Source organism: Psychromonas saccharinae, from assembly GCF_051201515.1.
Taxonomy (GTDB): domain Bacteria; phylum Pseudomonadota; class Gammaproteobacteria; order Enterobacterales; family Psychromonadaceae; genus Psychromonas.
On the sequence record NZ_CP195153.1, the window covers coordinates 4325361 to 4383031 of the forward strand.

Annotated in this window: 50 protein-coding genes and 3 tRNA genes (2 of these 53 cut by a window edge); 21 read left to right on the forward strand and 32 right to left on the reverse strand. The window is 38.8% G+C overall.

What is annotated here, in order from left to right:
• Positions 1-1466 carry the 3' portion of a 5-guanidino-2-oxopentanoate decarboxylase gene (locus ACR30L_RS19325; protein ID WP_435235862.1) on the forward strand. Its footprint begins 235 nt before the window's first position, so 1466 of the gene's 1701 nt are visible here — the last part of the coding sequence; its start codon lies off the left edge, out of view; its stop codon occupies positions 1464-1466.
• 67 nt (positions 1467-1533) lie between these two features.
• On the opposite strand, the gene ACR30L_RS19330 is transcribed toward ACR30L_RS19325, so the two are convergent.
• The 5 genes from ACR30L_RS19330 to ACR30L_RS19350 form a co-directional block, all read right to left on the reverse strand.
• Positions 1534-2961, reverse strand: coding sequence for an aldehyde dehydrogenase family protein (locus ACR30L_RS19330; protein ID WP_435235863.1), 1428 nt, complete (start codon positions 2959-2961; stop codon positions 1534-1536).
• Positions 2951-3112 (reverse strand): TetR/AcrR family transcriptional regulator, encoded by a 162-nt coding sequence (locus ACR30L_RS19335; RefSeq protein WP_435235864.1) that lies wholly within the window; start codon positions 3110-3112, stop codon positions 2951-2953. Before ACR30L_RS19335 ends, ACR30L_RS19330 begins: the two co-directional genes overlap by 11 nt.
• 172 nt (positions 3113-3284) lie before the next feature.
• Positions 3285-4535, reverse strand: coding sequence for a DUF1566 domain-containing protein (locus ACR30L_RS19340; protein WP_435235865.1), 1251 nt, complete (start codon positions 4533-4535; stop codon positions 3285-3287).
• Positions 4536-4775: 240 nt separating this feature from the next.
• Entirely contained in the window at positions 4776-5975 is a 1200-nt protein-coding gene (locus ACR30L_RS19345; RefSeq protein WP_435235866.1) for a helix-turn-helix domain-containing protein, read from the reverse strand.
• Positions 5976-6079: 104 nt separating this feature from the next.
• Positions 6080-6988 (reverse strand): LysR family transcriptional regulator, encoded by a 909-nt coding sequence (locus ACR30L_RS19350; RefSeq protein WP_435235867.1) that lies wholly within the window; start codon positions 6986-6988, stop codon positions 6080-6082.
• A gap of 131 nt (positions 6989-7119) precedes the next feature.
• On the opposite strand from ACR30L_RS19350, the gene ACR30L_RS19355 reads away from it, so the two are divergent.
• A complete protein-coding gene (locus ACR30L_RS19355; RefSeq protein WP_435235868.1) occupies positions 7120-8376 on the forward strand; it encodes an adenylosuccinate synthase in 1257 nt (418 codons plus the stop codon).
• A gap of 52 nt (positions 8377-8428) precedes the next feature.
• Here the strand turns inward: ACR30L_RS19355 and ACR30L_RS19360 are convergent, their stop codons facing one another.
• From ACR30L_RS19360 to ACR30L_RS19380, 5 genes are all read right to left on the reverse strand, one after another.
• Positions 8429-10510, reverse strand: a complete 2082-nt coding sequence (locus ACR30L_RS19360) for a S9 family peptidase (protein WP_435235869.1) — start codon at positions 10508-10510, stop codon at positions 8429-8431.
• A 228-nt stretch (positions 10511-10738) separates the two neighbouring features.
• A complete protein-coding gene (locus ACR30L_RS19365) occupies positions 10739-11590 on the reverse strand; it encodes an ABC transporter permease (protein WP_435235870.1) in 852 nt (283 codons plus the stop codon).
• A gap of 3 nt (positions 11591-11593) precedes the next feature.
• Entirely contained in the window at positions 11594-12832 is a 1239-nt protein-coding gene (locus ACR30L_RS19370) for an ABC transporter permease (protein WP_435235871.1), read from the reverse strand.
• Between the two features lie 14 nt (positions 12833-12846).
• Complete coding sequence (locus tag ACR30L_RS19375) at positions 12847-13899, reverse strand: ABC transporter substrate-binding protein (protein ID WP_435235872.1); 1053 nt, start codon at positions 13897-13899, stop codon at positions 12847-12849.
• A 37-nt stretch (positions 13900-13936) separates the two neighbouring features.
• On the reverse strand, positions 13937-15040 hold the full coding sequence (locus ACR30L_RS19380; protein ID WP_435235873.1) for an ABC transporter ATP-binding protein: 1104 nt from the start codon (positions 15038-15040) through the stop codon (positions 13937-13939).
• A gap of 476 nt (positions 15041-15516) precedes the next feature.
• Here ACR30L_RS19380 and ACR30L_RS19385 point away from each other — a divergent pair, with 476 nt between their 5' ends.
• Entirely contained in the window at positions 15517-16725 is a 1209-nt protein-coding gene (locus ACR30L_RS19385) for an IS256 family transposase (protein WP_435235874.1), read from the forward strand.
• 375 nt (positions 16726-17100) lie between these two features.
• Here ACR30L_RS19385 and uhpT read toward each other — a convergent pair whose 3' ends face one another.
• Entirely contained in the window at positions 17101-18498 is a 1398-nt protein-coding gene (gene uhpT / locus ACR30L_RS19390) for a hexose-6-phosphate:phosphate antiporter (protein ID WP_435235875.1), read from the reverse strand.
• Between the two features lie 219 nt (positions 18499-18717).
• Here uhpT and ACR30L_RS19395 point away from each other — a divergent pair, with 219 nt between their 5' ends.
• From ACR30L_RS19395 to ACR30L_RS19405, 3 genes are read left to right on the forward strand one after another with little or no spacing between them, the layout of a single operon-like run.
• Complete coding sequence (locus tag ACR30L_RS19395; RefSeq protein ID WP_435235876.1) at positions 18718-19323, forward strand: response regulator; 606 nt, start codon at positions 18718-18720, stop codon at positions 19321-19323.
• Positions 19323-20825, forward strand: a complete 1503-nt coding sequence (gene uhpB, locus ACR30L_RS19400) for a signal transduction histidine-protein kinase/phosphatase UhpB (RefSeq protein WP_435235877.1) — start codon at positions 19323-19325, stop codon at positions 20823-20825. The genes ACR30L_RS19395 and uhpB overlap by 1 nt, the downstream gene beginning before the upstream one ends.
• 47 nt (positions 20826-20872) lie before the next feature.
• Complete coding sequence (locus ACR30L_RS19405; RefSeq protein ID WP_435235878.1) at positions 20873-22213, forward strand: MFS transporter; 1341 nt, start codon at positions 20873-20875, stop codon at positions 22211-22213.
• A gap of 50 nt (positions 22214-22263) precedes the next feature.
• Here ACR30L_RS19405 and ACR30L_RS19410 read toward each other — a convergent pair whose 3' ends face one another.
• The 3 genes from ACR30L_RS19410 to ACR30L_RS19420 all read right to left on the reverse strand — a co-directional run bounded on the left by ACR30L_RS19410 (position 22264) and on the right by ACR30L_RS19420 (position 25384).
• The gene (locus ACR30L_RS19410) at positions 22264-22836 is read right to left on the reverse strand and encodes a TRAP transporter small permease (RefSeq protein ID WP_435235879.1); all 573 of its coding nucleotides are present in this window, start codon (positions 22834-22836) and stop codon (positions 22264-22266) included.
• The gene (locus ACR30L_RS19415; RefSeq protein WP_435235880.1) at positions 22836-24125 is read right to left on the reverse strand and encodes a TRAP transporter large permease; all 1290 of its coding nucleotides are present in this window, start codon (positions 24123-24125) and stop codon (positions 22836-22838) included. The genes ACR30L_RS19410 and ACR30L_RS19415 overlap by 1 nt, the downstream gene beginning before the upstream one ends.
• A gap of 275 nt (positions 24126-24400) precedes the next feature.
• The gene (locus ACR30L_RS19420) at positions 24401-25384 is read right to left on the reverse strand and encodes a TRAP transporter substrate-binding protein (RefSeq protein WP_435235881.1); all 984 of its coding nucleotides are present in this window, start codon (positions 25382-25384) and stop codon (positions 24401-24403) included.
• A gap of 876 nt (positions 25385-26260) precedes the next feature.
• Between ACR30L_RS19420 and ACR30L_RS19425 the strand changes: the two genes are divergently transcribed.
• Both ACR30L_RS19425 and galK read left to right on the forward strand, forming a co-directional pair.
• Positions 26261-27316 carry a UDP-glucose--hexose-1-phosphate uridylyltransferase gene (locus tag ACR30L_RS19425; protein ID WP_435235882.1) on the forward strand — a complete coding sequence of 352 codons (1056 nt, stop codon included), beginning with the start codon at positions 26261-26263 and terminating at the stop codon, positions 27314-27316.
• A gap of 17 nt (positions 27317-27333) precedes the next feature.
• A complete protein-coding gene (galK, locus tag ACR30L_RS19430; RefSeq protein WP_435235883.1) occupies positions 27334-28491 on the forward strand; it encodes a galactokinase in 1158 nt (385 codons plus the stop codon).
• Between the two features lie 185 nt (positions 28492-28676).
• Here the strand turns inward: galK and ACR30L_RS19435 are convergent, their stop codons facing one another.
• Positions 28677-29222 carry a TetR/AcrR family transcriptional regulator gene (locus tag ACR30L_RS19435; RefSeq protein WP_435235884.1) on the reverse strand — a complete coding sequence of 182 codons (546 nt, stop codon included), beginning with the start codon at positions 29220-29222 and terminating at the stop codon, positions 28677-28679.
• A gap of 126 nt (positions 29223-29348) precedes the next feature.
• Here ACR30L_RS19435 and ACR30L_RS19440 point away from each other — a divergent pair, with 126 nt between their 5' ends.
• Positions 29349-29777: a VOC family protein gene (locus ACR30L_RS19440; protein ID WP_435235885.1), complete on the forward strand. Its 429-nt coding sequence runs from the start codon at positions 29349-29351 to the stop codon at positions 29775-29777.
• Between the two features lie 13 nt (positions 29778-29790).
• Entirely contained in the window at positions 29791-30723 is a 933-nt protein-coding gene (locus ACR30L_RS19445) for a hypothetical protein (protein ID WP_435235886.1), read from the forward strand.
• Between the two features lie 82 nt (positions 30724-30805).
• Here the strand turns inward: ACR30L_RS19445 and ACR30L_RS19450 are convergent, their stop codons facing one another.
• Positions 30806-31705 (reverse strand): DMT family transporter, encoded by a 900-nt coding sequence (locus ACR30L_RS19450; protein WP_435235887.1) that lies wholly within the window; start codon positions 31703-31705, stop codon positions 30806-30808.
• A 171-nt stretch (positions 31706-31876) separates the two neighbouring features.
• On the opposite strand from ACR30L_RS19450, the gene ACR30L_RS19455 reads away from it, so the two are divergent.
• Positions 31877-32794 (forward strand): LysR family transcriptional regulator, encoded by a 918-nt coding sequence (locus ACR30L_RS19455; RefSeq protein ID WP_435235888.1) that lies wholly within the window; start codon positions 31877-31879, stop codon positions 32792-32794.
• 121 nt (positions 32795-32915) lie between these two features.
• Here the strand turns inward: ACR30L_RS19455 and ACR30L_RS19460 are convergent, their stop codons facing one another.
• The 6 genes from ACR30L_RS19460 to ACR30L_RS19485 form a co-directional block, all read right to left on the reverse strand.
• Positions 32916-34220, reverse strand: coding sequence for a type II toxin-antitoxin system HipA family toxin (locus ACR30L_RS19460; RefSeq protein ID WP_435235889.1), 1305 nt, complete (start codon positions 34218-34220; stop codon positions 32916-32918).
• Complete coding sequence (locus tag ACR30L_RS19465) at positions 34220-34471, reverse strand: helix-turn-helix domain-containing protein (RefSeq protein ID WP_435235890.1); 252 nt, start codon at positions 34469-34471, stop codon at positions 34220-34222. The genes ACR30L_RS19460 and ACR30L_RS19465 overlap by 1 nt, the downstream gene beginning before the upstream one ends.
• Before the next feature lie 470 nt (positions 34472-34941).
• Positions 34942-35016: transfer RNA gene (locus ACR30L_RS19470), tRNA-Gly, on the reverse strand.
• Between the two features lie 78 nt (positions 35017-35094).
• Positions 35095-35178 (reverse strand) — tRNA-Tyr (locus tag ACR30L_RS19475).
• A gap of 10 nt (positions 35179-35188) precedes the next feature.
• Positions 35189-35264: transfer RNA gene (locus ACR30L_RS19480), tRNA-Thr, on the reverse strand.
• A 224-nt stretch (positions 35265-35488) separates the two neighbouring features.
• Entirely contained in the window at positions 35489-36565 is a 1077-nt protein-coding gene (locus tag ACR30L_RS19485; protein ID WP_435235891.1) for an FUSC family protein, read from the reverse strand.
• Positions 36566-37028: 463 nt separating this feature from the next.
• Here ACR30L_RS19485 and poxB point away from each other — a divergent pair, with 463 nt between their 5' ends.
• Complete coding sequence (gene poxB, locus ACR30L_RS19490) at positions 37029-38753, forward strand: ubiquinone-dependent pyruvate dehydrogenase (RefSeq protein WP_435235892.1); 1725 nt, start codon at positions 37029-37031, stop codon at positions 38751-38753.
• A gap of 56 nt (positions 38754-38809) precedes the next feature.
• Here poxB and ACR30L_RS19495 read toward each other — a convergent pair whose 3' ends face one another.
• From ACR30L_RS19495 to ACR30L_RS19530, 8 genes are all read right to left on the reverse strand, one after another.
• Positions 38810-39859 carry a Fic family protein gene (locus tag ACR30L_RS19495; protein WP_435235893.1) on the reverse strand — a complete coding sequence of 350 codons (1050 nt, stop codon included), beginning with the start codon at positions 39857-39859 and terminating at the stop codon, positions 38810-38812.
• A 479-nt stretch (positions 39860-40338) separates the two neighbouring features.
• Positions 40339-40830, reverse strand: coding sequence for an Hsp20 family protein (locus ACR30L_RS19500; RefSeq protein WP_435235894.1), 492 nt, complete (start codon positions 40828-40830; stop codon positions 40339-40341).
• 173 nt (positions 40831-41003) lie between these two features.
• A complete protein-coding gene (locus ACR30L_RS19505; RefSeq protein WP_435235895.1) occupies positions 41004-42203 on the reverse strand; it encodes a multidrug effflux MFS transporter in 1200 nt (399 codons plus the stop codon).
• 238 nt (positions 42204-42441) lie between these two features.
• On the reverse strand, positions 42442-43425 hold the full coding sequence (locus ACR30L_RS19510; protein WP_435235896.1) for an NAD(P)-dependent oxidoreductase: 984 nt from the start codon (positions 43423-43425) through the stop codon (positions 42442-42444).
• Positions 43422-44498, reverse strand: a complete 1077-nt coding sequence (gene hisC, locus ACR30L_RS19515; protein WP_435235897.1) for a histidinol-phosphate transaminase — start codon at positions 44496-44498, stop codon at positions 43422-43424. Before hisC ends, ACR30L_RS19510 begins: the two co-directional genes overlap by 4 nt.
• A gap of 13 nt (positions 44499-44511) precedes the next feature.
• The gene (gene nhaC / locus ACR30L_RS19520; RefSeq protein ID WP_435235898.1) at positions 44512-45954 is read right to left on the reverse strand and encodes a Na+/H+ antiporter NhaC; all 1443 of its coding nucleotides are present in this window, start codon (positions 45952-45954) and stop codon (positions 44512-44514) included.
• Between the two features lie 54 nt (positions 45955-46008).
• Positions 46009-46503 carry a MarR family winged helix-turn-helix transcriptional regulator gene (locus ACR30L_RS19525; RefSeq protein WP_435235899.1) on the reverse strand — a complete coding sequence of 165 codons (495 nt, stop codon included), beginning with the start codon at positions 46501-46503 and terminating at the stop codon, positions 46009-46011.
• A gap of 378 nt (positions 46504-46881) precedes the next feature.
• A complete protein-coding gene (locus ACR30L_RS19530) occupies positions 46882-47757 on the reverse strand; it encodes a MurR/RpiR family transcriptional regulator (protein WP_435235900.1) in 876 nt (291 codons plus the stop codon).
• A 306-nt stretch (positions 47758-48063) separates the two neighbouring features.
• Between ACR30L_RS19530 and ACR30L_RS19535 the strand changes: the two genes are divergently transcribed.
• The 5 genes from ACR30L_RS19535 to ACR30L_RS19555 all read left to right on the forward strand — a co-directional run bounded on the left by ACR30L_RS19535 (position 48064) and on the right by ACR30L_RS19555 (position 53145).
• A complete protein-coding gene (locus ACR30L_RS19535) occupies positions 48064-49128 on the forward strand; it encodes a polyamine ABC transporter substrate-binding protein (protein WP_435235901.1) in 1065 nt (354 codons plus the stop codon).
• Between the two features lie 63 nt (positions 49129-49191).
• Positions 49192-50316 (forward strand): ABC transporter ATP-binding protein, encoded by a 1125-nt coding sequence (locus tag ACR30L_RS19540; RefSeq protein ID WP_435235902.1) that lies wholly within the window; start codon positions 49192-49194, stop codon positions 50314-50316.
• Entirely contained in the window at positions 50313-51212 is a 900-nt protein-coding gene (locus ACR30L_RS19545; protein WP_435235903.1) for an ABC transporter permease, read from the forward strand. The genes ACR30L_RS19540 and ACR30L_RS19545 overlap by 4 nt, the downstream gene beginning before the upstream one ends.
• A 26-nt stretch (positions 51213-51238) precedes the next feature.
• Positions 51239-52054, forward strand: a complete 816-nt coding sequence (locus tag ACR30L_RS19550; protein WP_435235904.1) for an ABC transporter permease — start codon at positions 51239-51241, stop codon at positions 52052-52054.
• Positions 52054-53145, forward strand: a complete 1092-nt coding sequence (locus ACR30L_RS19555) for a P1 family peptidase (protein WP_435235905.1) — start codon at positions 52054-52056, stop codon at positions 53143-53145. The genes ACR30L_RS19550 and ACR30L_RS19555 overlap by 1 nt, the downstream gene beginning before the upstream one ends.
• A 429-nt stretch (positions 53146-53574) precedes the next feature.
• On the opposite strand, the gene ACR30L_RS19560 is transcribed toward ACR30L_RS19555, so the two are convergent.
• Together ACR30L_RS19560 and ACR30L_RS19565 are read right to left on the reverse strand one after the other, a co-directional pair.
• A complete protein-coding gene (locus ACR30L_RS19560; protein ID WP_435235906.1) occupies positions 53575-54243 on the reverse strand; it encodes an RloB family protein in 669 nt (222 codons plus the stop codon).
• A 1-nt stretch (position 54244) separates the two neighbouring features.
• The gene (locus ACR30L_RS19565; RefSeq protein WP_435235907.1) at positions 54245-55522 is read right to left on the reverse strand and encodes an AAA family ATPase; all 1278 of its coding nucleotides are present in this window, start codon (positions 55520-55522) and stop codon (positions 54245-54247) included.
• 369 nt (positions 55523-55891) lie between these two features.
• Between ACR30L_RS19565 and ACR30L_RS19570 the strand changes: the two genes are divergently transcribed.
• The 4 genes from ACR30L_RS19570 to ACR30L_RS19585 form a co-directional block, all read left to right on the forward strand.
• Positions 55892-56440, forward strand: coding sequence for a hypothetical protein (locus ACR30L_RS19570; protein WP_435235908.1), 549 nt, complete (start codon positions 55892-55894; stop codon positions 56438-56440).
• A 203-nt stretch (positions 56441-56643) separates the two neighbouring features.
• Positions 56644-57048: a GFA family protein gene (locus ACR30L_RS19575; RefSeq protein WP_435235909.1), complete on the forward strand. Its 405-nt coding sequence runs from the start codon at positions 56644-56646 to the stop codon at positions 57046-57048.
• Positions 57049-57175: 127 nt separating this feature from the next.
• Positions 57176-57421 (forward strand): DUF6868 family protein, encoded by a 246-nt coding sequence (locus ACR30L_RS19580; protein ID WP_435235910.1) that lies wholly within the window; start codon positions 57176-57178, stop codon positions 57419-57421.
• A 104-nt stretch (positions 57422-57525) separates the two neighbouring features.
• Positions 57526-57671 carry the beginning of a hypothetical protein gene (locus tag ACR30L_RS19585; protein WP_435235911.1) on the forward strand. It continues 367 nt past the right edge of the window, so 146 of the gene's 513 nt are visible here — the first part of the coding sequence; the start codon lies at positions 57526-57528; its stop codon lies off the right edge, out of view.

Genomic DNA, 57671 nt, shown 5'->3' on the forward strand with positions numbered 1-57671 from the left:
ATATTACACCTCGTCACGAGCAAGGTGCAGGATTTATGGCTGACGGTTATGCGCGTGTTAGCGGTAAACCCGCAGCGTGTTTCATTATCTCTGGCCCTGGCATGACCAATATTGTCACCGCAATGGGACAAGCCTATGCAGATTCGATCCCGATGTTAGTTATTTCAACAGTCAATGCACATGGCCAAATGGGCTCGGGAGATGGTTGGCTACATGAAATGCCTAATCAAAGTGAATTAGTCTCTGGCGTCGCTGCATTTAGCAAAACGATTCATCACCCTAAAGAATTAGAAAAAGCTTTAGATGATGCCTTTGCAATCTTCCAATGTGCTCGTCCACGACCTGTCCATATTGAAATTCCACTCGATGTATTGCTTGAGCAAGTACCTAATCCACCAGTTTCTAAAGCACCGAGTTTATTTCCACCAGCCCCCGCTAACAATGCACTTAAAGCCGCGTTTAACGCATTAAGCACAGCAAAATCTCCGGTTATATTAGCAGGCGGTGGCGCCAAAAAAGCAGCCCTGTGTGATTTAGCTGAAACATTAGATGCACCTATTTTGATGACATCGAACGCGAGAGGCTCGATGCCAGTCGGCCATCCGTTATCTGTAACGACTATGGCCACACTGCCAAAAACACGTGAATTGGTTGCCAATGCCGATGTCGTTTTAGCATTAGGAACAGAATTAGGCCCAACTGATTACGATTGGGTCGATGACGGTGGATTTAAAATTAATGGCAAGTTGATTCGAGTTGATATCGATCCCGTACAATTACATCGAAATTTAAAAGCGCATATATGTGTGAATGCCGATGCGGTTGCGACTGTCGATGCCTTAATCGCATTATTGCCTAAACGAGAGTCTGGTGATGGTAGCGTAAGAGCAGCCTTAGCCTGTACCGATAAAGCCACATTTTCTGACCCCATTCAATCGGATTTGCGCATATTAGATATTATACGTGATCAACTTCCTAACTCACCGATTGTTGGCGACTCCACCCAGATTATTTATTCCGGCATTATGGCCTATGAAGCGGGTTGTTCTGCGGGGTTTTTCTCGTCAGCTTCAGGCTTTGGCACACTCGGTTACGGCTTACCCGCTGCCATTGGCGCAAGTCTTGCTATAGATGAAGATGAGCATGTTATCGCGATTACGGGTGATGGCGGCTTACAATTTTGTTTAGGCGAACTGGCTTCCGCAACAGAAGCGAAAGCAAACGTGATTATGGTGTTACATGATAATAATGGTTATGGCGAGATAAAAACATATATGCAGGACAGGGATATCCCACTAACGGGCGTCGATATATATACACCTGACTTAGTCAAAATAGCCGCCGCTTGTGATTGGGCTGTTTATACTCCAACATCCAGCACTTTTGCTAGTTGCCTTCAACAGGCCGCTGAACATAATGGCCCATCGTTAATTTATATATCAGAAGCAACCAGATTAGATTTCTAATCTAGTTTTAATCTAATGCTTACAAAAACCCCCTTCGCAATTAAATTGTTAAGGGGGTTAATATTTTTTAATCGGGATAATGCAGTGTTTTTATCTCAAGAAAATCTTCCAGTCCTAACACCCCACCTTCTCGACCGATTCCTGAATGTTTATAACCACCGAATGGACTGCCGTAACGATGTGGACCACCATTAATGTGCACCATGCCAGCACGTATTCGAGCAGCGACACGTTCTGCGCGCATCACATCATTTGAGTCAACATAGGCCGCTAATCCAAAATCAGTATCATTTGCCATTTCAATCGCTTGCGCTTCATCGTCAAAAACACTGATGGTCAATACAGGCCCAAAAATCTCTTCTCGGAATACGCTCATTGTACTCGTGACATCGGCAAAAAGAGTCGGTTTAGTGAAGTAACCCACCTCAAACCCTGTTGGTCGACCTTTACCACCAGTAAGTAAAGTTGCCCCTTCATTTATTCCTTTCTCAATCATCATCTGAACACGATCAAACTGAATACCACTCACTAAGGGCCCTAGATGATCGCCCTCGTCCTGCGGATTACCAACCACAACCTGAGATGCCACAGATTGTGCAATACGAAGCGCTTCATCATAGACCGATTGTTGCACAAGCATACGCGTTGGCGCATCACAGGATTGACCTGAATTATAAAAACAACTCTGAATACAATTTGTTATGCTTGCTTCAAGATCTGCATCATCAAAAATAATATAAGGCGATTTTCCGCCTAATTCCAATGTAACCCGCTTAACAGTATTCGCCGCACTTTTGCTAATTGTGATACCTGCTGCAGTTGAACCGGTAAATGAAATCATATCGACATCTTTATGTGCAGAAAGTACAGACCCGACATTAATCCCATCACCATTAACCAAATTAAAACAGCCCGCTGGAAATCCTGCTTCTTCAATCATTTCAGCGTATAGCATGGCACAAAGCGGCGTTTGTTCACTGGGTTTAAGTACGCATGTACAACCTGTTGCGAGGGCTGGAAGCACTTTAAGTGCAATTTGGTTTATAGGCCAATTCCATGGCGTGATAAGCCCGCAAACACCGATTGGCTCTCGACATAATACATCGCCATTCGATAATTTTTCACGTGTAGTTAACTGACGTAATCCATCGATAAATCCTTGCAGATGACCAATCCCTGTATCGGCTTGTGCTTCAGCAGACATGGTAGTCGGCGCACCTAGCTCAAGGGTAATAATATCGACCATTTCAACATAACGTCGCTTATAAATTTCAAGTAAACGCTCTAGCAGAACAAGACGTTCTTCTGTGCTTGTTTGGCTATAGCTAAGAAATATTTTCTTCGCTACGCTAACTGCATTATTAATATCAGCTTCAGCCCCCATAGAAATAACAGCAATCGGCTTTTCGTTGGCAGGGTTTATTACTTTAAAATCATTCGGTTTAGCCGGATTAACCCATTGACCATTAATAAAAAACTTACGCTTATCTAACATATTTTCCCTCGATATTCTCAATAGTTAATCTAGATTTCATAGAACCAAAATGATGATTAACTAACCCTTGAGAAACATTCGCTTCCTTGGTTATTTTTCGCATGGACAATCCCGTATAATAGGGCTCAACTTGGTTATTTTCTAATGCCATTACTACTTGTTAAATAAGCAATAACACATCAATTAGTTTATTGATTATACATTAAAATAGGCAAGGATTATGAGAATAAAAGCGAGTGATAAAACGAATTCACTATGGAAGGAAATAAGATAAAAACAAAAAGCGATAGCAGGCACTATCGCTTTAATATCTGTTGCCCAGATTACTTAATATTACGCACTAATAGCGTGTAGTTTTTGGTCATAACCAAATCCGTTGCATTCTCAGAGGCCATCTCGTAATCGGCTGGCGTCCCAGATTTAGGATCGCTACGTTGTGCTCCTGCACCATGCCAATCATAGTATTCGGTAGCCGAGGAATTTTTCTTACTAAAGGCTTTCCCAAAGGAAATATAAGTCGCAGTGTATTTAAAGTCACCCTGAGTGGTGCTTGACCAAACCCACATTGGATCATTAATTGTATTGTCGCCCGAAATAGTAAAGAAATTAGTATCAATGGCTGGCCAAATCCCAACACCACGTCCGTATTTTACGATACTTTGTAGCTCTTTGATGTTCGGCATACGCCAGTCGGAATACCCAGCAAAATTCGCATTTTCGGCATAGGCTAAACTATCCTGCCAATTACGTCTTGTTCCATCGTCAGCACTTTGCCACATTAATCCTGTCGCGTTATCTGTCACGGTGCCGTTATCATTGCTCACAAAATCATTTACACCATATACATTTTCTTCACCACGAACACAGCGAACGAAATTACCTGGCGCACTTACACTTTTACTATCTGTACCGAATTTATAACCCGTTTCATAGGCTTTTATATGACCATCCGCAAAGTTAAATCCGAAGGCCGCATCCACATTTTGAGTGGCATGAACCGGACCTTGTGTGTACTTCGTAATTGACCAATATTGACCAATGTAAGCCATTCTTGCATCGTATTGAAAATCAAAATAATCCGTATCGATATAAGGTGTATTTTCACTGTCATCACGGGGATTAACAATTTCTCCTCTGAAATCAGCTAAGGAATACAACTCTTTAATCGTCGGTAAACGCCAATCGGTGTGATTTGCTGTGGTTAAACTTTCGCAATAACCAATCGCATCATCGTAGGAATTATGATCGTAATTTGGTGTTTTCTGCCACATCATACCGGTATTATTATCGGTAATTGTTTTATCGCCATTATCCGTATAAGAAGGTTGAACACCCGAGTATTGCGCATCTTGCCCATATAAATCAGCGCCTTTTATCGGACAGGTTATCGCATCGCCCGCGTTATCAAAACAACGATCCTGAGCCGTATCAACCAACATAAATTTAACCTTCGGTGTCGCTTGATTGGCAGCATTTTCAATACTATTTGTCACAACACTTTCACTGCATCCAGCAGCCAATAACATAGATACACTGGTGACTAATAATTTTTTATTGGTGGTTAATTTATACATTTTTCATTACCTTGTTTGTTCAATTAAAAATGTAGATTGCTAGCGATTAACGTGCGCTGCAATACAATGGCAACATGATCGACTATATGCTAAAAAATTACGCTTACGCCGCTAATCCCGAACATATTTAGCAAAAAAATCCCGTTCTTAATTTCAATTAACAAGAAGCTACAATTAGAAAAATGTATCACATAAAAATAAATTACCTTTATTAAACAACCAATTAAAACTCCCGCTAAATCAGTACTTTTGTTTTTTATACTGAGAAGGCGTCATTGACGTTAATTTTTTAAAGGCAACATTAAAAGTAGATTTTGAGTTAAAACCAGACTGATAAGCAATCTCTAACATACTTAATGGATTATTTTCAGCATCATCAATATAATGCTTTACCGTATTGATTCGATACTCATTAATGAATAAATAAAAATTTTTATTAAGTTGTTCACTGATAATTTGGGTTAAATAATGACGTGGAATTGCAATTTGTTTAGATAGTTTTTCAATGGTTAAATTTGCATCTAAATACGGCTTTTGCGACGCCATATAGTCTTCCAATTTTTGCAAATACTTCGACGCTTTATCTCTTGTTAAACCAGACCGCTCATATTTAGTTTTATTGTTTAAATCCGATAAAGGCGAAGGGGTGATATTTTCTATTTCGCTTAATTCATTATTTTTCAGCGGTGCAATATAAGGCTTTTCATCTTTACTGTTTTTGTCTTCCGTTATTAATGCCTGTGGTGAACTATCGATATACATCTCACTGAAAATAGCGGTCTGCTTTAAACTGAAAAAACTCAAAATAAACACGAAAAACGTTAATGTATAACTAGGTGACAAGACAATATTCGGCAAAGATAATAATGATGACATTGAAGAAATAAAATAGGTAAGAATAAACCAAGCAGAAATCCAATATAACCACTTTAATGTCACCTGCGAAGGCAACTCTGAAAAGTGATTTAACACTTCTTTACCGTGCTTTTTAAGACGTAAAACCGATATCAACGAGTAATAGGTCATCGATATAATATTAACGAAAACAATCACGTAATCAAATATCGATGTATAGTCAACTTCCATTCTTTCTAATGCATTAAAGGTTTTATCAAAAATTATCTGGTAACTGGTAAGCAATATAAACGGTAAAAAATGAAGGAGGTCGCGCCTATCAAATTGTTTTTCACCATGGGTAAGGCTTTTAATATATAACCATAAAAATGGACCAAAGGTAATTGGAAACATTAAATGTAATTGCAGAACATAAACAGGAATATCTAGCATATCCGGTTCAAGTATTCTTGATAATAACGGCAATGCGAGAAAGATAAACCAACCAATCAATATACTTTCATGAACCGGTTTACGTTTTTTAGAGAGTAGTAATATTACAATAAAGGTTGCATGAACAACCCCATAATGTGCAATCTCATGCATAATATCTCTGCCCATTTTCGAATAGTAAGGTGATTAATAAAAACGTTAATAATCATAACATTATTATTTATAGATCAAACCTGAACAGCGCACACAACACAGCATTACGGTTCACGTTTTAACCTGTTTTGTGAACGAATAATTTCCTCATTTACCCAATACAATAGCTGTTTTATCGCTTTCGATAATATTTGGTTTTGACGCACAATATAACCCAAACTGGTCGTTGGAAATTGCGGTAATGGTGTCACGGTTGCGGTTAAGTTATCTTTACTGTAAAGCGAAAACTCCGGCACTATCGCAATGCCAAATCCCGCTTCCGCCCAATCAATTTGCGCATCAACACTCCCTACTTCCATTATTCGGTAACGCGGTAAATTAAGTAATGGTAGTGCTAAATCAAGTAAATCTCGGGTCCGTGTATCATGACCTAATAAAATCAGTGTCGGTAATTCAGAACGTACCATATCCGTTTGCAACACTCGTTTTTGCCAATCGGCTAAATCATGCCCTAATGCACACCATTTAACCTGTTGTAACTCAGTGAAATGGAGTGGTTGACTCTCTTTTTGTGCTATCACAAAACCTAAATCAGCTTCGGCACTTTTAACCAATTCAGAGGCTTGAGAAGATGTCGTATTAAGTAATGAAAAATCAATATTGGGGAATTCTTGTTTAAATAATTGAAAAGGTTCGATCAGTAATAGACGAGAAATAATATCACTTGCGGCAATGGTTAATGTGCCTTGATGTAGATCGTTAATTGCGTTCAAATCCGCCTGACAGGTTTTTAATTCCATCAATGTTTTTTGAGACGTTTCAAGTAATCGACGCCCTGCTTGAGTTAATCGAAACGGATTACGTTCAATCAGCTTAATATGCGTCGCTGCTTCTAATTGCTTTAAATGCAAACTGACATTCGGCTGGGTCATATGCAAAGCCGCCGCTGCTTTGCCAAAATGCTTCAATTCAGACAAGGTGACAAAGGTCTTTAACCAATTGATATCAAGCATTGAAAACTCCCCAAATCTATCTTACTCAGACCATCTTATATGATTTTCTTATTGATATGATAATTATAATTAATTTCTCATATTAAATCAGACTGTATAACATAACCGCTTAATCAATAAGGAGTTAAATTATGTCATCGATTGTGGTTGTAGGTGCAAATTGGGGCGATGAAGGCAAAGGCCGTATCGTCGATTTTTTAGCTGAAGATGCAGCGGCGAGTATTCGCTTTCAAGGTGGTAACAATGCAGGTCATACCGTTGTGAATGATTTCGGCACCTTTAAATTACATCAATTACCGAGTGGCATTTTTAACCCAAATTGTATTGCAGTATTAGGCCCTGGCATGGTTATTAGCCCAGAAGCCTTAAGCCAAGAGATTGCAGAAGTTAAAGCTAGCAATGTTGAAGTGAAATTATGCATTTCTGACCGCGCAACGCTTTGTCTTCCTTTGCACGCACTTGAAGATACCTTAGAAGAACAACGTCTTGGCGATGCCGCCTACGGTTCAACCCGTCAAGGCATTGCCCCAGCTTACGGTGACCGCGTCATGAAAAAAGGGATTTTAGTAGGTTGGTTAAATCAACCAGAAGTGTTACAAGAACGCATTCAATTTATGCTTGATTGGAAAATGCCACAGTTAAAAGCACTCTATCCAAGCTGCGATTTCTCTCAAAGTGCCGCAGAAATGACGCAATGGTTATTGGATGTCACTGCACCTTGGCGCCAGTTTATTTGTAATGTCACTGAACCGTTAAAAGCCTTACAACAGAAACAAGCGACACTGTTATTTGAAGCCCAATTAGGAGCAGGCCGTGACCTTGTTTATGGTGAATACCCTTGGACAACCTCATCAAATGTAACCGCAGCTTACGCCGGTATCGGCAGTGGTTTACCTGCATTACGTCCAGAACGTATTGTTGCCGTGGCAAAATCATTTAGCTCTTCCGTTGGCACAGGTACCTTAGTCACTGCAATGGAACAACAGGATAACTTCCGTGAAAGTGCCAATGAATTTGGTGCCGTCACTGGTCGCCCTCGTGATATGGGATTCTTTGATGCCGTCGCAACGCGTAATGGTGTAGATCTTCAAGCCGCAACGGAAATTGCGCTCACTAAAATTGATTGTTTATCGGGCATGAAAGACTTAAAAATCTGTATTGCCTACGAAGGTGAACATCCAGAAAACCCAATTTGGCCACAAACAGCCTCATTAACGCCTGTATACGAAGAGATGCAAGGTTGGGATGAAGATATTACCGGTTGTCGCACCTTTGCTGATTTACCAACCGCAGCGCAAGCCTATGTAGAGCGCATCGAAACGCTAATGGGTGTGCCCGTCAGCATGGTATCCGTTGGCCCTGAACGCGAGCAAATGATTATTCGTTAATTAATCATCCTAGATACCCAGCTAATCTCGTTAGCTGGGTATTATCACATTTTTAGAGGCTCCCCTCTAATTCGGCTAAATCAATCAAAAAGGCAAACTCCCTCGCCGTATCTTTGAAATGTTGAAAACGCCCTGACTTACCACCGTGTCCCGCTTCCATATCCGTATAAAGTAGCAATTGATTATTATCGGTTTTTAATGCGCGCAATTTTGCTACCCATTTAGCCGGTTCCCAATATTGCACCTGCGAATCGTGCAACCCTGTCGTTACTAACATATTTGGGTAAGCTTTGGCGGTCACCTGATCGTAAGGGCTATAACTCAAGATATAATCATAATATTCGGGATCATTTGGATTCCCCCATTCATCATATTCCCCCGTAGTTAATGGAATCGAATCATCAAGCATGGTTGATACAACATCCACAAATGGCACTGCGGCAACCACACCACGGTATAACTCAGGCGCTTGATTAATCACACCGCCCATTAATAATCCCCCTGCACTTCCGCCCATGGCAAAGACCTTATCCTTCGCGCCGTAATGCTGCTCAACTAATGCCTTTGATACATCGATAAAATCATTAAAGGAGTTTTTCTTATTCAATAATTTACCCTGCTCATACCATTCTCGACCAAGCTCTTCACCACCTCGGACATGCGCAACAGCGTATACAAAACCACGATCTAGCAGACTTAAATTAGACGAGCTAAACCCAATATCTAAACTATGGCCATATGAACCATAGGCATAAATTAACAGGGGATTGCGATGATCAAATAAACTACATTTGTAGACTAATGAAACGGGTACTTCAACACCATCGCGTGCCGTCACCCAAACTCGTTCGCTTTGATAATCTTCAGCCTTAAAGTCCCCCATCACTTGGCTTTGTTTTAATAGGGTTGTTTCCCCCGTATCAAGATCCAATTCATAGACAGTCGCAGGGGTAGTAAAAGAGGTGTATTGATAGCGAAATTTACTACTATTAGGTTGTGGGTTGTTATGGCTAAATACCGTATAAACCGGATCGTTAAAACTCAGTGTTTTGGATTCTCCGGTTTGAAAGTTAATTTGTCGTAAAACAGGTAAGCCTAACTCACGCTCTTCGACAATTAACCAATCCTGCATTAATTCATAGCCTTCAAGTAAAACCGATTCTCTGGCTGGCACGACAGTATCCCAATATTGAGGTTGGTTGTTCCCCGCCAGATAATTATCGATACTGAGGGTATGTAGAGCAAAATTTTTACCGCTATGATTACTATAAATAAAGAACTTACCTTGAAAATAATCCAAGCTATATTCATGATCCCGCTGTCTTGCTAAAAAACAATCAAATTTACCAAGTGGTTGATTTGCATCTAACACCAAGCACTCTGAGGTTGTGGTACTGTCTAAACAAATAACTAAATAATCTTCAGAACGGGTTTTATATAAATTAACGGAAAAGGTATCGTCTTGCTCCTCATAAATAAGTACATCGTTATTGGGTGAATCCCCCAGAATATGACGGTAAACTTGGTATGACAGTAGCGTTTGTGCATGCTGTTTGACGTAAAAAACCGTTTTATTATCATTCGCCCACACCACATCGGTGACATCGTTGATGCTCTCTATAAATACTTCATTGGTCTGTAAGTCTTTAAAACGCAGGGTATATTGACGGCGGCTAACGGTATCTTCCGTGAAAGCAAGTAAACGCGAATTAGGCGATAAACTCAAACCGCCTAATTGATAATAAGCCAACCCTGCCGCACGTTCGTTACAATCAAAAAAGATTTGCTCTTCTCCTTCCATCGTCTCTTTATGGCGAGAGTAAACACTATAATCTTGACCTTCATTGAATCGAGAAATATACCAATACTCTTTTTTAAAATAAGGGACAGATTCTAATTCAGGCTCTTGTCTAGCAACCATTTCATCGTATAGATCTTTTTGCAGTGCGCTTAAGGGAGACATAACCTGATCGGTATAATAATTTTCTTCGTTTAAATACGCTAAGACTTCAGGATCCTTGCGCTCATCATCACGTAACCAAAAATAATCATCGTTACGTTGATGACCATGAATTTCATGCACATAAGGTTTAATCGCCGCCTTAGGGATCATTGTATTCACGTTATTACTCATCTCATGCCTCTTTTTATCGATATTCAATTCATCAAGAATTATTTTTAATTGAAAATCAGTCTATTACAAAGGCCATGCTGAAGATATCAATTATTAACGTCAAATGAATAAGAATGGCTTCGATTTGAAGTTAATAGGAATGCAATGGATATAGATTAATACTTATGCATTTAGCTCAGATTATTTTAAATTTTTATCTGTGCTAAGGACAAAAGCATATTATCTATTTTACAACTCCCCTTTATGTATCCGTTCTGAACGTGCTCTTAAGTATTCAAGCGTTAATAGGAGTAAAGCTGACACGAAGACTAACAAGGTCGCAACGGCTAAAATAGTTGGGCTGATTTGCTCTCGAAGACCAGAGAACATTTGTCTTGGGATAGTGCGTTGCTCGGGGCCGGCTAAAAATAAAACGACGACGACTTCATCAAAGGAAGTCACGAAGGCAAACAGTGCACCTGAAATCACACCAGGGCGGATTAGCGGCATAATGACTTTAAAGAAGGTGTAAGTCGGTTTCGCGCCCATTCCCAATGATGCATTCACCAATGAGTGGTCAAACCCAGCCAATGCGGCATTCACGGTAATAATAACAAAGGGTGTGCCGAGTACGGCGTGGGCAATGATGACGCCCAGGTAACTGCCAGCCAAATTAAACTGGGTATAAAAGAAGAACATCCCAGCGGCAGTAATAATCAGCGGTACGATCATCGGAGACAACAGCATTGCCATAATCATCCGTTGAAACGGCATATCGGAATTACTCATGCCAATCGCAGCGAGTGTTCCTAAAACCGTCGCAATAATAGTGGCACAAATACCAATAAAAAAGCTGTTTTGAATTGCTAATATCCATTTATCATCTTGAAGGATCTGGAGATACCACTTAGTTGAATAAGCAGCCGGATCGAGCGAAAGCATCCCATCGGTAAATGTAAAGAATGGTTCTGCATTAAAGGACAATGGAATAATAATAATAATCGGCAACATTAAAAATGCGAGCACGATATAAGCAGTCGAAGACAGGGTTAATGACCCTAACTTTTGTAACGGCGTGTAGTAGCGAGGAAATCGAGACATAATTTAACCCAACTTAATGTTATTGATCCCGACAAAACGGTCGTAGATCCAGTAAAGTAAAATGATCACTATCAGCATTAAGCTACTCAATGCGGCAGCAAGCTCCCAGTTATTAGAAGACTGCATGTGAAAGGCAATAATATTACTGATCATCTGCCCATCGGTTCCCCCCACCAGCGCCGGGGTGATGTAGTAGCCAATCGAGATAATAAAGACTAACAATGCACCCGCACTAAGGCCTGGCAATGTCATTGGGAAATAAATTTTAAAGAATGCGGGCATAGGTTTGGACCCCAAAGACAACGCAGCTCGAAAATAACTCGGATCAATATTTTTCATCACACTGTAAAGCGGTAAGACCATAAAAGGCAGAAGTATATGAGTCATTGAAATAATCGTTGCAAACTCGGTATACAACATTTCGATTGGCTCCTTGGTTATCCCAAGAAATTGTAATGTTGAGTTAATCACGCCGTTCGTTTGCAGCAGTGCAATCCACGATGTGGTTCGAACCAATAAAGAAGTCCAAAATGGTAATAAAACAAATACAATTAATGTATTGGCCTTTTTATCACTGCAGTTTGCTAAATAATAGGATAGTGGAAAAGCCAGCAACGCTGTTAATAAGGTGATCATTAAGGCAATACGCAAACTACGCCAATAAAGCTTGAGGTAGATCTGTGTATCTCGCGATTCAATCTCCCCCTGTTGATTGCGTTCTAAGTCCGTTGCAGTCAAGTAATAACGGTCAGTCCAAACACTCCCCTGTGCCTTAATGCCACTCCATAGGTCAGGGTTATTCCATTTTTTATGTAAAGAAAGTAATTGATCTCCCTTACCTGCCGCAAGTTCTTCAACTGATATACGTTTTATTTTACGTGCGCTAGATTTAACTAGACTTGAGGTGCCCGGTATAACTCGGTTTATCTCTTCAGCCAATTTACCAGAGCGTCGCTCTTCAGAAAGACTTCGTAATTCCAGACTAAATGCAGTTAATACTTCTGCAGGAGGCATTTTACCTGGTACCGTTTTCCATGCATCCATTTCCGTCAGTGTATTTGGAATTAACTGTGAAACAGTCGGGTTATACACACTGCGATAGAGCATGGTCGCAATAGGCGCAAGGAATGCCAGCGTCACAAAGCATAACAACGGTAACGTAAATGCTAAGAGTTTTAACTTTTTACGCCTAAGCTGTTTTTGGCTATGGGCAATTTCTTCAATGCTAAGGTGCGCTGACATCGATGACTCCTTGTTTATTTAAGTAACCACTCGTTAAACTTCTCACCAAGCGATTCACCGTAATCGGCCCAGAATTCACTTGAAGCATTTAAACCTTCATCAATATGTGAAGATGGCAACATTGGAATGACTTCTTTATCCACATAAGCATAAGAAGATTGACGTGTTGGACCATAGGCAACTAATGGCATGCTAGATAACGCCTTCGAACTAGTAGCGAAACGGATAAACTCTTCTGCTAGTTTTTTATGTTTCGTCCCTTTTACAACGGCCCAAACATCAAGGTCATATAAATTCGCATCCCACACCATTTCAAAAGGCTTACCTTCTGAACGAATTGCATCAAAGATACGACCATTGGCAACTTGCACCATCACTGCACCACCATCATTAAGCAGTTGTGGCGCTTGAGACCATGAGTCATACCAAATGATATCGTCTTTGATTGTTGCTAATTTATCGAGTGCACGTTGTTGACCTTCATCGGTTTCCAACATGTCATAAACATCTTCCTTTGCAACACCATCGGCAATCAATGCCCATTCCATATTGACTTGAGGACGTTTACGTAACGCACGTTTACCAGGGAATTTTTTAGTATCAAACAAATCCGCAACCGTCGTTGGTTTGCCGCCTTGAATAGTATCGTTGCTATAGGCAAAGAGTACTGTCCAAACAATACTACCCACACCACATTCATTGGCTAATGCAGCCTTAGAAAAATCTTCCGCAGCAGGTGTACCATCGTCTCCAGCCGGTAAAGTTTCCATTGGGAATGTTTCAAGTAACCCTTCAGAACACGCGCGCTCTAAATCAATAACTTCAATATCCATGACATCCCAAAGCACGTTACCACTTTCAACCTGTGCTTTAAGCTCTGCAATACCACCCGAATAGTTTTCGAATAACACCTCGTTACCGGTCTCTTTGATAAACGGGTCAACCATGTATTTTTGCTGAGTATCTCCGTAGGCACCACCAAAAGATACGGCAGTTAATTTTTCAGCGACAACATTAGCACTACAAGTAGCAGCTAATAGCAGTGCGGCGATCTTTTTATACTTCATATGACATCCTTATATATAATTAATAAAAATCAGGTTGTTAGGTTGATGGTTTTTCCAGAGCGAGCCCTGCGGTAGCAAACCAAGTTAACGTGGTTTTATCGCCGGGTGTAAAACGAGGAGCTTGATGATCATTGAGCATTTTAACCATGACTTCGGTCTGATCATTTAATTTGAAAAAATAACGAATAAAATCGCCCACATACAATTGAGTCATAAATTTAGCTTTAAGGCTGTTATCGTGCTCTGAAGCGGGGGCGCCAATAAAGAGATTTTCAGGGCGAATCGTTAAAATACATTCTTGCCCGGGTTTCATCTCATTATGAGAAATCACCCGTACACGTGATTCATCGCCAAGTACAACCTCAAAGTAGTTACCATTTGGCTCAACCACCTTCGCAGGAATATTATTATTTTCACCAATAAAGTCTGCAACAAAGGCATTAGCGGGCTCTTCATAAAGCGTATCGGGACTAGCACACTGCTGAACGACCCCTTCATTAAAGACAGCAATACGATCCGACATGGTAAGGGCTTCGGTCTGATCATGAGTAACATAAATAGCCGTAAAACCGATTTTTTCATGAAGACGTTTAATTTCAAATTGCATCTGTTCGCGCAGGTTTTTATCCAGTGCACCAAGGGGTTCATCCATCAAGACTATCGAAGGTTCAAAGATAAGCGAACGGGCCAAGGCAACTCGCTGCTTTTGCCCACCGGATAACTGACCTGGATATCGTTGACCAAACTGTTCGAGCTCAACCAACGCAAGAGAATCATCGACACGACGTTTAATTTCAGTATCTGGTAACTTTCGTACTTTTAATGGATAAGCGAGATTTTCAGCAACGGTCATATGGGGAAATAACGCATAATGTTGAAATACCATGCCGATATTACGATCGTACGGTGCAACGTTAGTTATCGGCTCACCATCAACCAAGATATCACCACTGGTCACATCTTCAAATCCAGCAAGCATCATTAAACATGTGGTTTTACCTGAGCCCGAAGGCCCTAATAAAGTAACAAACTCCCCTTTACGAATATCAAGATTAAATTCTTTAACAACGAGGTTACTTTGGTCGTAACTCTTTTTAACTTTTTTAAACTGTACGTATTTATCGTTATCCGTATTACTCATATATCCCTCACTGGATAGTATTTCTTCTCGGGAGTTTAAATTTTGCTATTAATATCAATCATCTGTTTATTTAACATCTGCACAATCATGGTTCATCTCTGTTCATTGTTTGTGCCTGTTATAAACCTAATATTTACATGAGATTCAATTGAATTAAGCGCGAAGCCTTGCACCTATTCACTTAAATCACTCAATAAACACCTTAAATGGTCATATTGACTAAATTAGTCATGGCAATATAGATAGAAGTAGCAAAATACAGGCCACATTCAGATTTATAAGTGGGCAATAAGACATCGAGAAAAATAAAAAGAGGGATTTAAAATATACTTATATACCCGTTACCATTCAAGATGCAAAAATCAGCAAGACGAGAGGTGAGCAGATTCTAGGCATAAAGGTGAAGATCGAGACTGTAATAAAAACTGTGTAACTGCTTATTTATAATCCTACTATTTGGAAAAGGATAAGCAGTTATGGATCAGAAGCAATTAGAAGCGTTCGCTCGTGAAGCCGCTAAAACATTAAAAACAGAAAAAGACCTTAACAACTTTAGTCAGATGTTGACCAAGATAACCGTTGAAGCAGCATTAAACGCTGAGCTTGACGAACATCTCGGTTACTCTAAACATCGTCAATCATCTACCAGTAATAGCCGCAACGGCACTTCAACCAAAACTATCATTACTGATGATGGGCAGTTTGAACTGGAAACGCCTCGTGACAGAGAAGGTTCGTTTGAGCCTCAACTCGTCAAAAAACAACAAACTCGGTTTACTTCTATGGATGACAAGGTGCTTAGCCTTTATGCCAAAGGCATGACGACACGTGAAATTGTGTCTACGTTCAAAGAACTTTATGGCGCTGATGTTTCTGCTTCGCTCATTTCAAGGATTACTGATTCGGTTATTGAGCAAGTCGTTGAATGGCAATCTAGACCATTAGATAGTGTCTACCCTATCATTTATCTTGATTGTATTGTGCTTAAGATTCGCCAGGATAAACGTGTGATTAATAAAGCGGTATACCTTGCCTTAGGCGTTAATATGGAAGGCCAGAAAGAGCTATTGGGCATGTGGATGTCAGAAAATGAAGGCGCTAAGTTCTGGCTTAACGTGTTGACTGAGCTTCAAAACCGAGGTGTTAAAGATATATTAATCGCCTGTATTGATGGCCTCAAAGGCTTTCCTGATGCGATTAGCACCGTTTACCCAGAAGCACAGATACAACTCTGTATCGTACATATGGTCCGAAACTCAGTAAAGTACGTACCTTGGAAGGATTACAAAGAACTTACAGGTGATTTAAAAGGAATTTATCGTGCAGTAACTGAGGATGAAGCCTTAAAAGCACTGGATAAGTTTAGTGATAAATGGGATGAGAGGTACCCACAAATTAGTCGTTCATGGCGTGCTCATTGGCATAACCTGAATGCGTTGTTTAGCTACCCAGAGGACATCAGAAAAGCAATATATACGACCAATGCCATTGAGTCCCTGAACAGCGTAATACGCAAAGCTATCAAGAAACGTAAAGTGTTCCCAACCGATGATTCGGCTAAGAAGGTGGTTTATCTTGCTATCATGGACGCCTCAAAGAAATGGACGATGCCAATAAGAAATTGGAAAACGGCCTTGAATCGTTTTATGATAATGTTCGAGGATCGTCTTAAAGACTACGTTTAAAAACCGCAGTTACACAGAATTATTTACAGGGTCTGAAGATCTAACGGGTTAAATCGAGACTTTATAACAACGAAGATGTTTGCCTCTCGTCTTGCCCTGCGGGTCACTAGCTCGAACACCAATACTGCGTTATAACATTCGATAAGGGCTAGCCATTGTCATCATGTTACGCCTTGCCTTGGTATCCGAGCTAGTGACTGATAAACGCATCTTGATTGGTAACGGGTATATTCGAGATAAGGACTAATCATTAGCATCCGAGTGAGTGATAAATACATTTTGATTAGTAATGGGTATGAATGGTAAATCGGCCTTGAATCACTTTGAGATTGAAATCCAGGACCGATTTAAATATGCAGATTAATCTAACATTCTTTACGCAGTCTTTGCTTCTAAAGAAAGTCGTTTATTTCTTTTTATTTTTTTCTCTTCTGCAATGGCAACAAATAACATAATAACAAAACAGATTATCGCAGCCGCATTTAGCGCAGCGAATGTACCCGCCCACCCCGTTTGACCAAAAATAGGGGTACCATCCGCAATCATACCTAAACCAATTTTTGCAAATGAATCACCAATTAAATATGCAAATGTCCCTTTAATACCATCGGCTACAGCAACACCTTGTTTAGGAACAAACCCAACGGCAGCAACACCAATCAATAATTGTGGACCGAAAACTAAAAATCCAAGTACAAATAATGATGCTTGATAAGCAAAGGGCGTGTCGGCATGCTGATAAAAACTCAGTGTCATGGTAATACCAATTAATGCAATACACGCCATTAAACCACGTCGTCCATTAGCTAAATCGGATAAGGTTCCCCACATCAAAGTACCAATTAAGGCTCCTGTCTCAAACATAGTGAAACCAGAAATAGCCGTTTCCTTTGTAAAACCTAATACTTGGTATGCATAAACCGTTGACCACTGATCAATACCAATACGGACGACATATAGAAACACGTTTGCTAAACATAATAACCAGATAACTTTATTAAATAGGACGTATTTCTTAAAAATCTCCATTTTTGTCAGTTTTTCTTCAGCAACAAGTTTATCTTCTTCGCTGACTTCTTCTTCAAAAATATCTTCAGCGGTTCCTAACCCATAGGCTTCGGGACTATCATTTCCCATAAAGAAACCAATACAAGCAACAATAATTGCAATGATCGCCGGAAAGATAAACATCCCCACAACATCACCATTAAAGAAGTAGTTTGCACCAAACAGAGCAACACCCGCTGCACCTGCACCACCGACATTATGCGAAATATTCCATGTACCGAGGAAGGTTCCGCGATTCTTTTTACTGGTCCACTTGGTAATAGTTGAGTAACTATTAGAGCCACCAACAGACTGGAACATACCGGATAGCGAATAGAGTCCGATCATCATGTAAAAAGAGCCCGCGCTCGCCCCCATTGAAAAACCAAATCCGAGCATACATAACCCAGATAACAAGAGTCCCAATGGCAATATATTTTTACTATTTTTACCATCTGCCCAGTAGTTTAATAGGGTTTTACCTAAACCATAGGTAATTGAAAAGCCCAGACCAATCGTCCCCAGTTGAGTTAAGCTCATACCGTAATCGGAGATCATGTCATTTTGGGCAATATTAAAGTTTTTGCGGATCAGATACATAACCAGGTAACTAATAAACACAACTAAGTAAGATCTCAAAAATGGCATTAGCCACATTTTTCGTCTTTTCGCAGCAGATAAATCAAGTGTTGGCTTTCTTACCTGTTTTAAGAATGATAGTTCCATAACTTTTCCTCTAAAATAGCTATTAATTAAATTTCGAACCGGACTGTAAATCCAAAATAAAATTAGCAATTAGGAGGATTTCCTAGTTTTATCAAAATAAATACACTTTGTGATAATCATCAAGTTTATTTTGTTTAAAAGCGCCATTTTATCTGTATTGTAGCGACTAAAGTTTCACTGTATTCTCTTCTTAAATTAATTTAACCTCAGAAATTTCTTATGATAAAACTCGCTCTTATTGATGATCATGTCATTGTACGCTCAGGCTTTGCTCAGTTACTTTCGCTCGAAAAAGATATCGACATCGTCGGAGAATATGGCTCGGCTGCCGAAGCGAGTAAAGGGTTAGCCATTAATAACGCGACTATCTGTATTTTAGATATATCAATGCCTGATAAAAATGGGTTGGAATTATTATCTGAAATTTCACATCGCGTTGATTGCATTATGCTCAGTGTGCATGAATCTTCCTTGATGATTGAAAAAGCGCTAGATTTAGGGGCAAAGGGTTTTTTAAGTAAACGGTGTAGTCCAGATGAGATGCTGCTAGCCGTACGAACCGTCGCTCAAGGGCATCAATATTTAGCCCCGGACTTAGCTTTAAAAATAGCGAATAGTTCTAAAATTAATTGCTTCAAACAATTAACCAAACGCGAGCATCAAGTTGGTGAAATGCTTTCTCGTGGACTGGATATTAAAACTATCGCAACGCAATTGGGTTTGAGCTCAAAAACCGTCCATATTCATCGCGCAAATGCAATGGACAAACTCAATGTAGACAACAATGTAAAACTGGCTAAATATTTCGATTCCGAGCTAATTTAATGCACAAGTATCTGATTACATTAATTTATACATGGATATTTGTTGCATGTTGCTTATTTTCCCTGTGGGTCTTATCTGACCATTTTGTTGAGTCTTCAGAACTCGCTATTTTACTTTTTCCCTTTGGTTTTAGAATTGGCCTTATTTTACACAGCCCTAAAAAATACTGGAGTGCGATTTACGGTGCTGAGTTTGCTTTAATCCTAGGCCATATTTTTTTATTTAACCGCCCTGAGTTTATCTTTCTAATCATGGCAAGCTTATTTAGCATCGTTATTCTTAGTGTTGCACATGATTATTATCATGGTGGCCAATGGCAGCGCTTACGCGTCATTGGTATCGCGATTATTGCAACTTCAGTCACCAACACCCTATGTTATTCTTTATATTATGATGATTTATGGTCAGCCTTACTGTGTAGTATTACTGGTGCAATAATGCTTGCCCCAAGTTGTTACCTGATCTGGAGTTATTTATTCCAAAACTCATGGGCACTGTTGACTGCTGATTTTATCCATAAGCCCATCGACTTACGCAATCGACATCTTCTTCTGTACCTGCTGTTATTTATTGCCAGCATATTTATTCAAACCGGGTTGCCTGATGAGTTGCGTCGATTCGCCCCCTTTTGTTTAGCTATTCCGATCATCCTTTTAGCGTATCGTTACGGTTGGCAAGGAGCCCTATTAGCCACTTTATTTAACAGTATCGCGCTGATGGCAACCCAATCAAACGTCGGCTTTTCAATGACAGATTTACTCTTATCATTATCCGCCCAAACACTGACAGGGGTTTTATTAGGTGCAGGCATACAGCGTCAACGAGAATTAAATCTGCAATTAACCCAAGAATTAGGCCGAAATAAAAACTTGTCAAAACAATTAATTAAAGCCGAAGAAGGGGTTCGTCGAGATATAGCAAGAGAACTCCACGACGAAATAGGACAAAACATCACGGCCATTCGAATTCAAGCAAATATGCTACAACGCAATGATGATGTACTAGCAAAACATGGATACGCAAAAACAATCGAGGAATTATCCCTTAATATTTATGACACCACACGGGGATTATTGAATCGATTAAGACCTAAAGCCTTAGACGATCTTGGCCTTGAAAGTGCAATCCAACAATTAGTGATGGATCTTGAATTTGAATCTCAAAACATTAAAACGTCAATATATTGCAAAATAGATGAGCCTAATTTAAATGATACCTTGCGTTCAACGTTATTTCGAATTTGCCAAGAGTCATTAAATAATATCGCTAAATATGCAAAAGCCTCCGAGGTAACCGTGTCATTATTCCAGAAAAATAATGAGTACCACTTACTGGTATGTGACAACGGGATTGGCTTAAAAAAAGAAGCTGTGAAGCATGGCTTTGGACTGGTTGGCATTCAAGAAAGAGTGCAAGCACTGGGCGGAATATTTAATATCGCCTCGGGTGACAATACATATAAAGATGGTACAAAACTAACCGTAATATTACCAAAAAATTAGCTACTTTTAATTTTCATTATGGTGTATTCAAAACGCGAGCAGAGTTAATGATTGGTATTTTTAAAACACATTCAAGTCCCCATCAAATTGAAGATAAGGCGACCATCGATTCATCTTATCGTTATTGGCGGCGTCATATTTTATTCAATCTATATATTGGATATGCAGGCTTTTACTTCACCCGCAAAAGTTTTAATTATGTTATGCCTGCGCTGGTGACAGACTTTGGATTAGATAAGGTCGATATTGGTTTTATCGGTACACTGTTCTATATCACATATGGATTGTCTAAATTCTTTTCAGGCTGTATTTCAGATAACTCAAACCCAAGATACTTTATGGGAATAGGACTGATCATCACCGGCATTGTGAATATACTCTGTGGTTTTGCCAATTCATTAGCCATGTTTGCGGTTCTTTGGGCATTAAATGCAGCGTTTCAAGGTTGGGGATGGCCTTCTTGCTCGAAACTATTAACAACCTGGTATTCACGATCTGAACGAGGATTTTGGTGGTCAATATGGAATACAGCACACAATACAGGTAACGTTTTATTATCAATATTAGTGGCTTTTTTAACCTTACATTATGGTTGGCGAGAAGGCATGATCGTCCCTGGAATTTGTGGCGTTTTAATTGGCTTAATATTATGTTGGCGTTTACGAGATAAGCCAACAACCATGGGACTTCCAACCATTGGTAAGTGGCGTAATGATAAATTGGAAATAGAGCAAGAACAACACGGGCAAGGGCTAGGCTACCGAGAGATAATTCAAAAATACGTTTTCTCTAATAAATACATTTGGCTCTTAGCATTTAGCTACATTCTTGTTTATATCGTCAGAATCGCTATTGAAGATTGGGGAAATTTATACCTAACAGAGCAATATGGTTATGATTTAGTCACCGCAAACTCCGTATTAGCATTGTTTGAAGTCGGAGGGTTTGCCGGCGCACTGGTGGCTGGTAGAGGTGCTGATTTATTATTTTATGGTAATCGTATTTTAATGACGTTACTTTTTTCGATTGGTATATTTTTCTCAGTAACCGCACTTTGGTTAATGCCAACGGGCTCGTTAATACTTCAAGCGGGTTGTTTTTTTACCATTGGATTTTTTGTGTTTGGCCCACAAATGCTTATTGGTATGGCAGCGGCGGAGTGCTCCCATAAAAATTCCCCGGGAGCTGCCACCGGTTTTATTGGTTTATTTGCCTATGTCGGTGCTGCAATAGCAGGTTATCCATTAGCACTGATCATTGAAAATTATCACTGGAGTGGATTCTTTACCGTTATTGCCGTTGCATCTGCAGCGATTGGTTTGGTCTTGTTACCCTTTTTAAAAGCACAATTATCGGCAGATCCCTCAACCCTAGCCCCTAAATTTTAAAAGCCGGTGCGTATTAGAAACGCACCGGATTGTCTGTCAATTAAACACCATCATTCATTGCTAGGAGTGCCTTGAACAAAATGCTTTGCCTCGATAATAACGTCGACGATGGAATAAAGTAGCATAATCATCGACGAAATTGGCACACAGGAATAGAGGATCCACTGTTTAATTTGAAATGCAGTGGTGACCTGATGGGTTCTTAGGGTTAATTTTAGTGAATACCAAAATAATATGCCTATAAAAATCGCGGAAATAATCAGGATTAACAGTTTATAAAAATGTTTCATGCGCACATTTTTAATCCGAGGGCTTATCCAATCACCAACTGAAAAGTGTAACTTTGCACACCATAATCCCGCTGCTCCATAAAAAACCAATGCAGCAAAACTTAATTCGATAATCTCATCAAACCAATAAAACGAATTAATAGTCACAACACTCTGAATAACGTTAGCAGCCCCTTCCATGCCATGATGAATTAAAAATTGAACCAAATCATTAATCAAACGCAAACCTATATTCGCAATTAATAACAGTCCAAGTACCGCAAACATCGTCATTGCAATGTAACGAAGGATTCTCTGGATCCAGATATCTATTGTTTTAAATAACGCAACCATTACATTTCTCCCATAATTAGATTAGGTAAAAACAGTGCAATACTTGGCACAAATGCAATTAGAACCGTGATTAAAAAAATCATCAGTAGATAAGGCCACACTCTTTTTGCGAGGGCCGGCATGCCGACTTTTGCGAAACTATCTACGGCAAATAAACACATCCCGACCGGCGGCGTTAAATTACCAATCATAATCAACAAGACCATAACAACACCAAAGTTAACCAAGTCGATGTCAAACATATTGGCAATCGGCATAAATAAAGGCAGAGTGATGAGGAAAATAGCGTTTCCTTCCAAAAACAACCCCATGGTTAATACAATACCAATCACAATCCACATGACGACAGATTGAGTTGCCCCAAAGCCAACCAGTGTTGCAATTACGCTATCTGGAATCTTTTGATGGATGATTAACCATCCGAAAAAGTTGGCGGCAGAGATAATAAATAACAGGCTTACCGACTGCGTAATTGATTTATAAACAATGCCAGGAAGCGCGGCTAATTTTAAGTCTCGATAGGAAAAACCCAATATAGCGGCATACACACACACCACGACCGAAGCTTCTGTTGGTGTGAAAAAACCACTCATAATGCCACCAACAATAATAATAGGTGCCATCAAGGGCCAAAATGCACCATTAAATGCAGAAAGACGTTCTTTAAAAGGCGCTTTATGTTCAGCACAGGGATAGTTTCTTCGCTTTGCTAACACACTTAACGCAACCATCATCCCAAGTGCCATCATGATCCCTGGAATAAAGCCAGCCAAGAATAAACGGGCAACCGACACACTGGTAATTGAGCCGTATAGTACAAAGGGAATACTCGGCGGGATAACGGGTCCAATCACCGAGGAAGCCGCCACTAGCGTCGCAGAATCAGCCGGATCATAACCTTGGTCAACCATGGCTTTGTGCTCTATCTGCCCTAACCCTGCTGCATCGGCAACCGCAGACCCAGACATGCCCGAAAAGATAACACTCGCAACAATATTAACCTGACCAATACCACCGGCGATATGCCCCACCATGGATTGTGCAAAACGGAAAATACGGTCAGTAATACCGCCGGTATTCATTAAATTGCCGGCTAAAATAAAAAAGGGGATAGCTAACAGTGTAAAACCGGTTGTGCCGTAATACATACGGTGAGGCAGCATAGCTAAAAGTCGCGCATCACCTAGACCAACAAAAAACATCACTGATGTTAGGCCAATTGCGACAACAACTGGTACATTAATCAAAAGGAGGAAAATTAGAACGCCGAATATCGCTAAGGTCAACATACTTAGAGCCACCTATCAGTTAGACAAAGGAATGAATAAAGTGGTCATGATGGGAAGTGGAAATTATCGTTAACTTAATGGTGATTTTTATAAGCGAACACTCACCAATTTAATGGATGATTACCCGTTAAAAAATCATCTTCAACTACTCACATTTTGTTAGCCATAATCTTTTTTGCACATCCAGCCACATCATTCATTCCCTTGATATAGTAATAATAGATTTCGCCTTAGCAAGACGAAATCATCGACAATAAAACAACATAATCGTTTAATTATTCAACCGATTTAGCCATCTCAATCCATTTATCAAAATTAGCTGCGCCCACTTTCTTTTTAATTTGCTCGTAAGCAGGGCCCATCATTGCTTGGAAAGGTGCAAGTTCAGGCTCATCAATCACAATCCCTTTCGCACGCATATCTTCGATTTGTTTCAACTCTTCTGCTCGCGTTAATTGACGCATTAACAAACGTGCAGAATCAGACTCTTCACGAACAATTTTCTGTTGTTCTGGCGTTAAACGGCTCCAAGCATCTTTAGAAACAACATGCACCATTGAGCTATATAAGTAATTAATAATCGAAATGTATTTTTGAGATTCATACAGTTTCAAATTGTAAATAACACCGATTGGATTTTCTTGACCATCAACAACACCTTGACGCATTGCCATGACCAATTCACTAAACGCAATGGTTTGCACATTCGCACCGAGTGCTTGCATTGCTGCTTGGTAAGTCATTGCTGGTGGCGTTCTAATTTTTAAGCCCTTAACATCAGCAGGCGATAAAATAGGACGTACAGAGTTGGTTAACTGACGGAATCCCCAATCCCAACTGGATAGGTAAACAAGGCCGATTTTATCTAATTCAGGTGCCGCCCATTCTTTAAAAGGGCCATCTAACACACGATCAGCATGTTCTGAGTTTTTTAAGGAAAAAGGAATACTAACGGTATCAAATAAAGGCACATGTTTAGCTAATTGATCTTGTCCTGATAGGCTCATATCAACGACGCCCATAATGACCTGCTCAAGTACTTCTGGTGGGCTACCCAAGGCATTATTGGGATATATTTCGACAGTAACTTCTCCATTTGTACGTGCTTCAACATTTTTTGCAAATTGCATCGCTGCAATATTGGACGGATGTTTTTCAGACCCAAAATGGCCAAGCTTAAGCTCAACAGCAGAATATGCTGAAGATGCCCACGCCAAACATAACGCCGATATCAAACCTTTTTTTAAACTAGAACGCATAGTTAACTCCTAATATATAAGTTTTCTTGCTTTGTGTTGAATATTTCAATAATCCAAAATATTCACGATGAACATCTATTCTTTTTTAAAAACGTACAAATTTCTCAGTTTCTGACCCGACCATGAATATTCGCTTATTCATAACAAACACATTGATAAATCACGTCATTTCCAATGATGCTTATGGCAAATAAAAACAGTTATATTGGCGCTATTTACAAGATAAAAAGCTAAAAACTGACACACTTGCAATACAATAATATAGTAATAAAACAGCAGAAAAAAATCGGGGGATAGTTCTAAAACAACACAAAAAAACTAGGGGAAGCTCTCATTATTCGTTTAAATATTACACATTAAGGATAAAAAACGACCTTATTTTGCATATAAAACGATCCACGGTAGATTCGAATAACTCTGTTTGAATTTAAACTTAAAGTATGAGTAATTAACACGTTAACCCCATTATTAGTCCGATAGACCTCAGCACACAATCATTAAGCAACCTAATTTAAAATTCGGCCTAAGCACTGTGTTATAAAAATAAATTGCACTATAAATGTAAACGTTTACACTATTTGCGGTAGATCACTTATTTTCAGAATAATACTTGCTATTATTTATTTGAATTTAAGGGGCAGTTTATCGTGGCGCGTCTTGGTACTAGAAGCTTATGTTATACCGATAGTCATGTGTACATATGCGACCAACAAAAACAGAAATCATCTTGGTTGGAAAGCAACCCGTAGCGTAATCGCAATGACAGAAAATATTTGGCACTGGCAATCAAACAATCGACAGGGCTATTAACAATAATCCTAAATGACAGATATCGTTTTTACATGTCTGGCATCACAAATAAGATAGAGAACTACTATGTCTGATATTAAATTTAATCCGATTGATCATCCGCATCGTCGTTATAACCCCTTAACCGGACAATGGATTTTAGTCTCTCCGCATCGTGCTAAACGCCCATGGAGTGGACAAGATGAAAAACCATCAACGGTTCAGCTTCCAAACTACGATAAAGACTGCTTTTTATGCCCAGGCAACACCCGAATTTCCGGTGATAAAAATCCAGACTATAAAGGTACTTATGTCTTCGAGAATGATTTTGCAGCATTAATGACTGACTCGCCTGAAGCGCCAGAATCAACCAATCCACTCTTTAAAACACAGGGTGTGCGCGGTTTAAGTCGAGTGATCTGTTTTTCACCTGACCACAGCAAAACCTTGCCTGAACTGCCTGTGAATAAAATACGTGGTGTTATTGATACATGGAATGAACAGATTGAAGAATTGGGTAAAGATTATATTTGGGTACAAGCGTTTGAAAATAAAGGCGCAACAATGGGATGTTCACAGCCACATCCACACGGTCAAATCTGGGCAAATAGCTTCTTACCAAATGAAATTGAACGCAAGGAAAAACACTTAAAAGCATATTATGAACAACAGCACTCAAATCTATTACTTGATTATGTACAGGCTGAAATAAAAGATGGTGAGCGCACCGTTGTAGAAACAGAACATTGGATTGCCGTCGTCCCCTATTGGGCTGCATGGCCATTTGAAACCATGCTATTACCTAAAACGCATATTCATCGAATGAGCGAACTTTCAGATGAACAGCGCGATGATCTGGCGATTGCTATCAAGAAATTAACCAGCCGTTATGACAACCTGTTCCAATGTTCCTTCCCTTACTCTATGGGCTGGCATTATGCGCCCTTCTTTGAGGCGGGAACGGATATTGAACATTGGCAACTACACGCTATTTTTTACCCGCCACTACTGCGTTCAGCATCCGTGCGTAAATTCATGGTCGGCTATGAAATGTTAGCAGAATCACAACGCGACTTAACGGCTGAACAAGCGGCACAGAAATTACGCGATGTAAGCGATGTTCACTACAAAGAACAACAATAAAGACGGAGAGTTACATTATGTCAACCAATCAATTAAAACAACGTGCTATAGATGCATTCCAACAAGTTTGTGGGTATTCGGCAACGACATTTGTACAAGCTCCAGGTCGAGTTAATCTAATCGGTGAGCATACCGATTATAATGATGGTTTTGTCATGCCCTGTGCGATTAATTATCAAGCTGTGATTGCCTGTGCTAAACGCGACGATGGCATCGTCCGTCTAATCTCAGTCGATTATGATAATGTGCAAGATACATTCTCCGTGAATGAAACGATCACCCCCACGGAAGATAAACTATGGGCGAACTATATGCGTGGTGTGGTTCACTTCTTAAAAGAAAAAGGTTATTCATTAGGCGGTGCCGATATTGCTATCACTGGAAATGTTCCCCTAGGCTCGGGCTTAAGTTCTTCTGCAGCACTTGAGGTAGTAACCGGTCAGGCAATGAAAGCATTATATAATCTGGATGTAAGCCAGTCAGATTTAGCCTTGATTGGGCAAGCTTCTGAACATAATTTTGCAGGCTGTATGTGCGGCATTATGGATCAAATGATCTCCGCCTGTGGCGAAAAAAATCATGCACTGCTTCTCGATTGTCGTAGCCTAGAAACCAAGGCAGTACATATTCCTGAAGGCGTTAGCATTATGATTGTTAACTCAAATGTAACGCACAGCTTAGTGGATGGTGCTTATAATGCCTTACGAGAACAGTGTGAACAGGCTGCTCGTCAACTCGGTAAAGTCGCATTGCGTGATGCAACCTTAGCCGAATTAAATGCATCAAGTATTGAAAAAGGCTCTGATGTTTACAAACGTGCACACCATGTTATTTCTGAAAATAATCGAACTGTAGCTTGTGCTGACGCATTAATTGCAGGCGATCTTCAGAAAGTCGGTGAATACATGTATGCCTCGCATGCGTCTATGCGCGATGATTTTGAAATTACCGTACCTGAGATAGATTATATTGTTGAAGTATTAACCGATGTACTGGGTAATAAAGGTGGCGCACGCATGACCGGCGGTGGTTTCGGTGGATGCTGTGTCGCGTTAATGCCAACTGAGATGGTCGCGCAAGCTCAAGCTGCGATTGAAGCAAAATATAAAGCGAAAACCGGGATTCAAGAATCTATTTATATTTGTACACCACAGGATGGTGCGGGTCCTATTTAACAATTAGGCATGATGCAATAAAATACAATAGATTGCGTTATGCCCACGACTAACCACAGCCGATAGAAGTATTAACGAATAAAGTCATTCATCAAAAAGTACATATTAGAAGATTTTAAAATCTAATCCATTATCTATTAAACTAGATAACAATACACACTGAATACGCTCACAATCAAATCGATTTAATCATTAGCATCAAGAATCAGTCGTGCCATTTCTTTTGCCATCAGCGCCGCATTTTTAATGCCTCTCGTGTGCGCCATCACAATAGCGCCTTCGACTAATAAGCCGATTTGATCGGCCTTGAGCTTATCTTTTAACGATAATGTCGTACTCACCAATTCAACCACCCTTTGTTTGTGCTGTGCAGCATAAATATGTATCGGGTGATCTGAATCTGCATATTCTGCACTCGCATTAATAAAATTACAGCCAAAGAAAGTCTCGCTATTAAACCACTCATTTAATGCATCAAAAATCACCAATTCTTGAGGTGTATTAGTTGTAATAGCCTCCTCTAGTTTACTTTTAATCATCTCTAAAACTTGCTCATTTCGTTGTTTTAAAGCAGCTAAGATCAGCTCCTCTTTACTACGAAAATGTTTATATAAGGTGGCTTTAGATACTTTAGATTGAGCCAAAATGAGATCAATGCCAGTAGCATGGTACCCATGTTGGTTAAATAAAGTCAGTGCCGTGTCGACTAAATGTTTTTTTCTTGGTTGCATGCGCTTCACCCCGTTGTCTTTACTAAATTATAACGCATTTGATCTTGACGTAAACAGGTTTGTTCACCTATAGTAGTAAACAGAACTGTTCACCACACTAAAATTAATTTAATAAGGCCATTGTATATGTGTAAAACAACCAGTAACTCAACTACAAACACAGCTATCGGTACCACAGGTATTCATCATTTAGGGCTTAGCGTGCCAGACATCAATCAAACAGCTGCGTTTTTTATCGATCAGTTACACTTTAAAAAAGTAGGTGAAAAACCCGATTACCCTGCAATTTTTGTATCTGATGGGACAATTATGCTGACGTTATGGCAAATAGCAGACGAGGCCATTAAGGTTGATTTTAACCGTAAACAAAATGTCGGCTTACACCATTTTGCACTGAAGGTCGCTAACTTAGAAGCACTTGAGACATTACACCATCAATTCAAACTACTGAATAATATTGGTATTGAATTTCCACCTGAAGCACTGGAAGGAACACCATTGCATCATATGATGTGCGCTATTCCTGGCGGTATTCGATTAGAATTGATCGGTTAATTAGGACAAGATAATGACGAATAATTTACGGTCTGTTTGGCATGAAGGCGAATTAACTGTCCAAAAATTAATGGGCACCGATAAATTGATGGCGGATATAGGCCCTAAATTTATTCGTGAGTTTATGCCATTACAGCATCGTGAATTTTTTGAATCTTTGACCATGATATTGATTGGTTTTAATGACCATCACTCTGATATTCATGCTAGCGTGTTCTTTGGTTGTGTAGGTTTTATTCAATCAACTTCAGAGAATGAATTAGTCATAAACACTCAAAATTCGATGGGGGATTTTATGCGAGATGAACTGGTCATCGGGTCACGCATTGGACTACTGGGTATTCAATTTGATACTAAAAGACGTAATCGAGTCAATGGAACGATCATCGACATTAGCCAGAAATATATTAAAGTAAAAGTCTTACAAAGCTACGGTAATTGCCCTAAATATATTCAACCAAAAATAGTGTTAAATCATCCAGATTATGCAAATTTTTCTACCCTTACTCGACAACAATTAACGCAACGTGACCATGATTTAATTACTCATTCCGATGCCCTTTTTATCGCGAGTAGTTTTAACGATGGAAAAAGCTTAAATAGTCGAGGTGCAGATATTTCTCATCGCGGAGGAGAAGCAGGCTTTGTTTCTATTAACCCAAATGGTCAATTATTAATGGATGATTATGTTGGTAATGGATTTTTTAATACGTTAGGGAACTTACACCAAAACCCAGTAGCTAGCTTACTCTTCTTTAATTGGAAAAAAGGACATATTTTAAAGATACAAGCTGCTACTGAAATATATGGGAATGATAAACAGTCCTCCCCCATAAAACTGGCGATAGGCGAAAATAAAGATAAGAAAAAAACCGGTATAACACTCTGTTTTACCGTAAAAGAAATAGAGTATTACTACAATGGATTGGCATATAAAACAAAATAAAGGCTTATTGATTCAAGTGAAAAATCAATCAAGAATTATTCATCAAACACGCTCATATTTGTAATCTCTATATTCGGAATCACTATATCACGACGCTCTTCGCAACTTCATGCTCCATGGTAATTGGTTTGGGATCTCGGATACCAAGCGCAACAATAACCAGCAACATTGCCGTTATATCTAATCGAGTCAGTGCTTGCCCCAAGAAAAGTGCACAGGAAAGCATTGCAACAACGAGCTCAACTGCTCCTAAAATAGCGATGACTTCTGGTTTAGTATTAACGGCCCCCATTACAAATAAATACTGAGGTAAAGCGGCGGCAAGAAATGCTAAGCCTAATAAAGCCCACCAACCATTTATTTCATGAGGGAAAGCCACCTCGGGTGAAGTACAAACGGCAAGGGGGATGAGAACTACTAAATGCCCCATAGTGCCCCAAGCCATACGACTAAGCGCCGTTAAATTCTGTTTAGGCTTAGCCAAATATTGTATTTGAAAAGCAAAAACGATAGGCGCTAAAAAACAACCTAATAGTGCCCACTTCGAGGCTATGGATAACTGCGAGGGATCTATCACTAATGAGGCCGCGATTAACACTAAGACGGCGGATAATAATGCATTCACACTTAACGAGCGTTTAAAGGCCAAAATGCCGATCAACAATGAGAAAAAAGGATAGGTATAATAAATCAATATAGCGGTGGCGGGTGTTAAAGTCTGCAATGCATAAAAGTATCCCAACACACCCAGAGCGTTAGCAAAACCGATAATAATCATGCGTCTCACTTCAGGCCACAATACCGAAGGGGTTCGCAAATAAAATGACAAAAGAATATCAGGTAAAATAAAGCGACAAAGAGTAACAACTTCTACGGACATACCTTGGGCAAATAGAATTTGCGCAAAGAGCGGATTAAAACCAAATCCAATAGCCGCTAACAAAACCATCACAGATCCGTTCATTTGCATTTTGACAGCCATTACTTTCCTCATCGTCACCCATTTCCCTATTAACGCTTTAAACAGACCATTCCCGTATAAATACGTCTTTAACAAGCTAGACAATACTCGAAAACTAATTAATATATAAGTGAATTACTATACATATACATGCACATTTCTCATGTATTGATTTAATGATTTGGTCACTTTATGAAACTAGAGATTAGACACTGGCAAATGCTTAAAGCACTCTCCGAATTTGGTAACGTCGCTCAAGCAGCAGATGCGCTCGGTATTAGCCAATCTGCATTGAGCCATCGAATTGCGGAAGCGGAACGTCGTATCGGCGGGAAGTTTTTTGAAAAAGAAGGGCGTCGATTAAAATTAACACCTGCCGGTAATCTGATCACACAAGTTGCATTACAAACACTGCCGACCTTAGCACGCGCAGAAGCGGATTTTGAACAAAACGCACACCTCGAAAACCAAATAGTGCGTTTAGGCGTCGCCTCTTACTCTTGTTATTACTGGATCCCTGACTTTATTAAATTCGTGAATCAGGAAGCGAGTCACCTCAAACTAAGATTAGTCGCCTCAGCTACACAAAATCCGATTGTTAGCTTGCAACATAGCTCAGTCGATATTGTAATTGCACCGGGTTATCTCGCGCCACCCGGCATCATTAGCACACCTCTTTTTATGGATGAACTCGTGCTAGTCACTCCTTACAATCATCCACTTAGCCACAAGCAATTTATTGAACCTAAGGATCTCAGCGAAATCCAATATTACACTTATAGTCAAACTGTCTTACCCGGTTTTGAGTATGAGCGTTTTATTCGACCATCGGGCGTGATTCCACACCAAGTAGAAGTTGTTGAAATGACAGATGCAATCATTGAACTAATCAGTGCAGGGTTGGGAGTAAGCATTCTGTCGAAGTGGGCCGTAAATGCAGCCCTTCAATCGCAAAGAGTTAGTAGCACTCAACTTGGGAAACAAGGTATTGATCTGGCCTGGTCAGCCCTCACTCGAGAAAGTGAGAAAAAAAATAGCGCCAGCAAACAACTCACTAAATTATTAGCGTGTTGGTATAAAATATCGTCATTAGAAAATAATCGGTTATAAGGTTCAAATGATAACGTAGCTGATATTTATCACAACTTATTGAAAATCAAATAAAGTATTTAAAACTATCAATAAGACTGAGTTTTCAAATTGAATAAGTTTAACTTTTAGAGTTCGTTATCTACAGTTTTTTCACCCGGTAGAGTATTCCATTGAATATACTTTCTGAAATTTTATCAGGAAAAGTATCTGGAAGTTGAGCTCTAACATTGCCAATAACTTGCTCAGTTACATCTTTAATCTCATTAATTATTTTTGACATAACCGATACATCAAAGCCAACCGATTTTGCAGTCGCAATAAAATGACGAGAGTAGATCTTATCGATATTGTATTTTTTCCCTTTCGTTGCTTTTAATCCCATCGCCAATTTTACTTGTCGAATATTAAGCCCTTGCTTACTCACCACCGGATAAACCGATAAAATATCGTAGAGTGGTGTTAGTTGATACTCCCCGTTAGGCAGTATAAAAATAGAAAAATTCTTTGCATGACCATCAGATGCGCCTAATAACCAAAATAGCACCTGCGCTTTCATAAAGTTATATCTATCTTGCTGGGCATTCTTTGATCCCAACAAGTGCTTCATAATTGCTTCAATACCCGGTCCCCCCTGATTTTCATATTTCAAACCCGATGGAATATTTAATACTTGGCAATAATCTTCTTGTGGTCTTCTCATCAACCATTGCCCATCGCTTGAATATTGACGATCAAAACGCTGTACTGATAATGCTTTTATATTACCTGCCTGTATCACTTCACACTCAGCAACAGGTAACCCATAAGCTTTTACAAGCAGCATGCACAAAAATTCATTTTCAACGCTATCACTCATATCCAATGTGTATGAATGGCTCTTGATCTCACCAATAGGCAACTTAACTATGTGAGAAGTAGGTGTCGATTTCAGCGGTAAGCACCATTTATCATTAATCTTGAGAAGTGCGGTTTTTTCTTGTGCCCCTGCAACAGATATCCGGAAATCCTGTTCATCCTCAATCATGCCAAGTGGAATATTAGACAAGTATCCTTTAAAGATCTTATTTAACGATTGCGCTGAAAGCAGTTTGTATTCTAAAACCTTAACATTCTCAGGGAAGACACCTTGTGCTAGTAGCTGTAGTGCACCGACACAATCCCTGCCAACAGCAGAAAGTAGATCAAAAGGTTGAGTAGAATTTGCTTGGTATCGGGAGATAATACGCTGCCGTATTTCAGCATTATCAGGTAATAAATTATCAAAGTAATTATAAACTACATCTCCCTTATAGACTTGCTTCGAGAGCGGCATTGATAATGAAATAGGCCGAGCCCCCTTAATAGCCAACCACTTTTCACTATAAGCAAAAGCGTGTGCGCCATTGTTCTCTTTAGTAAAATGCCCGACTAAATAACCATTTAGATAAACATCAAGAACAGCCATTACCATTCCTCCGGCCACTGCGCGCCATCAGAGCTATTACTGTTACGAGGCGTGATCGTAATGTCTAGTTCCAACGCAGAAAGCAACTTAAAAAATGTTTCTATTTTGGTGGATTCTGGTTTTAACTCAAAACTAGAAACGGTATCCTGACGAATACCCACTTTTTTAGCGACATCCGTTTGTGATAGCTTTTCATCTAATCGTACATCTCGAAGATAAGCACTTAGTTGCTTTGTGTTGGTTATTTTCATCTATTCAATCTCACACGGTAGAGCAGGTAAAAACATTATTACACGCCAAAACAGGTAAATCAATATATACACGCTAAAGCAGGTATTGAATTTACTTTCGTTTTCTTTCTAATATCCTCTCTACACTTTTAACTTTACCCCAAAATTTACCTTCAATACCTAGTGATAAATTAACAGAAACTGTGAGACCTAACTGTTCAAACAGCTTTAAACCCTAGCTTTATCGAGTGTATTATATTTTAGATATGCATTGCGAGAGATTGGAATGCTAAGTAGTTGCAATAACTTATTACAGAGCACTTAGCGAGGTACAAAACTTACAAAGAGAAACAAAAGAAAAATAAAAGATTAGAGTGAAAGTATTCTTTACAGTGAGAGGCATCAAAGAATGCTTTGGTCACCGAAATTTTTTATGGGAAGCCAGAAACAAAAAAACCAACCGCAGTGGTTGGTTTTAAAGTAGAAATTCTTGGAGCGGGCAGCGGGAATCGAACCCGCATCATCAGCTTGGAAGGCTGAGGTAATAGCCATTATACGATGCCCGCAAATTGATGCATCTTGATCACAAAAACAATGCGTTTGCATTGTCATTGTAAACTCACTGTGGCAAGTGAGTAGAAATATGGTGGAGGGAGGTGGATTCGAACCACCGAAGCTTACGCGGCAGATTTACAATCTGCTCCCTTTGGCCACTCGGGAACCCCTCCAGGACTTAAATGGTGCCGACTACCGGAGTCGAACTGGTGACCTACTGATTACAAGTCAGTTGCTCTACCAACTGAGCTAAGTCGGCGCCGTCTAAGTGCTGCGAATAATAGAGAAACTCGGTCCCTGTTGCAACCCTTTATTTATAAATTTTTAGAATTTTTAGTTTGTTCGCTCAAAAACAAAACAATCTGTGTAAATTTTGTTTGTTTTTCGGTTTAATCCCGCCAAAAACAATATTGTTATCGATAAACAAAGCAAACATAGCCAACAAGTCTGAACGAAGAAATTAATATTCGATAGGCATATTATTTAATTTGCAATGGCCTGATGCTGACCTTCTTTGAAATGTTTATTGTTAAATACCTTGCTTAGACTAAATGAAATGGAAGAAATATGATGTGCGAACTCATGATTTAGCCATAAGTACCCAAAAAAATTAAAGTTATTCATGTTTTCTCCATTATCAATCGCACTAAAGGTCTGGTAGGTAACGGCCAATAACGATATATCATCAGTTAATAAAGATGAAACATTGCCACGTGCGACACTGGCACTCAATTGATTAATTTCCTTAAACAATGCAGCCGTTCCTTCACTCAAGAAAGCATTGTTCTTAATTTCTGTCACTGCATTTTGACTATCCCATTCTCGGCTAATAATCGTTTCTAATACACTTAATACACGCCGCTCCATCACAATAATATCGGTAATATCTTGATTGTCCCCTTTCCATTCTTTATAGATGTGTGCCATTAACGAGCGTTGTTTTGCGAGATTAGCGCTGAGTCCTTTAATATTGTAATCACTTAATGATAATTCCGTATTAAGATCTCGACTGTGCATTAAATAATAATCGCCACATTGTTGTAAAAGTTCTGTTACAAGCAATTGAAAATGAATCTTCGCTTTGGAGGGAAAAAATAAGCGGCTGCAAATCATGGTTAATAATGATCCCCAAATAACATTAAAGGCGCGCCATTCTGCAACTTGAATATTACCACTACCGGCACCTGCAACGAGAAAAAGCGTAAGTGCAACCAATACCGCTGCATAGGAGTGCTTACCTTTTACCACGATCATTGCAATCGCAAGAATAAGAAGCATCAGGGCATCGTGAAGCAAGATCAAAGACGGTGGTAATAGATATAAAGCAAGTCCAAATGAGGCTCCAATAATTGTGCCGCATAAACGTTGATTTGCTTTGGTTAATACCGATCCTAAATAAGAAATGGGCCCCATCACAACGGTAATCGTGATTAATGCCCAACTTGAATGTGGAAAGTCATAGGTTCGAATAATAACCAATGCAATGGCACAAGCAATAACAATGCGCACGACGTGAAGCATGTGCTGATGCTGTATTACAAAACGATCTGAAAGAAACATTTACCACACTTAAATAATGATGTTTTACAGTGGTTCAACAAAGGCATAAACGTACCATTCATTGAAAAGGAAAGAGGCTATGATTCTATTAAATTACATTCATTAAGATCATGAAATATATCAATAAATCATTCGTTATCCCGCTAGGCTCATTTACATCCAATTAAAAACACGTCAACACACATATCTAGCTTAGAAAAGAATATAGAATTTAAAAACCACCAAACGTGAAAAATAAAGGATTTAAATCTAATAAACAACGAAAATTCCAGATATCTTTATTCTTATTTTTGATATAGCGCACAGTTTATATAAAAAGAAATTATAAAAACAAGATCAATTACACATTGTCAAACTTCCTTCTAAAGAGGATGATCAATAAATGTAAAAACATTGGTTCTTCTTTGTTACACATCTGTTATGCATTTTCTATTATCAAATTGAATCCTAGGAGTATCTTAATATGAGTCAAAGTATCGCAAGTTTCATTACTCAAACCCTTGAACAAGCAGGTATAAAACGCATTTGGGGGGTAACTGGCGATTCACTCAATGGAATAAGTGAAAGTTTAAGAAAGATGGGCACAATAGAATGGCTAGGAACACGCCATGAGGAAACAGCGGCGTTTGCTGCGGGCGCTGAAGCACACGTTTCAGGCGAATTATCTGTCTGTGCGGGATCTTGTGGTCCAGGTAATCTACATTTAATTAATGGTTTGTTCGACTGCCACCGCAATAAAGTCCCTGTACTTGCGATTGCTGCTCACATTCCTTCCTCTGAAGTGGGTAGTAATTATTTCCAAGAAACACATCCACAGGAATTATTTAAAGAATGTAGCGTTTACTGTGAACTTGTTTCTAATCCTGAACAAATGCCCTTCATGTTAGAAACTGCAATGCGTCAAGCTATCTTACATAACGATGTTAGTGTGCTTGTGCTACCGGGTGATGTTGCACTGAAAGCGATGCCGGAAGGCATTAAACCTAAATGGAATTTACCAAAACCTGCTTCATATACGCCTGCTTTACCTGATATTCAAACCCTAGCGGACCACCTTAATAAAAGTAAGAAAGTCACTTTATTATGCGGTGCGGGTTGTAAAGGGGCACACGATGAAATCATTGCATTAGCAAAAAAATTACAGGCTCCGATCGTACATGCAATGCGCGGTAAAGAATTTCTTGAATATGACAATCCCTACGATGTCGGTATGACCGGTTTTATCGGGTTCTCTTCTGGCTATCATGCGATGCGTCAATCGGATACGTTGCTTGTGATAGGGACGAGTTTTCCCTACCGCGCCTTCTATCCTGAAGACAGCACTATTTTACAAATTGATAATCAAGCTGCTTCCCTAGGCCGTCATGTACAAATCGACTTTGGTGTCCTCGGCGACACGAAAAATACAGTCGCCGCACTGCTTGATCATATCCAAACAGGCCGCTCTGACTCACACCTAAAACAATGCGTTAAAAACTATAAGACATCTCGTAAGGACCTCGATCTACTTGCTGATGGAAAAACATCTCATCAGCTTATTCATCCACAATATTTAACACGTTTAATCGATGAAAAATCCCATGCTGATACCATTTTCACTTGTGATGTCGGTACGCCAACGGTTTGGGCTGCACGTTATTTATCGATGAATGGTCAACGTCGTTTAATCGGCTCATTTAACCACGGTTCAATGGCTAATGCGCTTTCTCAAGCAATGGGTGCGCAGTCTTTTGACCGCAACCGTCAAGTAGTTGCATTATGTGGTGATGGCGGATTTTCTATGTTGATGGGAGATTTACTTTCTCTTAAACAACTTAACTTGCCGATTAAAATGGTTGTTTACAATAACCGTTCATTAGGTTTTGTCGCGATGGAAATGAAAGCCAGTGGCTATTTATCCGATGATACTGATTTAGAGAACCCAAGCTTTGCTGCGATTGCTGAAGCCTGTGGACTCAAAGGTATACACGTAAACGATCCCGAAAAATTGCCTTCTGCAATCGATGAGATGATGGCTTATAACGGCCCTGTTGTGCTTGAAGTAGATACGGCTAAACAAGAACTTGCTATGCCACCGCAAATCAAGTTTGAACAAGCCAAAGGATTTAGTGTTTACATGATGAAAGCGCTGATTAATGGTAAAGGAAGTGAAATCGTAGAACTGAGTAAAACAAACTGGTCACGTTAATTTTATTGCTCAATCTAGGCTAGTGTGGGTATTCGTTTCACCTAGCCTAATCTCACTCATTCCCTACCTAATCGTGTTAACTGATACTGCTGTAAACGACTGGTCGGCTTATCGGGAATCGTCATCTCAACCATTCCGGCTTCCAATGCCGGTTTTAAGTAACGTTTAGTGAAAGACTTCTTATCGCTAAGCCCTAATAATTCCTGTAGTTTTTCACGTTTAAATGCGCTTTCCTTAGATTTCTTTTGTTCCAGTCTCATTACGTTTAGTAATTTTTTGACCTGACTACTGCCTTGCCCTTTACTTAATGGCTTAACTTGGGGGGGCTTTATGAGTTTATTCGTATTTGGATATTCAAATGCTTGTAATGCTTTATTAATCATCTCTAGCATAAACTCAATAAATGGCGTGCTATTTGAGTGCTTCGTACTTGCCGCTAACACCGCATTTAACCTACTTTTTTTCCGAGCAATAAGGCTGTCTAAGGGTAAATAGAAAAAGACATCATTATATTGTTTTAAAATTAATGTTTGCCAAAATCGCCCGATTCTTCCATTCCCATCGGAAAATGGATGAATAGTATCGAGCTCGTAATTCATCACACAACTTTTAATTAACGGATGCGCATCACTTTCTTTCAACCAAATAAAGAGATCGTCCATCAGTTTAGGCACAAGATTAACAGGTGGTGCCATGTGAATGATTTTATTATTTTTAATCACCCCCATACTGCCCCATCGATATTGTTTATCTTCATCGATAAGTTGAAACATCAGCTTTTTATGAGCAAGCACTAAGCTTTGCTGATCATCAGACTGAAAAGTATCTAAGTGCTTATATAGACGAAAAACATTCTTTACTTCCAATACTTCCTTCGCTAAACCAATCACCTGCTTTCCATCTAGAATATCAAGAATTTGTGATTCGCTCAGCTTACTGCCTTCAATGGCTAAGGTACCTTGAACAATAGGAATAAGAGATGCGTTGAGTTGTTGTTCTGACAGCGTTGTGTGCTGGTAGGCAGATAATCGGCCCAGTTGCTCTCCGATCGATATAATTAATGAAATACTTTTATTGGTGAGGCTAAAACTAGGTGTATAACTCATTAGCATACTCTCCCGATGCCATTTGAAATACGCTTAAAGATCTGGCCACTTACTAAGCGCGACTTTTCCTGTCTATTTTCATTTTCCATTGAAATACCTCAGCACAAAAAAATGAGTAATTATTAATCAGTGTACTGCCTTGGGCAAAAGGGTTCAATGTGGTTTCGATACATTAAATACCAATTGTAATAATTAGCTGATCTATTTTGCTGGTTAAAATAGTTTATTTCTTTGTTGAAAGTTTCGTTAAGGGAACAACCATTTACATCAACTTTCGCCTCAAACTAAACCATTTTTCCAGCGCAAAATTTAGATCACATATTTAATACAATTGGTATAATTGCAATAGGACATACTAGGAAAGGATAGAGCGTATTAACGCTTATTTTAATAATAAAAATGGCAGACTAAGTACTTGTGAAGCAGCGAATAAAGTCTAAAGAGGCAGTACAATACTGCCTCTTTTTAATCTCATCAAGCTAAGCAGCTTGATCGTTACTTTTATCATTAATTACTTTTTCTTTTTTACGATGTTCTAATGCGTTATCTACCTGATTAATTGATATTTTCTTAGGTTTCATCGTTTCTGGAATTTCTTTAACAAGGTTGATATTTAATAAACCATTAGACAGATCAGCGCCCGTCACTTCAACATAATCTGCTAAATTAAATTTACGTTCAAATGTTTGATTTGGAATGCCTTGATGCAGGTAGTTATGTTCTTCTTGCGCTTTGTCTTTATTGCCCGATACACTTAACACCCCTTTCTCCACTTGAATATCAAGTTCATCTTGTGAAAAACCCGCAACCGCTAATGAAATCGTGTAGTTATTTTCACCGAGTACTTCGATGTTATAGGGAGGGTAAGCACTGACTTTTGTTTCCGTGGTTAGGGCATTATCCAGCAGGGATGCCAAACGATCAAAACCAACGCTATTGCGATAAAGAGGCGTTAAATCAATTGTGTTCATAATAAGTTCTCCTGAGAGTAAATAAAATAAAAACAGTAGGTGATGAGTCATATTCAACACACCATCACACTACTATATTTATGGTCATTATTATTATTTTTCAATAGAGAAAATAAAATTTTTTATGCGCGGATTTGCTTCCTAAAATAATCCCAACGAGCCTGCTTTGTTTATCAAGGATATTGCACCTTCTTTTGTGAAACTCTGATATATAAAAGTCCGGAAAAGGCCAGCAAAGACATTAAACCAATAATCGAAGTCATTGGGATAGCAGTTTTATCGTAAAGTAGACTTGCAATGTACCCACACAGTGCCCCTAGAGCAGATTGGGAACAACCAATTAACGCGGCCGCTGCTCCTGCTTTCTTAGGAAATGGCATGATCGCCAGTGTCATCGCCGATGGCATCACAACACCATTACCCAGCGCATAAATAAACATAGAGCCAACAAGCGTAAAAATAGACACGATTCCCAGCAAAGGGAGTATGGCTAAAATTGTCCCGCCCGTTAACAGCAACAAACAACCATACCAACTGGCTGATTCACTACCAAACTGCCGACTTAATTTTGCAGAAATAAGGCTACCCAAAAACATGCCGAATGCGTTGATACTAAATAACAATCCGTAATATTGAGCTGGAACCCCTAAGACTTCAATCAGCACAAAACTCGATGCAGAGGTATAGGTCAATACGCCTGCGACTGAGGTTGAAACCACCAAAAAGTAACAAAGGAAATGTTTATTACTGAGTAAAGACGCATAGTTTCGAATAATCTGTTTGAGTTGGGTTGCCTTGGGGTTCAATGCTTTATTTGTTTCCTGGAATGTAAAGTAAGTCCATAGCATAAGGGAAAACCCAATCCCGGCTAAAATCCAAAAAAGACTACGCCAACCAAAAGCAATACCCACAAAACCGCCAATCGCCGGAGCAATCAGTGGCGCCATAGAAAATCCCGTGATCATATAGGACATGACTTGTCCCATTTCCTTCGGAGAAAAGACATCTCTGGCAATCGCACGACTAATTAATACGCCCGCACACCCACCTAATGATTGAATAAATCGCCCCATGATCAGCACGTTAGCATCATGTGCCAATGCACAAACCAATGAGGCCAAACCAAATAATGTATAACAGATGATCAATATTGGCCGACGACCGAATCGGTCAGATAAAGGGCCAACAATAAGCTGAGCACAGGCAAATCCGATTAAATACACACTGACTGTTTGCTGGATGGTTGCCGCACTTGTGGCTAATGAGTCCGCCATTTCTGGCAATAGAGCGAGGTAAAAGTTAATCGACAATGGCCCCGATACACTTAGCGCGAGCAAAAATGCAATAAAGGCTAGCGAATGATAGGATTTCATAACCACGTTTTCCTGTTGTTAAATTAATGAGCTTTTAAAGTATGGCGAGATTTAAATTTGCGAGTAATGGCCGATTAACATTTTGATTTTTTTGGGGTATTCAACATAGAACTAGCTCTCAAGCGTAGCTTTATTGGTAAAAAAACGGCCTCAATATTCAAATTAAAATAGTTTAAATATTGAGGCCATTAACGACTGATTAAAGCGTTCTTTTATCCACGATTATCGTATAGCAACATTAACAAATCTGATTCTCTGTATAACCTTTTGCCTTAAACCCTTGCAATGACTTGATTGCTGAATTGACCATGTCTAATGCAGCTTGCCGTGTAAAAAAAGAATGATGGGCAGTAACTTGCACATTATCCATCGCTAATAACCTGTTAAGATTTTTATTGGTGATCTCTTTTTCACGAAAGTCATACCTAAAAAATGCGAGCTCATCTTCCACAACATCTAATGCAGCTGCAGAGACTTTTCCACTTTCAAGAGCATTAATTAATGCTTCGGTATCGATTAATTCCCCACGTGCATTATTAACAATACACACATTATCTTTCATCATGTTAAATGCTTTTTCATCAAGAAGATGATGGCTTGATTCAAGCAGGGGAGCGTGAAGCGTTATCACATCGGATTGTTTAAATACTTCCTCCAATGAAAGGTATTCCACATGCTTTTTAAGATCTTCATTCTCATAGATATCATAAGCAACAATTCTACAACCAAAGCCAGAAAGCCCTTGAATCACGCTTTGCCCAATTTTACCCGTTCCAATGACCCCAACGGTTTGATTGTGTAACTCTCTTCCTTGCAAACCAAATAGAGTAAAATCTTTCTGTCTTAACTTAGCTTGAGAAAATGATAATTTCCTTAAACAAGTTAAAATGGACATCACCGTAAATTCACCAACCGAATGAGGTGAATATGTTGCATTGCTGAACCGAAGGCCAAGCTCTTTACAAGCCTCTACATCAAGGTTTTCGTACCCAATTGCTTTGGTTGAAATATATTTAACGCCATATTCTTTTAGCTGAGTTAATACTTCTCTCGTTAAATCACATTTCGCAGCGCATGATACTGATTCATAGCCCTTAGCAAGGTGTACATTTTCCATACCCAGCGGTTGGCCAACCATCACAACTTCAACACCACATTCAGCCGCAACCGCTTTTAAATCCGCTTCTTGATTTTTAAATACACTGTAAAAAAGTATTTTCATTTTAGCTCCTTGAGTGCAGCGATTAGCGCTTTATTTTCCGCTTCAGTGCCAATCGTCACCCGCACAAATTTACCCATGGGGCGTATAATACAACCTTTTTTCAATAATCCTTTGTACGCCTCAATCGCTTCAATTTTCATATCGACAAAAAGGAAATTTGCCTCGGATTCGACGACATCAAAGCCCATCTCGGTAAATGCTTGGAAGAGATATTCTTTCCCTATTTGGTTATTACGTTTTACCGTCTCTAAAAACTCATCGTCATCTATTGCCGCTTCTGCTGCTGCTAAAGCAGGTGAGCTGGTAACAAAGGTTTGATGTGCTTTATAAAGCGTATCGATAATCTCTTTCGATGCGATACCATAACCAATTCTTAATCCTGCAAGACCATATATTTTAGAAAATGTCCTCACTATGAGTAGGTTAGCGAATTTATTTAACCCCTGCAGGGCGTCAGCCTCATCTCTATTTTCAACAAATTCAATATATGCCTCATCGACAACGACTAATATATCTCTAGGAACTGCGTCCAAAAATTGCTCAATTTCGGCATAGGATAAAATGGTTCCCGTCGGATTATTAGGGTTACAAATAATCATAAGTTTTGTTTTATCGGTGATAGCGTCTAACATACCTTGCAAGTTATATCTGTAACCTTCAGCTAAAGGCACCTCTACAGGTACACCACCATTACGCACGGTATTATTATAATATGCGGGAAATGTTGGCTTGCTATATACAACTTCATCTCTACTTTCTATTAAGATTTCTGTGACTAACCGTAAAACGCCACTTGCGCCATTAGAAACAATAATCTGCTCCATTGTGGTTCCCAATTTACGTGCAATGGCTTTCCTTAAAGAGATCGCACTAGGATCGGGATAGATATTAACGCCATTCGCAGTTGAATTTAGTGCTTCGATTCCCCGAGGAGAAACCCCTAATGGATTCTCGTTTGAGGCTAATTTAATAAGCGACTCTATCCCATACTCTTCTTGCACTTCTTCAATATTCGCCCCCGGAATATAGGGACGAATTTTACTGTAACTACTATTGGTTTTTTCTATAATCACGATTGGTACTTCCTTAATGAGATATTGCTATTGCTTGTTCTTTCTTTAATGCTTTCTTCGCTGCTTTCTTTAAAACTGGTTTTCCATTAATGGTCCAAACAGCAATACCTGTGAGACCAAAAATCATTGAAATACAAGGCGTTAAATAATTTAAGAAAGCATATGGGATATAACTTAAATCGATACTCATCACCGCTTGAATAAAGATACACGCGCCGCCCCAAGGTATAATTGAATTGGTTAACGTGCCGACATCTTCAAGCGATCTGGATAACACTTTTGGGTGAATATCCATATCTTTATAGGCATCTTTAAAAGTTCGCCCAACAATAATACTGCCTAAAATCATATTTCCGGTGGCTAATACAATCGATAAACCAGAAATAAGTGTGACGGGAATCAAGCCACGGTATGTTTTAACACTCTTAAGCATTTTAGAAATAAGCACCTGCATAATGCCGCTGTTATCTAATATGCCGCCCATTGCTGTCGCCGCTATAATCATCACAATACTTTCCGTCATCATGCTAATTCCACCTCTCGATAGAATTTTATCAACGATAGCTAAACCTGTTTCTGAATTGTATCCCCTCATTGTTGAAGCAATGATGTCGCTGAAGAAAATACCTTGGGTGAAGAAAGGAAGGATCATGCTTACAAACACAACAATTGCTAATGCAGGTATAGCCGAAACACGTTTAAAAGATAAAACTAACAGTAAAAAGGGAGGAATAACTGTTACAAGGGATACATTAAAATTAGCGTCTATCGTTGACATAATGTCAGCAACCATCGACATATCCGTTGTATTAGTACCATATTCGCTACCAATAATGGCGTATAAGATTAACGAGATAATCGCAGCAGGAAGCGTAGTCCATAACATAGAACCGATATGGTCAAACAAAGTTGCACCGGCCATTGCAGGCGCGATATTGGTTGTATCAGAGATTGGCGACATTTTATCACCAAAAAAAGCACCCGAAACAACTGCCCCTACCGTCATGGGAGCCGGTACACCAAGCCCCATACTCACACCTAAAAGAGCCAAACCAACGGTTGAAATCGTACCAAAAGAGGTCCCGGTTGCTAAGGATGTCGCAATACAAATCAGAAATGTCATAGGGAGGAAAATAGAGGGTGAAATAAGATCTAAACCGTAATAGATCAATGTAGGAACCGTCCCACCAATAATCCAAAGTCCAACAAGCATCCCTGAAAACATTAAGATGATATTGGCAACCATGGAATATGAGATCCCTTTGATTATCCACTCCTGAATTTGTTCCCATTTATTGCCTAAATACAATGCAACTACTGCCGCCGTTATCGCCCCAAATAAAATAGGCGTTTGCATACCGACCTTGAAACCAATCCCTACAATCATGACACCTAAAATAAGTGTAAAACCTATTATCGCTTCTAAAAACGATGGCTTTCTTAGTGCTTCATTCATGAAATTCTCCTTAATTATTATTAATTCCAGTTACATTTATTTACAAAATACTTATCATTTACCAATATTCGAGTTTCTTATTGCTGCATCAGCGATTTTAGAAGTGATAACGCTGTAAATTTTAATTTCTTCTTCCGTCAAAGCATCATTAAGCCGTTGATGAAACGCATCAATTTTAGGCTGAAGGTTTTCTCTATATGCTTGTCCTTCGGAAGTTAAAGAAAATAAACGAGAACGTCGGTCCTGCTCAGATTCTCCAGAGAAAACGAATTTCTTTTCTTCTAAAAACCTTAAAGCACGACTAACTTGGCCCTGATCTAAATAACAAAACTCAACAATGACCTTTTGTGAAGAACTGCCCATTTGGTGTAAGGCAAGCAGCACTCGCCAACTAGCCAGCGTTAACTCGGAGTTTTCTTTTATCAGGCGCTCAAATTCTGACATTATTAATTTAGCCAAACGCTGATTAAGGTGCATGGCAACACTGGTTCCGGGTGTGAAACCATCACTAATTAATGGGTTATCAAGGGATATGTTTAAGTCATTCATTAATTCGGCCTATTTATATGTCAAGACATGTAATTTATTATTCTTACATGAAAAAAGTATGCCAAATAATTAATTCCATATATAACAACAAGTTAAAAATAAGGATAGGAGTGAGAAATATAATATTGCACGTATGTAGGGCGTTTTTTAAGGATATTGCACCAACTGAAAATTAAGAGATTTGGTCAGTATCTGGTTGGTTGGAATCGATAACAAAGTAAAAGTAGATAAAATGGGCTAAAAATATTATTGAATTGTTCCATATAATGAAAACAAAAGAAGGCCTAGCAAACGGTTGGGTTTTGGGTAAGTTTGATAAATAAAGCCATCGCCTTCTTTTATAATGCCTATACCATTAGATTAGTTCGCCACTCCCCTTCAAAATAAGTTCATATGCTTGGAGATGCTGCTCCATCGTTTGACACGCAACGCACTATCAGGATTCCGGTCTGCAACGCAGTGAACAAGCATATTGGTGGCTAATACAATGCCCCATGTCGATTCCAAAAATAGGCCCGCTTTAGACTTCGTGTAAAATGCATGCGGTGTATACTCCTCTGCCCAGTAACAAAATTCATCCGTTATCACCACCACTTCCATATTGCGTTTTTTAGCTTCTGCGCATAATTTCTTACTCTCGGAAGCATAGGGAACAATATCTAACACAATTAAAACGTCATAACTTTTTTTCTTTTTTGGTTGCTCATCTATACCAAACCATTCAGCCAACATGCCATCATGGGGAGAAAGATACTGTACATGACTGCGCGCAAATAATAGCTTACGAGAAACATCTTCCGCCGTCCCTCTAATTGTCTGAAAGCCCGTCACATAAACTTTTTTAGCACGGTAAACTGTATCGACTAATTGCGTCCACGAAGGACTATCGAACTGATAATATAAACGCATCATCGCTTGCATATCGTTTTCCAAATGATCTCGGTAAAAACGATTAATAGGCGTTTTATCTTCAACTCCTCCATCTCGGTCCATATTCTCTTTTTTCATTTCATTTTTAAGCGCAGAAATGCCTCTGTAACCCGCACGTTTCAGAAAACGACTCACTGTAATCTGACTAACCGATGCTTTTTCTGCTATTGAAGCCCCCGTTTCAAAACTTATCTCATCCAAATTCAGAAGAATAAATTGAGCAACCCTGGCTTCGGAAACAGAAATTTCTGGAATTAATCGCTTTATTTTTTGTGCTGTTGCTGAAGTAATAACTTCCGATGGATTGCTAAAGGTATGAACCATACTATTTCCTTATCAATATTTACTTTTTTGCACGCCTTTGGCGCACCTATAAGACAACATCCCAATCATGGTGCGAAAAAGAAATAAATTATCCGATTATTTAATTTTACCAATCTAAAAAATAATACGTAAGACATTGTTATTTATTACTTTTTAAATATGTTAGAAATCTAACATATTATGATATAGAAAGGAAAGTATAAAAAACATACACTAATTTTACGATTTAATGAAGTCATAAAAGTGATTTTTTAAATGTAAAAAAGGGTGCCATTCAATCCACTTTCAACATACAAAGGTGTATCAATGAATATTTTAAAGACTAGTAATAACACTCGTTTATTCGACAGAAAATCTTTCAAAACCACACTTATCATTTTAAGTTTAGGACTATCACAACAAGCAATGTCTGCCGAAAAACTAAGATTGTATAACTGGGGAGATTATATTAACCCTAAAGTGCTTGAAAAGTTTACAGCAGAAACAGGGATTGAAGTAGGCTTAGATACTTACAGCTCAAATGAAGAGATGTTGGCAAAATTACAGGCTGGTGCGACTGGGTACGACATTGTATTTCCTTCTGTTCATATGCAAGACATCCTGTTTCAGCTCAATCTACTCGAAAAAACAGATATAAATAAGTCACCTGGTTTCAAACACATTGATACAAACTTTTTAAATGCAAAAACCGACCCCAACGGAGAATATTGTTTACCCTATGGATGGGGCACCGTTGGCATTGTTTATAATAAAAAACTAGCGGGTTCAGTTGAATCTTGGGACGACTTTTTTAATCTTGGCAAGCAGGGTAAAAAAATCGCCATGCTCGATGATATGCGAGAAGTTATTGCTATCGGTTTACTAAAAAATGGGAAAAGCATCAATTCAACTAATCGCGACGATCTTGAGCTTGCGCAAAAATTTATTCTTGAACAAAAACCTAATATCTCTTCATTTACATACGATAGCCCATCACTGGTTCAATCAGGCGATCTCGCTGCAGCACAATGGTATGTAGGTAGCCTGAATTATGTATTTCAAACACCTGATGAAATGGCTTACGTCATTCCAAAGGAAGGGGCCACCATGTACCAAGAAAACATGTGTGTACTGAAATCTGCGCCCAACAAAAGTAATGCAAAAAAATTCTTAACGTTTTTTACTCAGCCAGAAATTGCGGCATTAAATACTAAACAACAAATGAACGGTACCGCGAACAAGGATGCAGTCCCGTTACTGCCTGATTCTATTCGCACCAACGAAAGCATCAATCCTCCTGAAGAGGTACGCGAAAAACTTGAGATTTTCACTGAACTAGGTAGAGGAATTAAATTGTACGACCGTATTTGGACAAAAATTCGTACCTATTAATTCAACAATAGTTAGCGCTAACAACATAGCTCTAGATTCAATATGCTTAAAAGGAAGGATTGAATGTCAACTTATATATCTAACAACTATATACGTATACGGCGCGGTTACCGTCAATTTAAAACGCCGGAAGGAAATTTAGTTAAAGCGCTAGACGGCATTGATCTCACTATCGCAAAGAATGAATTTATTACCCTGTTAGGGCCTTCTGGCTGTGGAAAAACCACTGTACTCAAAATTATTGCAGGATTTGAGCGTTTAGATGATGGAGATGTTCTGATTGAAAACAAATCCATTCTTGAACTTCCTGCTCATAAACGTCCTGTTAATACTGTTTTTCAGTCTTATGCATTGTTTCCACATATGACCATTGAAGATAACGTCGGTTATGGGCTCGATATTGCCAAGATAAAGAAAACCGAAAGAAACCAACGGGTTAAAGAAACACTGGAAATGGTTGGCTTAAGCGGCACAGAAAAACGTATGCCATCGCAACTCTCAGGTGGTCAACAACAACGGGTTGCATTAGCGCGAGCCATTATTAATCGACCTAAATTATTACTGCTTGATGAACCGCTTTCAGCCCTTGATAAAAACTTACGCTTAAAAATGCAGATTGAACTTAAAAAACTGCAATCGGAACTCGGCATTTGCTTTATTTTTGTCACGCACGATCAAGAAGAAGCCCTAACAATGTCAGATAGAATTGTTGTACTCAATGAAGGAAAAGTTCAGCAAATGGGCACGCCTGATGAAATTTATCATACGCCCAAAAACCGATTTGTAGCCACGTTCATGGGAGAAAGCAACTTATTCACCGGTAAAATTGTTCAAATAGAAAAAGGCCATGCAACCATTGATTGTAACGGTGTGAAATTGTTCTGTGCGGAAAATGATTACCATATCGGAGACCAAGTCGAGGTTATGTTGCGGCCTGAACAACTCACGTTAGCCCCAACCATCTCAAATGACTTACCACAAGCCATAGAATTGGAAGTTCTGGAGATTGTGTTTATTGGCACCGACTATCAGTTACATGGAAAGTTAAGCAATGGCCAATCTATATCTGCATTGGTTCGCAAAGGGGAAGGTAATTATAATATTGGTGACATCGTCCCGCTGTATTACCAAATCAATTTAATTCATGTTATTTCGTTAAAAAGAAAAACGAAGCAGGTGTCAGCATGAAATTATTCACAAAAACATACTCGCGACAACAAATTTCTTTACTCGTAACGTTATCTCCGGCATCACTGTTTTTGTTGATTTTTTTCGTGATTCCTCTGTTAATTATGCTGACATATAGCTTCCTAGAACCAGGGCTTTACGGAGGAGTCGAATGGAATTTTTATCATTGGAATTACGGTCGAATGCTGGGCTGGGCAGACGGATATTATGAAGAATTTGATATTGTCTACCTTGATATTTTACTGCGCTCCATAGGATTAGCATTAACGACTGTTTTATGTACTTTCATTATTTGCTACCCCGTTGCTTTCTGGATCAGCAGTTTGTCTGAAAAGAAAAAATCATTATTTATCCTATTGATTACTCTGCCTTTTTTCACAAGCATGATTGTCCGTCTTTATGCCTGTATTTTGATATTGCGCGATTCCGGTTTCGCTAATCAATTTCTTGAATGGATGGGTATTATCAGCGAGCCATTAAGCATTATGTATTCAAATACAGCGGTGATTATCGGCATGGTTTATATCTTTATTCCATTTATGTTTTTACCCATCTATTCCAGCGTAGAAAACCTTGATAAGAAATTTATTCAAGCATCGGAAGACTTAGGTGCCACCCCATTTACGACCTTTCGAAAAGTAATTTTTCCAATGACGTTACCAGGGGTGCTAGCTGGCAGTATTTTAGTTTTCATACCTAGCCTTGGTAATTTTGTTATCCCAGATCTATTTGGTGGCACAAAAGTATTAATGATTGGCAATATGGTTGAACAGCAATTTCTTTATGCGAGAAACTGGCCATTTGGTGCTGCGTTATCAATGATTATCACGTTATTTATGTTGATATTACTGACCGTCGTGTTTTATCGAATGAAAAAATCGCCATTAAACTCATAACGGATTTTATAAAAGGTATCGATATTATGAAAAAATTACTCTCTGCCTACAGCTTGTTATTTTTTATCTTTCTCTACGCCCCCATCGCGTTGATCGTTATTTATTCATTTAATGCCAACCCAATTAGTATTCTCAACTGGGAAGGTGGAAGCCTCGATTGGTATCGACTTATATTTGGTGTCGCGCCCAAAGTACAAATGCCAGAAACCTACGTGGATTCAACGGGGCATCTATTAGACGCACTCAAAAATAGTTTGTATGTAGCCACAAGTGCAACACTGATATCCACTGTACTGGGAACGATGACTGCGTTAGGAATCGCTCGTTATCGGTTTAAATTGCGCGCTTTTTACCAGTTATTAATGCACGTACCCATGGTGATGCCCGATATCGTCCTTGGTATTGCATTACTTATATTCTTTGTTGGCTCAGGTTTTACACTTGGCTCAACCACCATCGTGATCGGCCATTGTACATTTTTAATAAGCTACGTATTTATTGTCGTGAGCTCACGGTTGGCTGGTATCGACCCGCTATTAGAAAGTGCATCTGCTGACCTAGGTGGCAATGAATGGCAAACCTTTAAACGTATCACCCTGCCACTTATTTTACCGGGTGTGATTGGTGGAGCCTTACTGAGCTTCATTATTTCCGTTGACGATGTCGTTATTACCTACTTTATCAGCGGCACAGATTCAACCACCCTACCCGTTTATATCCTTAGCATGATCAGAAAAGGAGTCAAACCAGAGATCAATGCAATCGCAACACTGATGCTACTGTTTTCACTCTGTATTGCATATGTAGGAATTTATTTTAAATCCAGAAAAAGAGCAGAATAATGACTAAAAAACTCAGAGCGAGAGAATTAGGTCTTCCTTTTCCAGGGAAAACCGGCAAAAACAACGCGATCACAGATGTTCCCGGTGTGTTAGTTGGTTATAAAACATTAATAAAAGACGATGTAACCTCCCCGGTCAGAACTGGCGTAACAGCAATACTGCCCCGTGGCAATAATAATACCCCTCAACCCGTTTGGGCAGGCACCTATGCACTCAATGGTAATGGTGAAATGACCGGTACGCATTGGATACAAGATGGTGGCTATTTTTGTGGCCCACTTATGCTCACCAATACACACGGTGTCGGAATGACTCACCATGCGGCGGTGAAATGGATGATTGAACGTTATAAAAACACCTGGGCTGACAACCACCTTTGGGCTATGCCTGTTGTCGCGGAAACATATGACGGTGTATTAAATGACATCAATGCCATGCATGTAACCGAGCAGGATGCGTTAGATGCACTAGCAAATGCACAGGATGGAAAAATCGATGAAGGCAGTGTCGGCGGTGGTACAGGCATGATTGCCTATGGCTTCAAAGGAGGGAGTGGGACATCATCTCGCCTTGTGACGGTAGGCGATGACACTTATACAGTGGCCTCTTTTGTACAAGCTAATCATGGGATTCGACCATGGCTTAATGTACTCGGCGCCCCCATTGGCCAGTATATGCCAGATGCCGGCATGCTAGAAGAAAAAGAGATGGGATCAATCATCGTAGTCTTAGCCACCGATGCCCCAATGCTGCCTCATCAGCTTAAACGCATGGCAAAACGCGCTGCAATTGGTATTGGTCGAAATGGTTCCCCCGGCGGCAATAATTCCGGTGATATATTCTTAGCCTTCAGTACCGCTAATGAGCAAGAGTTACCTCAGTTATCAGGCAACTACTCTACAATGACGTGTTTAAATGATGAATTATTTGATGATTTTTATTTGGCTGCCGTGCAGTGCGTTGAAGAATCGGTCATCAATGCGATGGTCGCAGCAGAAGATGTAACCACTTTTAAACCGAGCGGTTTAACGTGTAAAGCGATCAATACGCAGGAGTTAGTTAACTATGTAAATCAATTTCATCGTATTTAATACTTCTTATTCAACGTGTTGATATATCGTATTTTTTGAATGGAATAGTAGCGCATAATTATTGCGTGACAGCAATTTACACAACGCCACTTAATACATAATAAAACGCCACCAATTTGAAACCCGCAGGTATTGAGTGTGGTGGCGTTTTCATTGCCATAAATAGAACAGAAGACATTATATTTTTTAAATCCCCTCCTAACAGAACTCAGAAAGTCAGCAAAAATAAAATACTAAGCAGACAACTTGCTGACAAATCATTCCGTATTTTTGTTGATAATAGAGAACATTTCTATCTATCCACATGATAAATTTTTGATTATTGGGCTTAACGCATTGTTTTTATGTTCTGAAAGCGTATATTTTATACAAATTAAACGATTCCGTCTTTTCACCGTAAATGCGGAATCATTCGGCTTAATTACACTGTCAGCCATCTTTCATCGTTTGGAGATAGTCGACAAGCTCATGAATTTTAGTTGATGGATTGTCTGTGTGATTTTTTTCTGAATGATTTAAAGCTCTTATTGAGTTTTGCTTTGCAAATTCAACCTGATCTATTAGCAAAGAAAAAATATTGCGATTACCTTTTGTATAATTAGGAATGAATTTTTTCAATTCTTTAAGAACTTCATTCCCTATACTTGAATTTCCGGTAGCATGGTACGGTTTGGTTGTATATTGAAAGTGCAGCAACAACCAATATTCAAAACATGGAACTGATACAGCTGCAATATAGATTTTTTTAGGAACTTTAGCTGCTATGTTTCTGAGTGTTATATCATATGACTCATGACTGTCTCGATCAAAAACACAGTATATTTGATCAAACGCATCACCTTTTTGACTTTCTTTATCAGCTAACTCTTCAGCCCTTGCTAAAACACTTTTGGGGCTAGAACCACATGTCCCATCAATTTCAACATTTGCTGTATTTAATTTGTAATAATTGACTATCTCTTTGAAATAGTTCGGTTCTGTTTTAGAACCTTCGCAGACTATTAAAATTTTATCATATGAAGAACGCCTAGATTGCCTTCTTTGTAGACTTTCGGCTGCTTTTGCTTTTCTTTTATGGTGTAAGTTATCAGTTCCCATTTTAACATCCATGTAGTTCAAAGGTGTTAATGAAAGGAAGTGCGCCGTATCTACCTGCCAAGTATCCTAACTCAATATTTTCACGATCTTTGCGAGGGCTAAAATCGGTCAAAGGATATAGTGTTGTTTCTTGAGACTTGTTTTTTTCACAAAACCAAATTTGATCTCTTCTGAAAACATCTTGGTTCAAAATGGATGTTTCATGTGTTGTAAAGATAAGCTGAGCATTATTCGGGTTTGTTTTATTACAATGAAATAATTCGACTAAATATTTAACCATTTTAGGATGTAAACTATCATGAAGTTCATCAATAATTAGAATATATCCATTTTTTAAGCTATCAATCCAAGGGCCTGCGAATGAAAAAAACTTTTGTGTTCCATCGGATTCATCGCTGATATCTAATGGTACAAGCCTGCCGGATTGGGTTTTATGAATTGTTTTAATATCGATAACTTCTTTGCCTTTCATTTCTTTGATGATATTTTCTTTAATAAGAGAAGGAAGTTCATCAGGCAAAGAACCCGGATCAAATTTTTCAGTTTCAATTTCAATATCGTGAATATCAAAGTCAGCTGCCCGTAAAAAGTTTAGAACCTTTGTTTTATCTGCATTATTTTCGCATAAAGACGCTGTAAAGGTAGGTCCCCATCCTCCAATATTAGTAGGTCTTAATTTTTCTTTAAACCAACTGAAAATAGGTTTTAATTGCTCACTATTTAATTGCACTGCCGTAGATAAAAATAGAGCATTAGCACGAGTTGCGTTTTGCCAAACACTTTTCTGTCCTAATAAGTAATCACTAAATTTATATTCATATTCAGTGCTTTCACTATTAAATACCCTTGAAAACCACCTTTGTGGTCTTCCTTTAGGGTAAGCAATTAACCATTCTTCTAGAACTTGCTTTTCAGTAGTTGAAAAACCGTATTGATAACGCACTCCCTCACTAATAAATACAACTTCAAATTCAGTAGGTTGATCTGGGGAGATGTCATCAAAAAGAAAAGGGGTTACAGCAATTGAATCCCCCTCTTGACTTTTAGATGCTGAATTTCTAACGATATATTCCATGTCCATAAGGGCTCTAATTAAATTAGATTTACCAGAAGCATTTGCGCCATAAATAACTGCAGAACTTAATAGTGGTACTGCCGACGGAGCCATGGGGAGAAAGGTGTTTTTGTCTTTCAACTCATCACCATTTGCTTTTACCATGCTAAATACTTGCTCTTCTTTGATTGAGCGATAGTTTTTAACTGTAAATTCAATTAACATTTGAAAACCTTTTAAAAATTAAATTTTATTATACGAAAATTATAATAACACTATAGAAACCAAAAGCTCGGTTTAGATCATCAAAAAAGGTATTTTATGTCAAATATTGCAATTAAAATGGCGAACAAGCTAATCAACTGGAGGCATAACCCGCCAGTTATTAGGGTTTTGAAGTTGTAGAATAACTTATTTTTAATAAATATATAATAATTTACGATTTTCAAGTTATTGTTTTATCTAAAGACTAATTTTATAAATGACTGTCTTTTCTTAAAAGTAGAGAAATTCTACAGCCTCGTAATGCTCTAAACCCAAATTCAAAAAGTGCCTAAATGTAGAGGGGTGTCTTTAATTTTAAAAGGTAATACTTTGAGCGACTGGATTTACGCAAATCAATTTGATACACAAAACAAGTATTCAGCCTATTGGCATAACAAAGCGTGTCACCTAATGAAATCTTCCAACATATTATGGGGTGCTTGTAAGAATGGTGATTTATTAGATAGTGGAGATACATATTTAATGTTAATGGGTCTTTCATTTGAATTACTCCTAAAGTCATTCTATGTAGCTAATGATAAACCAGTACCTTCACACCATGGCCTTGATAACTTAACATCAGAGTGTTTTTACCAACCAACAAAAAAAGAAATTATTATTTTAAGAGTACTTAGTGGTTACATAACATGGCAAGGACGTTACCCTGTACCAAAAGATAAAACTGACAAGTCTACTGGTGAAAAGATTGGTTTTCATTCAATTAGGGATCAAGCAAAACCCTTCGAAAATACACTAGGGTTTTCTGAACAGTTAGCAGGTCAAACAAACAGTCAAATAAATAGAAGCGATCTGAACTTTAACAATCTCATCGTTCTATGGAAAAAAATTAATGCTCAGTATCTTGATCGCTATATATAAACATAACAAAAGACTAATCAATTGGATGTATAACGCGCCAGTTATTAGGCCGTTGTGGCTGTAGAATAACTCGTTATTCACCAAATCATGAAAACTTTCTATTTTTTAACTTGTTGTTTTAATTGGCAATTAAATTTTTAATAGAGGATTTTTTTCTGGAAATGGAGAAATTCTACAGCCTCGTTATGCACTTAGGAAGAAAAATGGAAATGTTAATTGGCTCATGCCTATGTGGAAAAATTGGAATTGAAGTTCCTGATGATTTTGATTATATGGGAAATTGTCATTGTTCTGAATGTCGTAAATTTACTGGCTCAGATTACTCATCAGTTGGTGGGATTTCATCGTCAAAATTTGCTTTTACAAAAGGTGAGGAGTTTGTTTCCATTTACTCCAAAAGTGAGGAAACAGAGCTAGCATTTTGTAAGTGTTGCGGTTCAAGCTTATTTTCTAGAAAAATCACCGGTGGCAAGCATAATATTCGTTTAGGTATTCTGGACAGCACCCCAACGCATAAACCTAACTTTCATATCTTTGTTGCTTCAAAAGCACCTTGGTTTAATATTAATGATGATCTTAAGCAATTCGATAAAAGCCCAGTAAAATAGTGAGTCACTGATAGAGCCTTTTTAAGTTGGAAACTGATCATTTGGCGTTGGCCATCACTCCGCGCTTATATCCAACGGAAATTCTACGGCTTCGTTATGCAAAACGAATATTACGGAGATATAATCAATGGTTGGCGTCAATGAACTTACTACTTTTTTCGGTTGGTGTACTGTAATAAATCTTAGTATTTATTTGTTTTCAGCGTTTTTTATTATCGTATTTAAGCGTTTTACGATTAATCTCCACAGTAAAATTTTAGGTGTTGCTACTTCTGAGTTACCGAGTATGTATTTTAAGTTTTTGGGTAATTATAAAATAGGCATATTACTTTTAAACTTATCACCGTATATTGCATTAAAATTAATGGCTTAGTGTAGAATTCGCATACAAATCAATTTATTACAAATAAGGAACTTGTAATGCTTTATTCTTAATGTATTATTTTTAACATTAAGTCATTATTTAAGCACAAACACATGAAAAAAAAGTTATTTAATGGAAGATGGGTAATCCTTTTAACTTGCCTATTTGTAATCGGTGGTTGTGATAGCCATTTATACACTCAGTTTTTTCGAAACCCATATACAGTTGATATAGCAAGCCTGAAAACTCTACAAGCAGA

Excerpts from the sequence above, each read along its gene's own strand:
- ACR30L_RS19445 (WP_435235886.1), top strand. The coding sequence starts at position 29,791 with ATGACGAATAATTTACGGTCTGTTTGGCATGAAGGCGAATTAACTGTC.
- ACR30L_RS19550 (WP_435235904.1), top strand. The coding sequence starts at position 51,239 with ATGAAAAAATTACTCTCTGCCTACAGCTTGTTATTTTTTATCTTTCTC.
- ACR30L_RS19565 (WP_435235907.1), bottom strand. The coding sequence starts at position 55,522 with ATGTTAATTGAATTTACAGTTAAAAACTATCGCTCAATCAAAGAAGAG.
- ACR30L_RS19560 (WP_435235906.1), bottom strand. The coding sequence starts at position 54,243 with ATGGGAACTGATAACTTACACCATAAAAGAAAAGCAAAAGCAGCCGAA.
- ACR30L_RS19410 (WP_435235879.1), bottom strand. The coding sequence starts at position 22,836 with ATGGTTGCGTTATTTAAAACAATAGATATCTGGATCCAGAGAATCCTT.
- ACR30L_RS19350 (WP_435235867.1), bottom strand. The coding sequence starts at position 6,988 with ATGCTTGATATCAATTGGTTAAAGACCTTTGTCACCTTGTCTGAATTG.
- ACR30L_RS19335 (WP_435235864.1), bottom strand. The coding sequence starts at position 3,112 with ATGGCATTAGAAAATAACCAAGTTGAGCCCTATTATACGGGATTGTCC.
- ACR30L_RS19375 (WP_435235872.1), bottom strand. The coding sequence starts at position 13,899 with ATGAAGTATAAAAAGATCGCCGCACTGCTATTAGCTGCTACTTGTAGT.
- ACR30L_RS19545 (WP_435235903.1), top strand. The coding sequence starts at position 50,313 with ATGAAATTATTCACAAAAACATACTCGCGACAACAAATTTCTTTACTC.
- poxB (WP_435235892.1), top strand. The coding sequence starts at position 37,029 with ATGAGTCAAAGTATCGCAAGTTTCATTACTCAAACCCTTGAACAAGCA.
- ACR30L_RS19575 (WP_435235909.1), top strand. The coding sequence starts at position 56,644 with ATGGAAATGTTAATTGGCTCATGCCTATGTGGAAAAATTGGAATTGAA.
- ACR30L_RS19425 (WP_435235882.1), top strand. The coding sequence starts at position 26,261 with ATGTCTGATATTAAATTTAATCCGATTGATCATCCGCATCGTCGTTAT.
- ACR30L_RS19380 (WP_435235873.1), bottom strand. The coding sequence starts at position 15,040 with ATGAGTAATACGGATAACGATAAATACGTACAGTTTAAAAAAGTTAAA.
- ACR30L_RS19365 (WP_435235870.1), bottom strand. The coding sequence starts at position 11,590 with ATGTCTCGATTTCCTCGCTACTACACGCCGTTACAAAAGTTAGGGTCA.
- ACR30L_RS19385 (WP_435235874.1), top strand. The coding sequence starts at position 15,517 with ATGGATCAGAAGCAATTAGAAGCGTTCGCTCGTGAAGCCGCTAAAACA.
- ACR30L_RS19530 (WP_435235900.1), bottom strand. The coding sequence starts at position 47,757 with ATGGTTCATACCTTTAGCAATCCATCGGAAGTTATTACTTCAGCAACA.
- ACR30L_RS19405 (WP_435235878.1), top strand. The coding sequence starts at position 20,873 with ATGATTGGTATTTTTAAAACACATTCAAGTCCCCATCAAATTGAAGAT.
- nhaC (WP_435235898.1), bottom strand. The coding sequence starts at position 45,954 with ATGAATGAAGCACTAAGAAAGCCATCGTTTTTAGAAGCGATAATAGGT.
- ACR30L_RS19450 (WP_435235887.1), bottom strand. The coding sequence starts at position 31,705 with ATGGCTGTCAAAATGCAAATGAACGGATCTGTGATGGTTTTGTTAGCG.
- ACR30L_RS19420 (WP_435235881.1), bottom strand. The coding sequence starts at position 25,384 with ATGCGTTCTAGTTTAAAAAAAGGTTTGATATCGGCGTTATGTTTGGCG.
- ACR30L_RS19540 (WP_435235902.1), top strand. The coding sequence starts at position 49,192 with ATGTCAACTTATATATCTAACAACTATATACGTATACGGCGCGGTTAC.
- ACR30L_RS19455 (WP_435235888.1), top strand. The coding sequence starts at position 31,877 with ATGAAACTAGAGATTAGACACTGGCAAATGCTTAAAGCACTCTCCGAA.
- galK (WP_435235883.1), top strand. The coding sequence starts at position 27,334 with ATGTCAACCAATCAATTAAAACAACGTGCTATAGATGCATTCCAACAA.
- ACR30L_RS19500 (WP_435235894.1), bottom strand. The coding sequence starts at position 40,830 with ATGAACACAATTGATTTAACGCCTCTTTATCGCAATAGCGTTGGTTTT.
- ACR30L_RS19525 (WP_435235899.1), bottom strand. The coding sequence starts at position 46,503 with ATGAATGACTTAAACATATCCCTTGATAACCCATTAATTAGTGATGGT.
- ACR30L_RS19395 (WP_435235876.1), top strand. The coding sequence starts at position 18,718 with ATGATAAAACTCGCTCTTATTGATGATCATGTCATTGTACGCTCAGGC.
- ACR30L_RS19465 (WP_435235890.1), bottom strand. The coding sequence starts at position 34,471 with ATGAAAATAACCAACACAAAGCAACTAAGTGCTTATCTTCGAGATGTA.
- uhpT (WP_435235875.1), bottom strand. The coding sequence starts at position 18,498 with ATGGAACTATCATTCTTAAAACAGGTAAGAAAGCCAACACTTGATTTA.
- ACR30L_RS19510 (WP_435235896.1), bottom strand. The coding sequence starts at position 43,425 with ATGAAAATACTTTTTTACAGTGTATTTAAAAATCAAGAAGCGGATTTA.
- ACR30L_RS19330 (WP_435235863.1), bottom strand. The coding sequence starts at position 2,961 with ATGTTAGATAAGCGTAAGTTTTTTATTAATGGTCAATGGGTTAATCCG.
- ACR30L_RS19355 (WP_435235868.1), top strand. The coding sequence starts at position 7,120 with ATGTCATCGATTGTGGTTGTAGGTGCAAATTGGGGCGATGAAGGCAAA.
- ACR30L_RS19360 (WP_435235869.1), bottom strand. The coding sequence starts at position 10,510 with ATGAGTAATAACGTGAATACAATGATCCCTAAGGCGGCGATTAAACCT.
- ACR30L_RS19485 (WP_435235891.1), bottom strand. The coding sequence starts at position 36,565 with ATGTTTCTTTCAGATCGTTTTGTAATACAGCATCAGCACATGCTTCAC.
- ACR30L_RS19435 (WP_435235884.1), bottom strand. The coding sequence starts at position 29,222 with ATGCAACCAAGAAAAAAACATTTAGTCGACACGGCACTGACTTTATTT.
- ACR30L_RS19505 (WP_435235895.1), bottom strand. The coding sequence starts at position 42,203 with ATGAAATCCTATCATTCGCTAGCCTTTATTGCATTTTTGCTCGCGCTA.
- ACR30L_RS19340 (WP_435235865.1), bottom strand. The coding sequence starts at position 4,535 with ATGTATAAATTAACCACCAATAAAAAATTATTAGTCACCAGTGTATCT.
- ACR30L_RS19415 (WP_435235880.1), bottom strand. The coding sequence starts at position 24,125 with ATGTTGACCTTAGCGATATTCGGCGTTCTAATTTTCCTCCTTTTGATT.
- ACR30L_RS19460 (WP_435235889.1), bottom strand. The coding sequence starts at position 34,220 with ATGGCTGTTCTTGATGTTTATCTAAATGGTTATTTAGTCGGGCATTTT.
- ACR30L_RS19495 (WP_435235893.1), bottom strand. The coding sequence starts at position 39,859 with ATGAGTTATACACCTAGTTTTAGCCTCACCAATAAAAGTATTTCATTA.
- ACR30L_RS19580 (WP_435235910.1), top strand. The coding sequence starts at position 57,176 with ATGGTTGGCGTCAATGAACTTACTACTTTTTTCGGTTGGTGTACTGTA.
- ACR30L_RS19370 (WP_435235871.1), bottom strand. The coding sequence starts at position 12,832 with ATGTCAGCGCACCTTAGCATTGAAGAAATTGCCCATAGCCAAAAACAG.
- ACR30L_RS19535 (WP_435235901.1), top strand. The coding sequence starts at position 48,064 with ATGAATATTTTAAAGACTAGTAATAACACTCGTTTATTCGACAGAAAA.
- ACR30L_RS19555 (WP_435235905.1), top strand. The coding sequence starts at position 52,054 with ATGACTAAAAAACTCAGAGCGAGAGAATTAGGTCTTCCTTTTCCAGGG.
- ACR30L_RS19440 (WP_435235885.1), top strand. The coding sequence starts at position 29,349 with ATGTGTAAAACAACCAGTAACTCAACTACAAACACAGCTATCGGTACC.
- ACR30L_RS19345 (WP_435235866.1), bottom strand. The coding sequence starts at position 5,975 with ATGCATGAGATTGCACATTATGGGGTTGTTCATGCAACCTTTATTGTA.
- uhpB (WP_435235877.1), top strand. The coding sequence starts at position 19,323 with ATGCACAAGTATCTGATTACATTAATTTATACATGGATATTTGTTGCA.